This window comes from Rhizobium sp. R693 (assembly GCF_002211315.1).
GTDB lineage: Bacteria > Pseudomonadota > Alphaproteobacteria > Rhizobiales > Rhizobiaceae > Rhizobium.
On sequence record NZ_LOKY01000006.1, the window covers coordinates 57,056 to 114,453 of the forward strand.

The 57,398-nt window shown below is 59.7% G+C and carries 51 protein-coding genes and 1 other RNA gene (1 of these 52 cut by a window edge); 16 read left to right on the plus strand and 36 right to left on the minus strand.

The genetic code is table 11. The features are described 5' to 3' along the window. Positions 1-138: 138 nt before the first annotated feature. On the plus strand, positions 139-549 hold the full coding sequence (locus ATY79_RS07695) for a GFA family protein (RefSeq protein ID WP_088691970.1): 411 nt from the start codon (positions 139-141) through the stop codon (positions 547-549). A 13-nt stretch (positions 550-562) separates the two neighbouring features. Here the strand turns inward: ATY79_RS07695 and ATY79_RS07700 are convergent, their stop codons facing one another. Both ATY79_RS07700 and ATY79_RS07705 read right to left on the minus strand, forming a co-directional pair. Continuing rightward, complete coding sequence (locus ATY79_RS07700) at positions 563-1,057, minus strand: CreA family protein (protein ID WP_088691969.1); 495 nt, start codon at positions 1,055-1,057, stop codon at positions 563-565. A 63-nt stretch (positions 1,058-1,120) separates the two neighbouring features. Continuing rightward, positions 1,121-1,711, minus strand: a complete 591-nt coding sequence (locus tag ATY79_RS07705; protein WP_088692060.1) for a 3'-5' exonuclease — start codon at positions 1,709-1,711, stop codon at positions 1,121-1,123. Positions 1,712-1,971: 260 nt separating this feature from the next. Between ATY79_RS07705 and ATY79_RS07710 the strand changes: the two genes are divergently transcribed. Further along, positions 1,972-2,493 carry a GNAT family N-acetyltransferase gene (locus ATY79_RS07710; RefSeq protein WP_088703406.1) on the plus strand — a complete coding sequence of 174 codons (522 nt, stop codon included), beginning with the start codon at positions 1,972-1,974 and terminating at the stop codon, positions 2,491-2,493. 33 nt (positions 2,494-2,526) lie between these two features. Here the strand turns inward: ATY79_RS07710 and ligA are convergent, their stop codons facing one another. The 9 genes from ligA to aqpZ form a co-directional block, all read right to left on the minus strand. Continuing rightward, the gene (gene ligA, locus ATY79_RS07715; protein ID WP_088691967.1) at positions 2,527-4,692 is read right to left on the minus strand and encodes an NAD-dependent DNA ligase LigA; all 2,166 of its coding nucleotides are present in this window, start codon (positions 4,690-4,692) and stop codon (positions 2,527-2,529) included. A 108-nt stretch (positions 4,693-4,800) separates the two neighbouring features. Next, on the minus strand, positions 4,801-6,474 hold the full coding sequence (recN, locus tag ATY79_RS07720; protein WP_088703407.1) for a DNA repair protein RecN: 1,674 nt from the start codon (positions 6,472-6,474) through the stop codon (positions 4,801-4,803). Between the two features lie 5 nt (positions 6,475-6,479). Continuing rightward, positions 6,480-7,349, minus strand: a complete 870-nt coding sequence (locus ATY79_RS07725; RefSeq protein ID WP_189637107.1) for an outer membrane protein assembly factor BamD — start codon at positions 7,347-7,349, stop codon at positions 6,480-6,482. A 275-nt stretch (positions 7,350-7,624) separates the two neighbouring features. Beyond that, the gene (gene lpxC / locus ATY79_RS07730) at positions 7,625-8,581 is read right to left on the minus strand and encodes a UDP-3-O-acyl-N-acetylglucosamine deacetylase (protein WP_088691964.1); all 957 of its coding nucleotides are present in this window, start codon (positions 8,579-8,581) and stop codon (positions 7,625-7,627) included. Between the two features lie 288 nt (positions 8,582-8,869). Further along, a complete protein-coding gene (gene ftsZ, locus ATY79_RS07735) occupies positions 8,870-10,594 on the minus strand; it encodes a cell division protein FtsZ (protein ID WP_088691963.1) in 1,725 nt (574 codons plus the stop codon). A gap of 56 nt (positions 10,595-10,650) precedes the next feature. Further along, positions 10,651-11,982 (minus strand): cell division protein FtsA, encoded by a 1,332-nt coding sequence (gene ftsA, locus ATY79_RS07740; protein WP_018858330.1) that lies wholly within the window; start codon positions 11,980-11,982, stop codon positions 10,651-10,653. Continuing rightward, positions 11,979-12,911, minus strand: coding sequence for a cell division protein FtsQ/DivIB (locus ATY79_RS07745; RefSeq protein WP_088691962.1), 933 nt, complete (start codon positions 12,909-12,911; stop codon positions 11,979-11,981). Before ATY79_RS07745 ends, ftsA begins: the two co-directional genes overlap by 4 nt. Further along, the gene (locus ATY79_RS07750; protein WP_088703408.1) at positions 12,899-13,825 is read right to left on the minus strand and encodes a D-alanine--D-alanine ligase; all 927 of its coding nucleotides are present in this window, start codon (positions 13,823-13,825) and stop codon (positions 12,899-12,901) included. The genes ATY79_RS07745 and ATY79_RS07750 overlap by 13 nt, the downstream gene beginning before the upstream one ends. Before the next feature lie 228 nt (positions 13,826-14,053). Beyond that, complete coding sequence (gene aqpZ / locus ATY79_RS07755) at positions 14,054-14,746, minus strand: aquaporin Z (RefSeq protein ID WP_088691960.1); 693 nt, start codon at positions 14,744-14,746, stop codon at positions 14,054-14,056. Between the two features lie 215 nt (positions 14,747-14,961). Here aqpZ and ATY79_RS07760 point away from each other — a divergent pair, with 215 nt between their 5' ends. Beyond that, positions 14,962-16,266: an MFS transporter gene (locus ATY79_RS07760; RefSeq protein ID WP_088691959.1), complete on the plus strand. Its 1,305-nt coding sequence runs from the start codon at positions 14,962-14,964 to the stop codon at positions 16,264-16,266. A 122-nt stretch (positions 16,267-16,388) separates the two neighbouring features. Here the strand turns inward: ATY79_RS07760 and murB are convergent, their stop codons facing one another. The 12 genes from murB to mraZ form a co-directional block, all read right to left on the minus strand. Next, positions 16,389-17,363: a UDP-N-acetylmuramate dehydrogenase gene (gene murB / locus ATY79_RS07765; RefSeq protein ID WP_088691958.1), complete on the minus strand. Its 975-nt coding sequence runs from the start codon at positions 17,361-17,363 to the stop codon at positions 16,389-16,391. Beyond that, the gene (murC, locus tag ATY79_RS07770) at positions 17,360-18,775 is read right to left on the minus strand and encodes a UDP-N-acetylmuramate--L-alanine ligase (protein WP_088691957.1); all 1,416 of its coding nucleotides are present in this window, start codon (positions 18,773-18,775) and stop codon (positions 17,360-17,362) included. Before murC ends, murB begins: the two co-directional genes overlap by 4 nt. Beyond that, complete coding sequence (murG, locus tag ATY79_RS07775) at positions 18,772-19,896, minus strand: undecaprenyldiphospho-muramoylpentapeptide beta-N-acetylglucosaminyltransferase (protein ID WP_088691956.1); 1,125 nt, start codon at positions 19,894-19,896, stop codon at positions 18,772-18,774. The genes murC and murG overlap by 4 nt, the downstream gene beginning before the upstream one ends. Before the next feature lie 6 nt (positions 19,897-19,902). Continuing rightward, positions 19,903-21,057 carry a putative lipid II flippase FtsW gene (gene ftsW / locus ATY79_RS07780; protein ID WP_088691955.1) on the minus strand — a complete coding sequence of 385 codons (1,155 nt, stop codon included), beginning with the start codon at positions 21,055-21,057 and terminating at the stop codon, positions 19,903-19,905. 1 nt (position 21,058) lies between these two features. Continuing rightward, entirely contained in the window at positions 21,059-22,471 is a 1,413-nt protein-coding gene (gene murD, locus ATY79_RS07785; RefSeq protein ID WP_088691954.1) for a UDP-N-acetylmuramoyl-L-alanine--D-glutamate ligase, read from the minus strand. A 6-nt stretch (positions 22,472-22,477) separates the two neighbouring features. Continuing rightward, positions 22,478-23,578, minus strand: a complete 1,101-nt coding sequence (gene mraY, locus ATY79_RS07790; RefSeq protein ID WP_088691953.1) for a phospho-N-acetylmuramoyl-pentapeptide-transferase — start codon at positions 23,576-23,578, stop codon at positions 22,478-22,480. 21 nt (positions 23,579-23,599) lie between these two features. Then, on the minus strand, positions 23,600-25,033 hold the full coding sequence (locus tag ATY79_RS07795; protein ID WP_088691952.1) for a UDP-N-acetylmuramoylalanyl-D-glutamyl-2,6-diaminopimelate--D-alanyl-D-alanine ligase: 1,434 nt from the start codon (positions 25,031-25,033) through the stop codon (positions 23,600-23,602). After that, entirely contained in the window at positions 25,030-26,490 is a 1,461-nt protein-coding gene (locus tag ATY79_RS07800; protein ID WP_088691951.1) for a UDP-N-acetylmuramoyl-L-alanyl-D-glutamate--2,6-diaminopimelate ligase, read from the minus strand. The genes ATY79_RS07795 and ATY79_RS07800 overlap by 4 nt, the downstream gene beginning before the upstream one ends. Positions 26,491-26,557: 67 nt before the next feature. Next, complete coding sequence (locus ATY79_RS07805; protein WP_088691950.1) at positions 26,558-28,300, minus strand: penicillin-binding protein 2; 1,743 nt, start codon at positions 28,298-28,300, stop codon at positions 26,558-26,560. Between the two features lie 2 nt (positions 28,301-28,302). Next, positions 28,303-28,707 carry a hypothetical protein gene (locus ATY79_RS07810; RefSeq protein WP_088691949.1) on the minus strand — a complete coding sequence of 135 codons (405 nt, stop codon included), beginning with the start codon at positions 28,705-28,707 and terminating at the stop codon, positions 28,303-28,305. 1 nt (position 28,708) lies between these two features. Then, positions 28,709-29,734, minus strand: a complete 1,026-nt coding sequence (gene rsmH, locus ATY79_RS07815; RefSeq protein WP_088703409.1) for a 16S rRNA (cytosine(1402)-N(4))-methyltransferase RsmH — start codon at positions 29,732-29,734, stop codon at positions 28,709-28,711. A gap of 17 nt (positions 29,735-29,751) precedes the next feature. Next, positions 29,752-30,189, minus strand: coding sequence for a division/cell wall cluster transcriptional repressor MraZ (gene mraZ / locus ATY79_RS07820; RefSeq protein WP_088692059.1), 438 nt, complete (start codon positions 30,187-30,189; stop codon positions 29,752-29,754). Positions 30,190-30,768: 579 nt separating this feature from the next. Here mraZ and ATY79_RS07825 point away from each other — a divergent pair. After that, the gene (locus tag ATY79_RS07825) at positions 30,769-30,963 is read left to right on the plus strand and encodes a hypothetical protein (RefSeq protein ID WP_088703410.1); all 195 of its coding nucleotides are present in this window, start codon (positions 30,769-30,771) and stop codon (positions 30,961-30,963) included. Between the two features lie 25 nt (positions 30,964-30,988). Here the strand turns inward: ATY79_RS07825 and rnpB are convergent. The 5 genes from rnpB to ATY79_RS07850 form a co-directional block, all read right to left on the minus strand. Continuing rightward, positions 30,989-31,384: RNase P RNA component class A (rnpB, locus tag ATY79_RS07830), an RNA gene on the minus strand. Between the two features lie 105 nt (positions 31,385-31,489). Beyond that, positions 31,490-32,677: an FAD-dependent oxidoreductase gene (locus ATY79_RS07835; protein WP_088703411.1), complete on the minus strand. Its 1,188-nt coding sequence runs from the start codon at positions 32,675-32,677 to the stop codon at positions 31,490-31,492. Between the two features lie 100 nt (positions 32,678-32,777). Then, the gene (locus tag ATY79_RS07840; protein ID WP_088691945.1) at positions 32,778-33,302 is read right to left on the minus strand and encodes a lytic transglycosylase domain-containing protein; all 525 of its coding nucleotides are present in this window, start codon (positions 33,300-33,302) and stop codon (positions 32,778-32,780) included. Between the two features lie 262 nt (positions 33,303-33,564). Continuing rightward, positions 33,565-34,329 carry an N-acetylmuramoyl-L-alanine amidase gene (locus tag ATY79_RS07845; protein WP_088703412.1) on the minus strand — a complete coding sequence of 255 codons (765 nt, stop codon included), beginning with the start codon at positions 34,327-34,329 and terminating at the stop codon, positions 33,565-33,567. Further along, positions 34,326-35,033, minus strand: coding sequence for a DnaJ family molecular chaperone (locus ATY79_RS07850; protein WP_088691943.1), 708 nt, complete (start codon positions 35,031-35,033; stop codon positions 34,326-34,328). The genes ATY79_RS07845 and ATY79_RS07850 overlap by 4 nt, the downstream gene beginning before the upstream one ends. Positions 35,034-35,398: 365 nt before the next feature. Between ATY79_RS07850 and ATY79_RS07855 the strand changes: the two genes are divergently transcribed. From ATY79_RS07855 to ATY79_RS07865, 3 genes are all read left to right on the plus strand, one after another. Then, positions 35,399-36,610, plus strand: coding sequence for a pyrophosphate--fructose-6-phosphate 1-phosphotransferase (locus ATY79_RS07855; protein ID WP_088703413.1), 1,212 nt, complete (start codon positions 35,399-35,401; stop codon positions 36,608-36,610). 58 nt (positions 36,611-36,668) lie between these two features. Then, positions 36,669-37,304 (plus strand): LysE family translocator, encoded by a 636-nt coding sequence (locus tag ATY79_RS07860; protein WP_088691941.1) that lies wholly within the window; start codon positions 36,669-36,671, stop codon positions 37,302-37,304. 113 nt (positions 37,305-37,417) lie between these two features. Then, entirely contained in the window at positions 37,418-38,350 is a 933-nt protein-coding gene (locus tag ATY79_RS07865) for a lytic transglycosylase domain-containing protein (protein ID WP_088691940.1), read from the plus strand. On the opposite strand, the gene ATY79_RS07870 is transcribed toward ATY79_RS07865, so the two are convergent. Further along, positions 38,351-39,730, minus strand: coding sequence for a serine hydrolase (locus ATY79_RS07870; RefSeq protein WP_088703414.1), 1,380 nt, complete (start codon positions 39,728-39,730; stop codon positions 38,351-38,353). A 169-nt stretch (positions 39,731-39,899) separates the two neighbouring features. On the opposite strand from ATY79_RS07870, the gene ATY79_RS07875 reads away from it, so the two are divergent. The 4 genes from ATY79_RS07875 to ATY79_RS07890 all read left to right on the plus strand — a co-directional run bounded on the left by ATY79_RS07875 (position 39,900) and on the right by ATY79_RS07890 (position 44,057). Further along, a complete protein-coding gene (locus ATY79_RS07875; protein WP_088703415.1) occupies positions 39,900-41,144 on the plus strand; it encodes a DUF3419 family protein in 1,245 nt (414 codons plus the stop codon). 50 nt (positions 41,145-41,194) lie between these two features. Next, on the plus strand, positions 41,195-41,812 hold the full coding sequence (locus tag ATY79_RS07880; protein ID WP_088703436.1) for a class I SAM-dependent methyltransferase: 618 nt from the start codon (positions 41,195-41,197) through the stop codon (positions 41,810-41,812). A 131-nt stretch (positions 41,813-41,943) separates the two neighbouring features. After that, entirely contained in the window at positions 41,944-42,741 is a 798-nt protein-coding gene (locus tag ATY79_RS07885; RefSeq protein WP_088703416.1) for a GH25 family lysozyme, read from the plus strand. Positions 42,742-42,824: 83 nt separating this feature from the next. Then, on the plus strand, positions 42,825-44,057 hold the full coding sequence (locus tag ATY79_RS07890) for a lytic murein transglycosylase (RefSeq protein ID WP_088703417.1): 1,233 nt from the start codon (positions 42,825-42,827) through the stop codon (positions 44,055-44,057). 507 nt (positions 44,058-44,564) lie between these two features. On the opposite strand, the gene metF is transcribed toward ATY79_RS07890, so the two are convergent. The 4 genes from metF to ATY79_RS07910 form a co-directional block, all read right to left on the minus strand. Beyond that, positions 44,565-45,464: a methylenetetrahydrofolate reductase [NAD(P)H] gene (gene metF, locus ATY79_RS07895; RefSeq protein ID WP_088691935.1), complete on the minus strand. Its 900-nt coding sequence runs from the start codon at positions 45,462-45,464 to the stop codon at positions 44,565-44,567. A gap of 4 nt (positions 45,465-45,468) precedes the next feature. Next, complete coding sequence (locus ATY79_RS07900; protein ID WP_088692057.1) at positions 45,469-46,491, minus strand: metalloregulator ArsR/SmtB family transcription factor; 1,023 nt, start codon at positions 46,489-46,491, stop codon at positions 45,469-45,471. A gap of 165 nt (positions 46,492-46,656) precedes the next feature. Continuing rightward, positions 46,657-48,306 (minus strand): energy-dependent translational throttle protein EttA, encoded by a 1,650-nt coding sequence (gene ettA, locus ATY79_RS07905; RefSeq protein WP_088691934.1) that lies wholly within the window; start codon positions 48,304-48,306, stop codon positions 46,657-46,659. Positions 48,307-48,483: 177 nt separating this feature from the next. Then, entirely contained in the window at positions 48,484-49,218 is a 735-nt protein-coding gene (locus ATY79_RS07910; RefSeq protein WP_088703437.1) for a ribonuclease, read from the minus strand. Positions 49,219-49,375: 157 nt separating this feature from the next. On the opposite strand from ATY79_RS07910, the gene ATY79_RS07915 reads away from it, so the two are divergent. From ATY79_RS07915 to ATY79_RS07930, 4 genes are read left to right on the plus strand one after another with little or no spacing between them, the layout of a single operon-like run. Continuing rightward, the gene (locus tag ATY79_RS07915; protein ID WP_088691933.1) at positions 49,376-50,305 is read left to right on the plus strand and encodes an alpha/beta hydrolase; all 930 of its coding nucleotides are present in this window, start codon (positions 49,376-49,378) and stop codon (positions 50,303-50,305) included. A 16-nt stretch (positions 50,306-50,321) separates the two neighbouring features. Continuing rightward, positions 50,322-51,278 (plus strand): DMT family transporter, encoded by a 957-nt coding sequence (locus ATY79_RS07920; RefSeq protein ID WP_088691932.1) that lies wholly within the window; start codon positions 50,322-50,324, stop codon positions 51,276-51,278. 18 nt (positions 51,279-51,296) lie between these two features. Further along, complete coding sequence (locus ATY79_RS07925; RefSeq protein ID WP_088703418.1) at positions 51,297-52,499, plus strand: CaiB/BaiF CoA-transferase family protein; 1,203 nt, start codon at positions 51,297-51,299, stop codon at positions 52,497-52,499. Further along, complete coding sequence (locus tag ATY79_RS07930) at positions 52,496-54,154, plus strand: thiamine pyrophosphate-binding protein (RefSeq protein ID WP_088691930.1); 1,659 nt, start codon at positions 52,496-52,498, stop codon at positions 54,152-54,154. Before ATY79_RS07925 ends, ATY79_RS07930 begins: the two co-directional genes overlap by 4 nt. A gap of 40 nt (positions 54,155-54,194) precedes the next feature. Here the strand turns inward: ATY79_RS07930 and ATY79_RS07935 are convergent, their stop codons facing one another. The 3 genes from ATY79_RS07935 to ATY79_RS07945 all read right to left on the minus strand — a co-directional run bounded on the left by ATY79_RS07935 (position 54,195) and on the right by ATY79_RS07945 (position 55,858). Continuing rightward, positions 54,195-54,539, minus strand: a complete 345-nt coding sequence (locus ATY79_RS07935; RefSeq protein WP_007802370.1) for a RidA family protein — start codon at positions 54,537-54,539, stop codon at positions 54,195-54,197. Between the two features lie 72 nt (positions 54,540-54,611). Then, positions 54,612-54,950, minus strand: coding sequence for a TIGR01244 family sulfur transferase (locus ATY79_RS07940; RefSeq protein WP_088691929.1), 339 nt, complete (start codon positions 54,948-54,950; stop codon positions 54,612-54,614). Positions 54,951-55,018: 68 nt separating this feature from the next. Further along, positions 55,019-55,858 carry a DUF4432 family protein gene (locus ATY79_RS07945; protein WP_088691928.1) on the minus strand — a complete coding sequence of 280 codons (840 nt, stop codon included), beginning with the start codon at positions 55,856-55,858 and terminating at the stop codon, positions 55,019-55,021. A 248-nt stretch (positions 55,859-56,106) separates the two neighbouring features. On the opposite strand from ATY79_RS07945, the gene ATY79_RS07950 reads away from it, so the two are divergent. Then, a protein-coding gene (locus ATY79_RS07950; protein WP_088691927.1) for a L,D-transpeptidase crosses the window boundary here: on the plus strand, positions 56,107-57,398 show its 5' portion. It continues 43 nt past the right edge of the window; only the first 1,292 of its 1,335 coding nucleotides appear in the window; the start codon lies at positions 56,107-56,109; its stop codon lies beyond the right edge, outside the window.

A 57,398-nucleotide genomic window follows, 5' to 3' on the forward strand; every position in this document is an offset into this window, starting at 1 on the left:
CGGAACCGGCGCGAGCGGTTTTTTTTCTGCATGCCATTCTTAGGGCCGCATTGCAGGCTATTTGCTCACCGCGCGTTCCGCACAGCTTTGACTGAACAAAGCACAGGGCGGTGTTTGAAGAGCAACGGGGTACGGAACATGAGCGAGGCGAAGACCCGTCACACCGGGGGATGCGGCTGCGGCGCGGTCCGCTACAGAATTGACGAAGCGCCGTTGGCGAGTGGCATCTGTCACTGCCAGACCTGCCGAAAGGTTGCTTCGGCTCCCACCTTGCCGTTTGTCACCTTCCCTGTACGAACACTGGTCTATGAACAAGGAGCTCCGCGGGCCTTCGCCTCTTCGAAGGGCGTCGTGCGCACGTTCTGCGGCTTGTGCGGCTCCCCGCTCAGTTATCAAAACGATGCGGACCCCGACTTGATCGACATGATGACCGTCAGTCTCGACGAGCCGAATGCATATCACCCGACCTTTCACGTCTGGACGTCCGAAAAGGTGTCGTGGGATGTCATCTGCGACGAGCTTCCGGCACACCCCAAAAGTTGCGACTAGCGCGGACGTGCTGCTATTGCGGCTTGCCGTTCTTCCACGTGACGTTCTGCCCATATAGCGGGATGGTCGAAATCGCCATCTTGGCCGAGCCGTCGGTCAGTTCGCGGGAATGCGAGAGATAGATCAACGTGTCATTCTCTTTGTCGTAGATCCGGTTGACGACCAGCTTCTTCCAGATCAGCGACATGCCTGTCTTGAAGACTTCGTCACCGCCCTTCGACAGATCTATATCGCCGATCTCGATCGGCCCTGTCTGGCGGCACGAGATGGAGTTGTTCGAGGGATCCTCGAACCAGTTGCCGTTCTTCACGCGGTCGATGACGCTGCGGTCGAAATAGGTGACGTGGCAGGTCACACCCTTCACTTGCGGGTCAGCCACCGCATCGATGATGATGTCGTTGCCGATCCAGTCGACCCCGACCTTGCCGACTTGATCAGCAGATGCCGTGCCGGCGCAGAGGCCGATGAGCGAGGCGGCAGCGAGCGCGGTGTAGCTTTTTCCGGACATGGCGATTCCCTGATTAGATCCGCATCTAAGGTAAGTGCGAGTGATGCCTTTACAAGGAAGGCTTCACGCCTTCCTGCAGGTGCAGGCCTCGTATCCGGTTGAAGTCAGTCGCCCTGGCTTCATGCCGATCAGGGCCGGAATGGCGTTGACCGCTGCGGCCCCGACTGTCTTTGCCATCGCAATCGCCGCATGCGCGCAGACGGCAGCGTCTTCGCCGGCATTGTGATGGGCGAAACGCAGGCCGAGATGCTCGGCGATCATGTTCAGCCGATGCGAGAGGAAGTGCGGCCAGATCCTCTGCGCCATCTTCAGGCTGCAGAGATAGGTCAATTCCGGATAGGATTGCCGATAGAGATCGAGGCTCGCGCGCCACACGCTGAAATCGAAAGAAGCGTTGTGCGCGATCATGGTCGCGCCTCGGAAATCATCGTGGAACTCGTCCATCACCTCCGGAAACTCCGGCGCGTCCTCAACATGCTCCGGCCGGATGCCATGGATGGCGATGTTCATGCCGGAGAAGCGCATCTCCTTCGGCCGGATCAGCCGCTCCTCGACGCGGGTGACCTTGCCGTCCTCGATCCATGCCAGCCCGACCGAGCAGGCACTGCCACGCTGTTCGTTGGCTGTCTCGAAATCAATGGCAATGGTTTTCAACGAGATTTCCGATTCGATTGCATTGATCTGGCATAGCTTCCCCGCCCTCTCCGCGCAAATCCGGCTGTTGACATCCGCAAGCGGATTGCGAAACATGGCGCCCATGAACGGATCGATGACCACTACGGTTGTGCTGACGACCACCCTTGCGGGGTTGGCGGGAGCGATGGTGCGTTAGAAGCAGTCCGTCATCCCCTAAACCCTGCCGAGGCGAGCAGGGTTTGGAAACCGGCTCTCCTCAAACTGAGAAGGAGAGTTGCATGCAGAAAAATCCAAGTCGCAGAAAAATACCGGTCGGACTACTGATCCGAGCCGTCCGTCCATCCGATACCGAAGCCCTGGCAACGCTGGTCAATCTACCGGGCTTTCGCGCTGGGACCTTGCGTCCACCCTACCAGAGTATTGAAGAAACCCGCCGCCATCTCGAAAACAGCAATCCGGACGCGATGCGCCTCGTCGCGACGATTGACGAGCAGATCGTGGGCGACATCGGCATGACCCGCTATCGTGGTCGTCGCAACCACGTCGCCAGCATTGGCATGGGCGTGCATGACGATTTTACCGGCCGCGACATCGGTAGTGCGCTGCTCGCGGCGATCATCGACGCCGCGGACAACTGGCTGAACATCATGCGCCTGGAGCTGACCGTTTACACCGACAACGAAGCCGCCCTCGCCCTCTACAGAAAGTGCGGCTTCGAAGAGGAAGGCATACTTCGTGCCTACGCCTTCCGGGCCGGCAGCTACGTCGATGCCTATGCGATGGCGCGCATCAAGCGATAAAGGAACGCTTTGAGGTCGACGAAAACCGATTTCTCACCGGCTGATCAGCGCCAGCCACTCGTCCTCGTCCATCGTCTGGACGCCAAGCTCGCGCGCCTTGTCGAGCTTGGAGCCCGCTCCCGGCCCCGCAACGACGATATCGGTCTTCTTTGACACCGATCCCGCGACCTTGGCGCCAAGGCTTTCAGCCCGCGCCTTGGCCTCGTCGCGCGTGAACTTCCCTAACGAACCGGTGAAGACGACAGTCTTGCCGGCGATAGGGCTGTCTGAAGCTGAGATTTTCTCTGCCGGCAGGGGCGTCCCGTCGTTTAACTCAGCAAGCAGGCGCGAGATTACCTCGACATTGCGAGGTTCCTTGTAGAATTCGACGATCGCGCGCGCGACGATCTCACCGATGCCTTCAATAGCGTTGAGGTCGTTCCAGGCATCGCCGGAAAGCGACGAGGCGGCTTTCATCGCTGCCTCGAAATCGGTGTAGGTGCCGTAGGAGCGCGCCAAAAGCTTGGCCGTCGTCTCGCCGACGTGGCGGATGCCGAGCGCATAGATGAACCGGTGCAGCGCAATGTTCCGCCGCTCATTGATCGCCGTATAAAGCTTGCCGACGCTGACCTTGCCGAAGCCTTCAATGTTTTCGAGCTTGGTGAGCGAGCCAGCCTGCCGCTTCTCCAGCGTGAAAATATCTGGTGCTGTTCGGATCTGCAGTGACGGATCCTCGCTCTCGAAGAAGAAATCGACCTGCTTCGACCCCAGACCCTCGATATCGAAGGCATTGCGCGAGACGAAGTGCTTCAGATGCTCGGTCGCCTGCGCACGGCAGATGAAACCACCGGTGCAGCGCGTGACTGAATCGAGCTTGCCGGTCTTCTCGTTCTTCTCCCGCACAGCATGGCTGCCGCAGACCGGGCATTTTTGCGGGAAAGGGTATCGGACCGCCTCGGCGGGCCGCCTCTCCATCACGACGTCAAGCACCTGCGGGATAACGTCTCCCGCTCGCTGCACGATGACCGTATCACCGATCCGGATGTCGTGCCCAACTTCGCGAATACGTTCGCCCGAATTGCCGATGCCTTCGATGTAATCGGCGTTGTGCAATGTTGCATTGGTCACGACGACGCCGCCGACCGTAATTGGCGTTAGCCGTGCAACCGGAGTGAGTGCACCGGTGCGGCCTACCTGGATATCGATGTTCTCGACAGTCGTGAAAGCTTGCTCTGCCGGGAACTTATGCGCCGTGGCCCAGCGCGGGCTGCGGGAACGAAATCCGAGCCTCTGCTGCAGTTCCAGGCTATCGACCTTGTAGACGACACCGTCGATATCATAGTCGAGGTCAGGTCGCTTCAGGCCGATCTCATCGTAATGGGCCAAAATATCGGCGACGGAATTCAACCGCTTCATCAGCGGATTGACGGGAAAACCCCAGCTCTTGAACACCTCAACCATGCCGAACTGCGTCTCGGCAGGCATGTCCGACATCTCCCCCCAGGCATAGGCGAAGAATTTGAGCTTGCGGCTTGCCGTCACCTTGGCATCAAGTTGCCGCAGCGATCCGGCAGCGGTATTACGGGGATTGACGTAGGTCTGCTTGCCCTCGGCTTCCATCTGCTTGTTGAGTGCCAGGAAGTCGCTCTTGGCCATGTAGACCTCGCCGCGCACCTCGACGATGGCGGGCGCCCCCGCAGGCAGTGTCTGGGGAATCTCCTTGATCGTGCGGATGTTGGCCGTGACGTTCTCGCCTGTTGTGCCGTCGCCGCGCGTTGCCGCGCTCACCATCCTGCCGTTCTCATAGCGGATCGACATGGAAAGACCGTCGATCTTCGGCTCCGCAGTAAAGGCAATCGACTGGTCCGGCAGCCGGCCGAGGAAGCGATAGACACTCGCGACAAAATCCTGCACGTCCTCCTGCGAGAACGTGTTGTCGAGCGACAGCATCGGCCGCGCATGGACAACTGGCGCGAAGGTTACCGAAGGGGCGACACCGACGCGCCGCGACGGACTGTCCTCGCGAACGAGTTCCGGAAAGCGCGCCTCGATCGCGTCGTTGCGCCGTTTCAGCGCATCATACTCGGCATCGGAAATCGCCGGGCGATCCTCGCCGTGATAAAGCTCGTCGTTGCGGGCGATCTCCTTGGCAAGCCGCTCAAGCTCGGCGGCGGCATCTTCGATCGTCAGGGCATCAACGGCTATGGCTTCGGTCGACATACGGCTCTCGCTCCACGGAATCTGGAGTCGGTTTTAGAGCAAAATGAGTGGATTGAAAGAGAGCGAGAGGTCCTCGTTCGCCCTCTCCCCAATTCGGCGATTAAGAATTCAACCGTTCCCGGCCAGCAGCCGGGCAGCCGCTGCCCTCGCCTCTTCCGTTACCGAGGCGCCCGCAAGCATGCGTGCGATTTCCTCGGTACGGTCGCCGGGCGCCATCGTCGCGACGCGGGTCGCGATCTTCTCGGAGCCTTCGGCAGCCGGGCCTTTCGAAATCAGCAGATGCGTTGCCGCCCGCGCGGCGACCTGCGGCGCATGCGTGACCGAAAGCACCTGTACACGGTCGGAAAGCCGCTTAAGCCGCTGACCGATCGCATCGGCAACCGCCCCGCCGACCCCGGTATCGATTTCGTCGAAAACGAGCGTCGGTGCGGAACCGCGATCGGCAAGCGCCACCTTCAGCGCCAGCAGGAAGCGCGAAAGCTCACCGCCTGACGCCACCTTCATGATCGAACCAGGACGCGTGCCCGGATTGGTCTGAACGTGGAATTCCACCACGTCGATACCTTCAGAGGTCGCGTCCTCCGGATTGGTGGTGATCTCCACCATGAAGCGCGCACGTTCCAGCTTTAGTGCCGGCAGCTCCGCCATGACGGCAGCAGCCAGGGCGTCGCCGGCATGATGACGCCTGTCGGAAAGCGTCCGCGCCGCCGCGTCATAGTTCGCCCTGGCGACACCGACCTCGGCTTCGAGCTTGGCCAGCTTTTCCTCGCCGGCGTCGACATCGGCAAGATCGCTGATCATGCGGACCGCCAGCGCCGGCAGTTCGGTTACCGGAACGGAATATTTGCGGGAGGCGGCGCGCAAGGCAAACAAGCGCTCTTCGACGCGCTCGAGCTCCTTCGGATCGTATTCCGTCTTCCTCAGCGCAGCCTCGACTTCCATCTGGGCATTGGAGAGCTGGTCAAGAGCGGCGTCCAGAAGCGCCACGGTATCTTCCAGCAGGCCCGGGGCCTCGTGGCTCTTGCGCTCCAGCCTGCGCATCAGCGAGGCGATGTGCGGCACAGGAGAAGCATTGCCGTTGAGGAATTCCGAGGCCTCGGCAATATCGCCGGCGATTCGTTCGGCCTTCATCATTTTTTGGCGACGGTCGGCGAGTTCGTCCTCCTCGCCATCCAGCGGCGAAAGCTTTTCCAGCTCCTCGACGGATGACCGCAGATAGTCCGCCTCGCGGGCGGCATTCTCCACCTTCTCACGCTGCTTCTTCAGCGTCCGTTCGGTATCGCGCCAAATCCGGTAGAGGTTGGAAACGGCCGCAGCGTCTTCGTTCGCGCCGGCGAAGGCGTCGAGCAGGATACGATGGGCGTGGGTGTCGACGAGCGCACGATCATCATGCTGACCGTGAATCTCGACGAGCATCTGTCCGGCCTGGCGCATCAGTTGAACGCTGAGCGGCTGGTCGTTGACATAGGCCTTGGTGCGGCCGTCGGAGTTTTGGACACGGCGGAAAATAAGATCGCCATCGTCATCGATGCCGTTTTCGCGCAGCAGCTTGCGGGCGCCGTGATCCGGGCCGACGTCGAAGACAGCCGTTACCTGCCCTTTGTCCTCGCCATGGCGAACAAGACCACCGTCTCCGCGCCCGCCAAGGGCGAGCGAAAGGCTATCAAGCAGGATGGATTTGCCAGCGCCGGTCTCCCCGGTCAGCACCGAGAGGCCGGTCTCAAAGGCGAGATCCAGCCGCTCGATCAGGACGATATCGCGGATCGAAAGCTGGATCAGCATTGGCCTCAGGTACCGAGCAGGAGTTTCTTGCCTGCGGCAGCAATCCACGAACCTGGGTTTTCACGCGGCTCGGTGCCACCATTCTTCAGGAGCTTGAAGGAATCCGCGTACCACTGACTGTCAGGATAGTTGTGGCCGAGAACCGCAGCTGCCGTTTGCGCCTCTTCGACAATGCCCATTGCGTAATAAGCTTCGACAAGACGCGCGAGCGCTTCTTCGATCTGGTTGGTATTCGGATACTTCTCGACGACCGTGCGGAAACGCGAGATCGCCGCGAGATATTCCTTGCGTTCCATGTAGTAGCGGCCGACCTGCATTTCCTTGCCGGCCAGCTGGTCACGCGCGAAGCGGATTTTCGCCTGCGCGTCATCGACGTATTCGGAATCCGGATAGTTGTCGATAACCGCCTGCATGGCCTCAACAGTCTTCGCAGCCGCGCGCTGATCCTGAGTGACATCCACGATCTGCTTCGAGTAAGTCAGACCGATCAGATACTGTACATAGGGAGCATCCTTCGACTTCGGATACTGCGCCATATAGCGGTTACCGGAGGCAAGAGCGTCGTCCAGACGGCCCTGACGGTATTTCACGAAGGTGCTCATCACGAGCGCCTTGCGTGCCCATTCCGAGAACGGGTTCTCGCGGTCGATCGCGTCGAACTTGCGCGCGGCTTCGGCCATATTGCCGGCCTTCATGTTGGCGAGGCCCTGCGTGTAGAGAACATCCGGCGGATCGCTCTCGACGCCGAGCTTGGTAATATCGATATCGGGGTCCGACTGGCATCCGGAAATTAAGGCACCTGCGCTCAGCACCAAGAGCGATGCGAACAAAGCGCGCGCTGTCTTCATCATACTTTCAGACCCTGCATAACCCATCGGAACAATCCCAACGCCGCCATCCCTCAACGGCAGCCACGCCTTGCTGGCGTTTCTAGCCACAAATGTGGAGCCAGAGCAACGCAATGATGACGCATTAACGCATTTTTGTGGCGATGCAGGCGATAAACACCGGTTTTACACTGCGAAAGCTGCGCCTGTTGCCGCTAAACATCTGCGGCAACACATGTATCGGGGAATCACCGTGAGTCTGTTCCCCATAAAGAAACCGCCTCCCGAAGGAGGCGGCCCTGGCCTAGTAAATGCGATGGAGGTCATGCCGACCAGGGAGCAAATTCCGGTGCGTTGACCCGGATGAAGTCCCGGGCAGCAACGCGCTGACGCGGCGCAGACGTCTCGACCACTTCGTAGGCGGTCGGATCGCTGAGCAACGCCTTGAGAGCATTGGCATTCATCTTGTGGCCGCCGCGATAGGAGCGATAGCAACCGATGAAAGGAACACCGGCTAGCGCGAGGTCACCAACGGCATCGAGTGCTTTGTGGCGCACGAACTCGTCCTTGGCGTAGCGCAGGCCTTCAACATTGATAACCGTATTATCGTCCGAGATGACGACGGAATTCTCAAGCGACGAACCAAGCGCGTGGCCGGAGGCCCAAAGACGCTCGACATCCCGCATGAAGCCGAAGGTACGAGCGCGCGACAGTTCGGACTTGAACGTCGCAGCCGTCATGTCGCCTTCCCACTTCTGCCGACCGATCAGCGGGCAGTCGAAATCGATCTCGACTTCGAAGCGCATGCCGTCATGAGGGCGGAACTCGCTCCACGAACCGCCATGCTCGATGCGAACCGGCTTGGTGACGCGGATGTAGCGGCGCTTCACGCCGAGCGATACCAGGCCAACCTGTTCGATCGCTTCGATAAAGGGCATCGAGCTGCCGTCCATGATCGGCATTTCCGCGCCATCAACCTCGATCACGACGTTGTCGAGACCAAGCGCGTAGACTGCAGCCATGACATGTTCGATCGTCGCGACCGAGCGCGCCGGCGAGAAACCAAGAACGGTGCAGAGATCTGTATTGCCGACCTGCGAGGACACGGCACGATATTCGGAAACCTCGCCATTCTCATGCATGCGATTGAAGACGACGCCAGTGTCAGCTTCTGCCGGGTTGAAGGTAATCGAAACGTCAGCACCGGAATGGACTCCGATGCCCGAAAGCGCGATCGGGCGCGATACTGTCGTTTGAAAACCCAACATGCCAATAACCATAAATTTTTGCCTTTATTATCCCTGGTGATCCGCTGCGGCTAACATGCCGAACCATCTGCCAGGGTTCATTTCACTCCGTCAAAGCCTCGCCATAAAGCGCAAGAGGACGGTTTCTTGAGCACATACATACGTGCGCCGGGGTTCCAATCCAAATCACTGTTTCTTTCGCATTGTTACGAAAGCATGTCTTTGAAATAACAAGGCAATTAGCTCCGGATTCAAGGTGCTGAAACGGCAATGCCCGGGAGCGTACTCCCGGGCATCCTTGTGGCGATTCTATCCGTTGCCTCAGTTCGACTGGCGGCGCAGGAATGCAGGAATTTCAAGCTGATCGTCTTCCTGCATCATGCGAGCCTGTGGAACGGTACGGCCCTGATCGTCGAGATTTCCGCGACGTGGTGCGTAGAGGCTTGCTTCCGGAGAAAGCGGCCGGCGCTGCTGCGACGCGGCTGCCGGAGCGGACGTCATTTCCGGAGCAACTTCCTCTTCGCGACGACCAAGCGAGTTGGTGATCCGCTTCAGGAGACCCATCGGACCACGCTCCTCGTGAGCGTGAGACGGAGCGGCCGGCTGCGAGCGATGGTCAATCTCTGCCTGCACGACCGGCGGGAAATCCTCCACCTTCGGCATACGGACGGCCTGCTGGGCGGCCGCCGGCTGCTGCATGACCGGCGCGGGTTGGCTGATAATCGGCTGCTGAACAGGCTGGCTCATGACTGGTGCATGAACCGGGGCCTGCTGAACCGGAGCCGGGCGAATGATTGGAGCGGCCTCCGGCGCAGCAAAGATCTTGCTCTGCGGACGGAAGGTCTCTTGCATCGCCGGCTGCTGAACGGGAGCTGCTGCCCGTGGGGCGTGGATCTCAAGCTCGCGCTCCATTTCGACCTCGGCCGCGCGGATTGCCTGCGCAACTGGGTCGACGGGCTTCGGGGCCTGCTGCATGACAGGTGCAGGCTGAACTGCGGCCGGCGCCGGAGCAACGGCCGCGGAAGGACGGATAACCGGCTTTGCGACTGGCTGGAACGTCTTGCCAGCAGCTTCGTTGATCGCGCGATCGATGCCGGTTGCAACAACCGACACGCGGATGATGCCTTCGAGCGATTCGTCAAAGGTCGCGCCGAGGATGATGTTGGCATCCGGATCGACTTCTTCGCGGATGCGGGTCGCAGCCTCATCGACTTCGAAGAGGGTCAGGTCACGACCGCCGGTGATCGAGATCAGCAGGCCCTGTGCACCCTTCATCGAGGTTTCGTCGAGCAGCGGGTTGGCGATTGCAGCTTCGGCAGCCTGCATCGCGCGGCCCTGGCCGGATGCTTCGCCGGTACCCATCATCGCACGGCCCATTTCGCGCATGACAGATCGGACGTCGGCGAAGTCGAGGTTGATGAGACCTTCCTTCACCATCAGATCGGTGATGCAGGCAACGCCGGAGTAGAGAACCTGGTCTGCCATCGCGAATGCATCGGCAAAGGTGGTCTTGTCGTTGGCGATGCGGAAAAGGTTCTGGTTCGGAATGACAATCAGGGTGTCGACAGACTTCTGCAGTTCCTGGATACCCTGCTCGGCAAGCCGCATGCGGCGGCCGCCTTCGAAGTGGAACGGCTTGGTAACGACGCCAACCGTCAGGATGCCCTTGTTACGGGCTGCCTGCGCAACGACCGGAGCAGCGCCCGTGCCTGTGCCGCCGCCCATGCCGGCGGTGACGAAGCACATGTGCGTTCCGTTCAGGTGATCGACGATCTCGTCGATGCACTCTTCAGCAGCTGCGCGGCCGACTTCCGGCTGCGAACCAGCACCGAGACCTTCGGTGACGTTGGCGCCGAGCTGGATAATGCGCTCCGCCTTGGTCATCGTCAGCGCCTGGGCGTCCGTGTTGGCAACGACAAAGTCGACGCCCTGGAGGCCAGCGGAGATCATGTTGTTGACAGCGTTGCCACCGCCACCGCCAACACCGAACACGGTGATACGCGGCTTAAGCTCAGTGATATCCGGCTTTTGCAGCTTGATAGTCATGTTACCGTTCCTTCTCTTTATGGCCGCATCGCCACGCCGGCCAATTCACGCAATTATCAGAAGCTTTCTTTCAACCACTGCCCCATGCGGGCAAAGCGGCTGGTATTTCCCCCAAGCGACATGAGCAGACCGCTCTGTGACGCATGTGTTTCCTGGTCCGCGACCTGCGGATAGATCATCAGACCGACGGCGGTCGAAAAGGCAGGGCCCTTCGCTGCAGTCGGCAGGCCCGAGACGCCCATCGGACGACCGATTCTGACGTTGCGGGCAAGAATGCGGCGCGCAACTTCGGCAAGGCCGGTGAGCTGGCTCGCACCACCCGTCAGCACGACACGCTTGCCGACGATCGGGCTGAAGCCCGAGCGCTGGATGCGGTCGCGGATCAATTCCATTGTTTCCTCGATACGGGCGCTGACGATGCGCGATACCAAAGCGCGCGGCACCTGCGTCGGCAGGTCGCGTTCGTCTTCGCCAATCGGCGGGATCGAAATCAATTCGCGCTCGTCCGAGGAATTCGGCATGGCGGACGCATGAACGACCTTCAGGCGTTCGGCATCTTCGATACGGGTCGAAAGACCGCGGGCCAAATCAGTGGTGACGTGATGGCCTCCGAGGCTGACGGCATCGGTGTGCACCAACTTGCCTTCCGCGAAGACGGAAATCGTCGTCGTGCCACCGCCCATGTCGATCGCAGCACAGCCAAGCTCGACTTCGTCGTCGACGAGAGCAGCCAGGCCGGAAGCGTAAGGCGTCGCAACGATTCCCTCAACCGAGAGATGCGCGCGATTGACGCTGAGCTCGAGGTTCTTCAGCGCAGTGCGCTCGGCGGTGACGACGTGCATGTCGACGCCGAGAACGTCACCATACATCGACAGCGGATCGCGAATACCGCGCTCGCCGTCGAGCGAGAAGCCGGTCGCCAGCGAATGCAGCACGGCACGATCCTGTCGCAGCGACTGCTGACAGGCAGCCGACAGAACCTTCTTGAGGTCGTTCAGTTCGACTTCCTGGCCGCCAAGATCGATGGTTGCGGTGTAGATATCGCTCGTCAAGCGACCCGCAGTAACGTTGACGATCAGGCTTTCGACGGTCAGGCCGGCCATGCGCTCGGCGGCGTCAACGGCAAGACGAATCACGCTTTCCAGCGCATCGAGGTCGGAAATCGCACCGGTCTTGATACCGCGAGAGCGCTGGTGGCCGATCCCGATGATTTCAATGTTGTGCGTGCGGCCGGGCAGCACCTGGCTTTCCTCGCGGGGGGTCAGGCGGCCGATCATGCAGACGACCTTCGTCGAGCCGATGTCCAGCACCGAAACGACATGGGACCGCTTCGACGAAAGCGGCTTCAGGCGCGGCAATCCGAAATGGGACGAACCGAACAAGCTCATATATTTTGCCCCGCCTTCTTCAAATCCTTGGTCCGCTGATCAAGCACAAGCTGCCGGCGCGCCATCGCTTCCGGCGTCAACTGAATTGCCGTGCGGTCGGTGAGCCTGAGATCAACCGCAGCGATATCGCGCTCCAGAAGGTCCTGCTCCTTCATGAACTTCGACAGCCGCGCCAACGCCAGATCGACATCGTCTTCCGGCAGCTTGACCGCAATGCCGTTGTCCATATGCAGATCCCAGCGACGACCCGAAACCCAGACGTAGGCCTTCACCCGCGCCTTGATCTCCGGCCAGTTTGCGAACTCGGCTTCGAGCGAGGTTGCAGCAACCTCAGCACCGCGACCGACCACCAGGGGCAACTGCGAAAACTTATTGTCGCGCAGCGGAGCGATGACCGAACCACCCTTCTCCACGAGAGAAAGCTCCTGGCCATGCTGCCAGATGGCGTAGGCCTGGCGCTCCTTGAGCTTCACCTCGATCGTCTTCGGATAGATCTTGCGAACCTCGACGTTCTCGACCCAGGGCAGCTTGGCAATCTTCTGGCGCGCTGCATCGACGTCGAGCGCCACGAGCGAGGTTGTACCGTCCAGCCCCAACAACTGCAGAATCTCAATTTCAGAGGTCTCGGAATTACCGGACACTTTCACGTCATCGATCGCAAAGCCGGCAGCGGTCGTCGTCGCCTGTGCAACGGCCTCGGTGTGACCACCGAGCGACATGCCGTAAAGACCGGTTGCTGCCAAGAAAGCCAAGGCGGAGACCGTCCCGACATGGGCCGGAATGTGGATGCGGCCACTTCCGAGACTGACAAGAAAGCGAACGACGCGCCGCAACGGGCGCGGCAGAATCAGCCGACCATCACCCTCGGGATACGAAGGCGCCACCTGATGACTCGGGCGCCCTATTCTTTTAACCGTCACCGAGAACAAGAAGCGTCCTCCACCATCCAACGGAGAAATTCCCCAAACGAGTAGCCGGCATGAGCGGCCATTTCGGGCACCAGGGAGGTTGGCGTCATGCCCGGCTGAGTGTTGATTTCCAGCCAGATGATTTCGCCATCTTCGGAGAAGCGATCGTCATAACGAAAGTCGGAGCGACTGACGCCACGGCAACCAATTGCTTGATGCGCCCTTAACGCCAATGATTGTATTTTTTGGTAAATATTCGGTGAAATTTCCGCCGGAATGACGTGTTTCGATCCACCCGCGACGTACTTGGCATCGTAGTCGTAGAAGCCATGCCCCATCGGCACGACCTCGGTCACGCCGAGCACCTGACCCCCCATAACGCCGCAAGTCAGCTCTCGACCGTAGATGTAGCGCTCGACAAGAACCTGTTCGCCGTAGCGCCATTCCGGGGAGCTGATGATCTGCGGAGGATGGGATTGATCCTCCTGAACGATTACCACACCGAAGCTGGAGCCTTCTCGCACGGGCTTCACAACATAGGGCGGCTTCATCGGATGCTCTGCCGGAAAGGCGAAGCGATTGATCACCTCGGACTGAGCAACAGGTATGCCGGCAGCGGCAGCAACCCCCTTGGCCTTCTCCTTGTCCATGGCAAGCGCCGACGCCAACACGCCGGAATGGGTATAAGGAATCTCAAGATATTCGAGAACGCCCTGGATCGTGCCGTCCTCGCCGTAGGGGCCATGCAGCGCATTGAAAACGACATCAGGTCGCAATGCAGCAAGCTTCGCTGACACGTCGCGATCGACGTCCATCCGCGTCACCTGGAAGCCCTCAGCCTCAAGAGCATCCGCGCACGCCGTCCCGGAAGAAAGGCTTACCGGCCTCTCCGAAGAAAATCCACCCATCAGGACAGCGACATGCTTACGACTCATCAACACCCCCAAAAATAACCTGCACACTGAGTTCCGACGCTTGCACCAAGCTTGTTTCTCGTCCGAATCTCGTTCGGTGATGCAGGTGTATTAGAGCCCGATTATGGTTAATGAAGTGTTTACTTTCGTTAATTTTTGCCGCGGAAGGCCGCCCGGGCATGGCCGCGCAAGATGCAAGACCCCGCGGCAACGGCGCGTGCCGTGCGGGGTTTCCACAAGGAAGTCGCATCAGTTCGGGGCTTTCTCGCCCGTTAACTTCCAAACAAGACCACCCAGAACACCGCCCACAAGCGGCGCGACCCAGAACAGCCAAAGCTGCCGCAAGGCCCAGCCGCCGACGAACAACGCCTGCCCTGTCGAGCGTGCAGGATTGACCGACGTCTTGGTGACCGGAATCGAAATCAGGTGAATCAATGTCAGTGCAAGACCGATGGCGATTGGCGCGAAACCTGCCGGCACCTTGGTGCTCGTCGAGCCTAAAATGATGAAGACGAAGAACGACGTCAGGACGATTTCGATCACCAGTGCAGAAGAAAGTGAATAGCCGCCCGGCGAATGCTCGCCATAACCATTCGCCGCAAAATCCCCGAGCTCGAAACCGGCCTTGCCGCTGGCGACGGCATAGAGCACACCCGCGGCAACGATCGCGCCAATAACCTGCACCACAATATAGGGAATTACGCGACCCGCCGGGAACTTGCCGGCCACGGCAAGACCAACGGAAACTGCCGGGTTGAAATGCCCACCGGAAATGCCGCCGACGGCAAAAGCCATTGTCAGGACCGTGAACCCAAAGGCAAATGCAACACCTACAAAGGCAATTCCAAGCTCGGGAAATGCTGCGGCGAGCACGGCACTGCCGCATCCACCAAACACGAGCCAGAACGTTCCAAGAAATTCTGCAATAAGACTTTTCTGCATCCCTCCCTCCCGCGCTCAACCAGAGCGTTCATGAGGAATCTGCTTCATATTGTTTCTGGTCAAGTGACTATGCGCGGCGTCGATGAGCGGAAAAAATGCAAAGCCTACTAATCTTTTATTCGTTTATTGCCCTGCGGGCATTTGCGCCGAATTAAAATTGCGTTAAGAGCCGCCTGCCTTTCACAGGCATTTCTATGATCCCAATTGGAATGAAAATGTCAGACGCGATATCCAGAGTATCGCCGACTCCCGCTTCATCGAACAGTGCGCAAGTCAACTCGCCGGCGCGCGTTCTGATCGCAAGCCTCGTCGGCACCACGATCGAATTCTTCGATTTCTACGTATATGCAACTGCTGCCGTGCTGGTCTTCCCGACGCTGTTCTTCCCGAACAGCGACCCGACGACCGCACTGCTTGCGTCCTTTGCGACCTTCTCGATCGCCTTCTTCGCCCGTCCGCTCGGCGCCGTGGTCTTCGGCCATTTCGGCGACAGGATCGGCCGCAAGACGACGCTCGTCGCCGCCCTGCTCACCATGGGCATTTCGACGGTTGTGATCGGCCTTCTGCCCTCCTACGAGTCGATCGGCGTCATCGCGCCGCTGCTGCTCGCACTTTGCCGCTTCGGCCAGGGCTTCGGCCTCGGCGGCGAATGGGGCGGCGCAGTGCTGCTCGCCACAGAAAATGCGCCAGAAGGCAAGCGCAGCTGGTACGGCATGTTCCCGCAGCTCGGCGCGCCGGTCGGCCTGTTCCTGTCTTCGGGTATCTTCTGGCTGCTGCTGCAGGTCATGTCTCAGGATGCGCTTCTCAGCTGGGGCTGGCGCGTTCCCTTCATCTCGTCCATCCTGCTGATCGTCATCGGTCTCTGGGTCCGCCTCTCGATCACCGAGACGCCGGCTTTCCAGAAGGCGATCGACAAGCAGGAGCGTGTAGCCGTCCCGGTTGCCGTGCTCTTCCGCAAGCACAAGCGCAGCCTGTTCCTCGGCACCTTCGTGGCGCTGGCAACCTTCGTACTGTTCTACATCGGCTCGGCTTACCTACTGTCCTACAACGTCAAGGTCCTGAAGATCCCGTTCCTCGACGCGCTTGAGATTCAGATCGTCGGTTCTGTCGCCTTCGGTATCTTTATCCCGATCGTCGGCAAGCTTGCGGAGCGCTTCGGCCGCCGCGAGGTCCTGATCATCACCACCGTGCTGATCGGTATCTTCTCGTTCTTCCTGCCCGGGCTGATGACCGGCGGCGAAGGCAGCATCGTGGTCTTCGCGATCGTTGCGATGGCGCTGATGGGCATGACCTACGGCCTAATCGGCACGGCTCTTGCCGCGCCCTTCCCGACTGCCGTCCGCTACACTGGCTCGTCGATCACCTTCAACCTTGCCGGCATTTTCGGCGCTTCGCTGGCGCCCTACATCGCCACCTGGCTGCAGGCAAACTACGGCATGCAGTATGTCGGCTACTATCTCGGTCTCTCTGCTGTCATCACTCTGATCTGTATCCTGGCATCGGGCCGTGACGAGGTCTGAAATTAACCTGCATTGATAACGAAAGGCCGCAAAATCAAGATTTTGCGGCCTTTTTGTTATCTGTAGCGCAAGCGGAAAGAGCTACTTCCGGTCGCTCATTGCAGGAACGTTCCCGACACCGGCTATTCGCTGGTTACGCCCTGGAAAGGGCGGACTTCGCGTCCTGGCATGAAGACACCGAAACGCTTGATTTCCCACTCGAGCTTGATACCGGAATTCTCGAAGACCTCACGGCGGACCTGTTCACCGAGATATTCGAGATCGTATCCCGTCGCTTGCCCCATGTTGATCATGAAGTTGCAGTGGAGCGACGACATTTGCGCGCCACCGATTACCAGCCCGCGGCACCCCGCTTCATCGATCAGCTTCCAGGCGGAATGGCCCTCGGGATTCTTGAAGGTCGAGCCACCGGTCTTTTCGCGGATCGGCTGGACCGTCTCGCGATGGTTGCGTACGGCATCCATCTCGGCCCGGATCTTGGCGCGATCCTCGCCGTACCCTTCGAAGAGCACCGACGTGAAAATCAGATCATTCGGTACGGACGAATGGCGGTAGGAGTAACCCATGTCCGCGTTCGACAAGACATGTTTATTGCCCTTGCGGTCAACCGCGTTCACCTCGACGAGCCGCTCACGCGTCTCCGCGCCGTTGGCGCCGGCGTTCATGCGTGCTGCGCCGCCGATGCTGCCGGGAATGCCATAGTAGAAGTGGAAGCCGCCGATGCCATTATCCATTGCCATGGCCGCGACGTGCTTGTCCGGGCAGATCGCGCCGGCACGGATGCGGTTCTCGCCAGCGAGCTCGACCGAGCCGAAGCCCTTAGCCGAAAGCCGCAAGACAACGCCAGGAATGCCACCATCACGCACGAGAATGTTGGAGCCCACGCCGACGACAGTGACCGGAACCTCTTCCGGCAAAAGCTTGAGGAAAGCAATAAGGTCGTCCTCGTCGTGCGGCTGGAACATCAGTTCCGCCAAACCACCAGCGTGGAACCAGGTCACACGGTCCATCGGTGCATCCGGCGTGATTCTTCCACGGATGTCCTTTACGCTGCCGCCGAGCGACGCAAGAAGCTTTTCCCCATTCACCTGTTTCATGCAGATATTCCCGAAAGGCTTTCCAATTGCTTGGGCAACGCTGCCGCCCAGTACGTGATACTCCCAGCCCCCAACAGAACCACAAAATCCCCCGGCTTTGCAATCTCTGCGACCATTTCAGGCAAAAGCTCTGGGGACGGCAGGAAGCGGGCCTCGCGGTGGCCACCGGATTTGATCCGCGACACCAGTGCCTCGGAGTTCACCCCTTCGATAGGATCCTCACCCGCGGCATAAACAGGCGCAAGGAAAATGCTGTCCGCGTCGTTGAAGCAGGACGCAAATTCCTCGAAGAGGCTCGATAGCCGCGAATAGCGATGCGGCTGATGGACCGCGATCACGCGACCCTTGCAGGCCTCACGCGCAGCCCGCAGCACCGCTTTGATCTCAACCGGATGGTGGCCGTAGTCATCGAAGATCTGTACGCCGTTCCACTCACCAGTCAGAGTGAAACGACGCTTGACGCCGCCGAAGGAGGCGAGTCCCTTGGCGATGTCCTCGCTCGACATGCCGAGACGGTTGGCGACCGCGATCGCGGCGGTGGCATTGGAGATGTTGTGGCGTCCGGGCATCGGCATCACGAGATTGTCGAGCTTGATGACCTGTCCGGTTCGCCGGCGGCGGATCTCGACGTCGAAGATAGAACGCGGACCCTCGACACGGACATTCATGAAACGAACGTCAGCCTGAGGATTTTCACCATAGGTAATGATCTTGCGGTCCTCGATGCGGCCAACCAGCGCCTGGACCTCCGGATGGTCAAGGCACAGAACGCCGAAGCCGTAGAACGGCACGTTCTCGACGAACTGTCGGAATGCGGCGCGAACGGCATCGAAATTGCCGTAGTGGTCGAGATGTTCGGGGTCGATGTTGGTGATAACAGCGACATCGGCAGGGAGCTTTAGGAAGGTGCCGTCGGACTCGTCGGCCTCCACCACCATCCACTCACCCTCGCCCATGCGCGCATTGGTGCCGTAGGCATTGATGATGCCGCCGTTGATGACCGTAGGGTCGAGCCCACCCGCTTCCAGCAACGTCGCCACGAGCGAGGTCGTCGTGGTCTTGCCATGCGTACCTCCGATCGCAATCGCATTGCGGAAACGCATCAGTTCGGCAAGCATCTCCGCCCGGCGTACGACCGGCAGCAGCTTTTCGCGCGCAGCCACGAGCTCAGGATTGTTTTTCTTGATCGCAGTCGAGACGACCACCACTTCAGCGTCACCGAGGTTCTCTGCCTTGTGACCGACGAAGACTTCGATGCCCTTGTCGCGCAGACGTTGCACGTTGGCGCTGTCGGCCTGATCCGATCCCTGCACGCGGTGACCGAGATTATGGAGCACCTCGGCAATGCCGCTCATGCCGATGCCGCCGATGCCGATGAAATGAACGAGGCCGATGGCCTTCGGCATTTTCATGCGCGTTTCCCCTTAAACTCTGCAATTGTACGTCGTGCCGCAATAGCCTCTACCATGTCGGCAAGCAAGTTCGCAGCATCGGGTTTACCCGCCTGCTTGGCGGCGGCGGCCATCCGGGCGAGCTTTTCCGGGTCATTCATCACATGAGCGAGGATCGAAGCGATCTTCTCCGGCGAAAGCTCGGCCTGTGGAATGACCTTGGCGCCGCCGGTCGCCGCAAGTGCCGCCGCATTCGCCGCCTGGTCGTGATCGAGCGCATGCGGATAAGGCACCAGAATTGCCGGTCGCCCGATCACGGAAATCTCCGAAACTGTCGATGCGCCGGAACGGCAGATGACGAGATGTGCCGCGGCAAGTCGTTCGGCCATGTCCGTGAAGAACGGCGCCGTATCCGCAGCCATCTTCAGTTGAGCGATGCAGGCGCTCAACATGCCCATATCTTCCGGCCGCACTTGCTGGGTGATGCGCAGGCGATCGCGAAGCCCGTCCTCAAGCAAGCTAATCGCCGTCGGCATCGTCTTGGAGAAATACTGCGCGCCCTGGCTGCCGCCAAAGACGACGAGATTGAAAGGCTCACCGGGATTGGATGGAGAATACGGCACTTTCGCCGCCTCGATGATGGCCGGGCGCACCGGATTGCCAGTTGTCACCGTCTTGTCGGGAAACTGCCCGCCGCCCTCAGGCAGGAACCCGCCCGCGATCGCCTGCACACGGCTCGCCAGCGCCTTGTTGGCGCGTCCCATCACCGCATTCTGCTCATGAATCATGGCAGGCACGCCAAGGCGCGTGGCGGCCAGCAGCGGCGGTACGGTCGGGTATCCGCCGAAGCCGACAACCACCGCGGGCTTGAGACGCGCGATCAGCTTCTTGGCGGCCCGCATACCGCTCCAGAGCGTCCACAGAGAGCGAGCGACGGCAACCGGGTTCTTCGAACCGATCGTCGCCGACGGCACGACGTGGATTTCGTCGGCGGGGAATTTGCCGGCATAACGCTCGGCACGGCGATCGGTGACCAGATGCACGGAATAGCCGCGTTCCTTCAGCTTGTGGGCCAGGGCCTCCGCGGGAAACACATGGCCGCCGGTCCCCCCGGCGGCAAGCAGGACGATGCCTTTGCTCATAAGCAGTTACTCCGCCGGCATACCGTGCGCGACGCGGAAGAGGCTCCGATCCTGCGCACGTTTTTCCGGCCTATGACGCGTCAGTGCGAGAATAAACCCGGCGGTGACGCAGATAGCGACCATGGACGAACCGCCATAGGAAATCAGCGGCAAGGTCATACCCTTTGCCGGCAGCAGTTCGAGATTGACGCCCACGTTGATGATCGACTGTATGCCGATCTGCAGCACGAGGCCAGCGACTGCAAAGCGGTTGAAGTCGTTCCGTTCCTTGTAGGCATGCGAGAGACCACGCAGCACGAGAACGGAAAACAGCGCGACGAGCGCCATGCAGAAGACGATGCCGAATTCCTCGGCTGCGACCGAAAAGATGAAGTCGGTATGCGCATCCGGGATGATACGTTTGACGATGCCCTCGCCCGGGCCTTGGCCGAACCAGTCGCCGCGGATGATCGCTTCGCGCGCCGTATCGATCTGGAAGGTGTCGCCTTCTCCGGTCAGGAACTTGTCGATGCGCAGCGCCACGTGCGGGAAGATGTAGTAGGCGCTGACGAGCCCGCCGACACCGCCTGCACCGAGCACGATGATCCATATCCACGGCATGCCGGCCATGAAGAACATGCCGCCCCAGACGGCGGTCGTCAGGATCGTTTGTCCAAGGTCAGGCTGTGCGACCAGAAGTGCTGCGACAATGCCGAAGAGGATGATGGCAAAGAGATTGCCTGGTATCTCAGGCTGCCTTGCGTGCTCGGCAAAGAGCCAAGCGCAAACGACCACGAAGGCGGGCTTCATGAATTCGGAGGGTTGGATCGAGATGCCGGCCAACGTGACCCAGCGGCGGGAACCCTTGACCTCAACGCCGAAGAACAGTGCCAGGAGCATCATGGCGAGCGCAACGATCAACAGGATGATCGCCGTGCGTCGCACCTGGCGCGGCGTCAGGAAGGACAGCCCAACCATCACCGCGAGTGACGGGATCATGAAAGCCGCGTGGCGCTTGACGAAGTGGAACGGCTCCAGCCCGATACGCTCGGCAACCGCTGGTGACGCGGCGAACGACAGCATGAAGCCGATGCCCATCAGGAAGATGAACATCGCCAGAAAAAAGCGGTCGATGGTCCAAAACCAATCGGCCAGAGGCCCACGTTCCGCGCGGCTTACCATGTCACTTATCTCCTGTTGCCGAACCGATCAGCATGGTGATTCCGTCGAGCGCTGCCACATGGCTGACAAATGCATCGCCCCTGACTTCAAAGTTCTTATATTGGTCGAAGCTTGCGCAAGCCGGGGATAGCATCACGGCCAGCGGGCCGCTTTCATCCTTTTCGGCATCCGCAGCCGCGTGCGCGACGGCGCGCTCCAGCGTACCGGAAATCTCGTATTGCACCGCCTCTCCGAGCGTCGCGGCAAATTCGGCCGCCGCCTCGCCAATCAGATAGGCCTTAGCGATGCGCGGAAAAAACCCCGTCAGTGAGGTGATGCCTCCGGCTTTTGGCAATCCACCGGCAATCCAGTAGATACGGTCATAGCTCGACAGCGCTGGAGCTGCCGCGTCAGCATTCGTAGCCTTCGAGTCGTTGACGAAAACGATGCTGCCGCGCCGTCCGACCGGCTGCATGCGATGCTTGAGCCCGGGGAAGGACACCAACCCCGCACGTATTTCCTCTTCGGAGACACCGACTGCGAGGCAGGCAGCAACCGCTGCCGCGGCATTCTGCGCGTTGTGGCCACCGAGTAGTGTCTGGATGCCGTCAAGATCGGCGATCGGCTTCGTCGCGCCTCCCGAAGCCTGGATGAGCTTCGTTCCTTCCGCATAAATGCCATAGGGCAGCGCATGGCGACGGGAAATCCGCGTAACCTTGCCGCCGGCTCGCTCGATACGATCTGCGATCATCTCGCAGTGGCTGTCGTCCACGCCGACCACAGCGACACCGCTGCCGGCAACCAGACGCTCCTTGATATCAGCATAGTGCTGCATCGTTCCGTGACGATCGAGATGATCTGGCGTCAGGTTGAGCAGGATGCCCGCCGACGGATTGAGCGTCGGCGCAAGGTCGATCTGGTAAGACGAGCACTCGACAACATAGAAGCGTCCATCCTTCGGCGGATCGAGCGTCAGCACGGCCGTGCCGATATTGCCGCCGAGCTGAGTGTCGCGACCGCTCGACTTCAGAATATGCGCGATCAGCGCTGTCGTCGTCGATTTGCCGTTGGTGCCGGTGATTGCGATAAACGGGCAATCTGGCGCATGTGCGCGGCGTTCGCGCACGAAAAGCTCGACGTCACCGACGATATCGACGCCAGCGGCACGAGCAAGGTCGACAGTCCAGTGCGGCTTCGGGTGTGTCAGGGGAACGCCCGGCGAAAGCACGAAGAGCGATTGCGCGCTCCAGTCGAGGGAACGCAGATCTGCCGTGTGGATACCCTCAGCCGCAGCCTTGGTGACACTATCAGGATTGTCGTCCCATGCCGTCACCTCGGCTCCGCCCAGCTTCAGCGCGCGCGCCGTGGCGAAGCCAGAGCCACCGAGCCCGAAGAGCGCGACTTTCTTTCCTGAGAGGGTTGTAACGGGGATCATCGCCGCTTACCGCAGCTTCAGGGTCGAGAGACCAAGCAAGGCCAGACCGCCCGCAATGATCCAGAAGCGGATGACCACCTGGCTTTCAGTCCAGCCCTTCTTCTCGAAATGGTGATGGATCGGCGCCATCAGGAAGACGCGCCGGCCGGTCATCTTGAAGTACCCGACCTGGATGATGACCGAGAGCGTTTCCATCACGAACAGGCCACCGATGATCGCCATGACGATCTCGTGCTTGGTGGCCACAGCCACCGTGCCGATCGTACCACCAAGCGCCAGCGAGCCGGTGTCGCCCATGAAAATAGCGGCGGGCGGTGCGTTGAACCATAGGAAGCCGAGACCGGCGCCGATAACCGCGCCGAGAACCACTGAAAGCTCGCCCGTGCCGGGGACGAAGTTGATCTGCAGATAGTTTGCAAAGACTGCGTTACCTGCGAGGTACGCAATCACACCAAAGGACGCCGCAGCGATCATGACCGGAACGATGGCAAGGCCGTCAAGGCCATCGGTCAGGTTCACGGCATTGCCGGCGCCGACGATCACGAAGCCGCCGAAGACGACGAACATGATGCCGAGATTGATCATGAAGTCCTTGAAGAATGGGAACGCGATCGATGACCCGAACGTCGAGCCCGCGGTTCCGGACGCCAGTGCCGTGCGCATCATGAAGTAGACGGCAATACCGGCGATGACGAACTCGATCCCGAGACGCGCCTTGCCGGAGAAGCCCTTGTGGCTCTGCTTAGTGACCTTGAGGTAGTCATCATAGAACCCGATCGCCCCGAAGCCGAGGGTGACGAGCAGCGTGGCAACCACGTAGACATTCGAAAGATCAGCCCACAGCAGCGACGACCCGACGATGCCGGCAAGAATCATCAAGCCGCCCATGGTCGGCGTACCGGCCTTCTTGAAATGCGTCTGCGGACCGTCGGCACGGATCGGCTGCCCCTTGCCCTGGCGGATGCGCAGCGAATTGATGATCGTCGGACCAAAGAGGAAGACAATGAAGGCGGACGTAAACAGGGAGGCGCCCGTGCGGAAGGTAATGTACCTGAACAGATTCAAGAATTTCAGGTGTTCCGACAGTTCGACAAGCCAAATCAGCATTCAGGGCCCCTTGTTACCCGCTCAAAAATCGCGTTGCGTGTCGGCAAATGGCGGGAATTTGTCAAGGAGCGCGGCGACGATCTTGCCGAAACCGATGCCCAGTGACGATTTTACCATCAGCACGTCGCCAGCCGCGACAGCGTTCAATACATATTCTGCTAGTTCTTCGGTCTTCTCGTAGTGGACGACCTGCACGCTCTCGGGGAGCGAATCTTTCAGCGCAACCATTTCGGGCCCGGCGAGCCAAACATGCTCGATACCGGCTGCGAGCAACGGCCCCGCCAGATCCGAATGAACTTTCTCCGCGTAGTCACCCATCTCCAGCATATCGCCAAGCACGGCGATGCGCCGCCCGGCGCCCGCTGGCACCGAACTCGCAAGCACAGCGATTGCCGCCCGCATCGAGGCAGGATTGGCGTTATAGCTTTCGTCGATGACAGTAAAAGTGCCGTGGTCGATCGTCAGCCGATGACGGCGGCCCCTGCCCTTCTCCGGCTGGAGCGTCGCAAGGGCGGTGATTGCCTGGTGGATGTCCGCACCGACAAGCTTGACAACACCAAGGGCGGCCAGTGCATTTTCGGCTATATGTCGGCCCGGTGCGCCGATCGCCACTTCCTTCGTATCGCCGTCAATGGTGATCCACAACGTCGAACTTTGATCGGAGCCGTTAAACTCCGCCAGGCGGAAATCCGCCTTGGCATGCTGACCGAACGAATGGATGTGCTGGATACCTTGGGCCTGCGCGGTACGCTCCAGGAAGTTGAACTGATCGTTGTCGCGATTGAGCACGACCTGCCCGCCCGGCACGACGCCTTCGAAAATCTCCGCCTTGGCGGTCGCGATTTCCCGTATGCTCTTGAAATTGCCGAGATGAGCCGGCGCGATCGTCGTGACCACGGCGACATGCGGCCTGATCATCTTGACCAACGGACGGATCTCGTCCGGATGGTTCATCCCCACTTCGAAAACGCCGAAATAGGTATCAAGCGGCATCCGGGCGAGCGTCAAAGGCACGCCCCAGTGATTGTTGAACGAGGCCACCGAAGCATGCACCTTGCCCGATGGGGACAAGACGCGCCGCAACATCTCCTTGGTCGTGGTCTTTCCGACTGAACCGGTGACGGCAATGATCTGGGCGCGAGAACGCGCACGCGAGGCAATCGCGAGCTTGCCGAGAGCCGCCAATACATCTTCGACGACGATCACTGGAACGGTGAGCCGCCCCATGGCGGGAAGGCGAGCTTCGCTGACGACGAGAAGAGCGGCGCCGTTTGCCATTGCCATCGACGCAAAGTCGTGGCCGTCAACGCGGTCGCCCTTGATGGCGAAGAAGGCTTCGCCGGGCGCAATGGAGCGGCTGTCGATGGAAATCCCGGTAATGCCCTCAGGCAAAGTGCCGAACGGCCGCCCTGCCATGGCGGCAATCATGTCTTCCGTCGTCCAAAGCCAGTTCACGGTTTCAGCTCCTCCAAAGCCTTACGCAATTCGGCGTGATCCGAAAAAGGCAGGGTGACGCTCCCGATCGTCTGCCCTTCTTCGTGCCCCTTGCCAGCAACGATCAGCGTGTCGCCAGATGTCAGCATGGCAACCGCCGTGCGAATTGCCTCCGCGCGATCGCCGACCTCTGTTGCGCAGCCTGCGGCTGCCATGATCTCGGCACGAATGGAAGCCGGCTCTTCCGAGCGCGGATTGTCATCGGTGACGATCACCACGTCGGCCAGACGGCAGGCTATTTCACCCATGATCGGGCGCTTGCCGCGATCACGATCGCCGCCGCAGCCAAATACGACGATCACCCGGCCGGTCGTAAACGGCCGAACGGATTCCAGAACGTTGGAAAGCGCGTCGGGCTTGTGTGCGTAGTCGACATAAGCGAGTGCACCGTCCCTGGTGTGGCCCACCAATTCGAGACGGCCGGATGCGCCCTGCAGCTTTTCGAGCGCCGCCATGGCGACCTTCGCCGGCACGCCCGTCGACATCGCAAGGCCCGCCGCCACGAGGGCGTTCGCAACCTGGAAATCGCCGGCAAGCGGAATATCGACCTCGAAGATTTCGTCGCCGGCATGGATTTCGGCCACCTGCTTGTGGCGGAAATGCTCGACGCGCTTCAGCGTCAGGTAGTCGCCCTTGCGACCAACGGTGCGAACATCGTGGCCCGCGTCGCGCGCTGCTTTGACTGCTTGCTCCGACCACGCATCGTCGGCGAAAATCACAGCCGGTGCGCCCTTCGGCAGCAGCGTATCGAACAGCCGCATTTTCGCGGCCATGTAGCTTTCGACCGTCGGATGGTAGTCCATATGATCGCGGCCGAGATTGGTAAAGGCAGCGGCCGCGAGCTTGACGCCATCGAGGCGACACTGATCGAGACCATGGCTGGAGGCTTCCATCGAGGCATGCGTGACACCCTCGTCGGAAAGCTCGGCCAGCAATTTGTGAAGCGACACCGGATCGGGTGTCGTTAGCGAGCCGTATTCGTTGCGTGTCGGCGAGACGACGCCCGTCGTGCCGATCATTGCGGCCGGATGTCCGGCATAGGCCCAGATCTGTCGAGTGAAGGAGGCAACCGACGTCTTGCCGGCGGTGCCGGTCACAGCAACCATCGTTTCCGGCTGTTTGCCATAGAAATGAGAGGCCGCGATCGACAGGAAGCGGCGTGAATCGTTCACGACGAGAACGGGTATGGAAGTATCAATACTATGGGACGCAACGGCCACGACGGCGCCGCGTGTAGCCGCGTCCGCGATAAAGCCTGCTCCATCGGCCTTCGTCCCGGCGACAGCAACAAACACCATTCCGGGTTCGATCTTGCGGCTGTCGGACGAGACGCCTGAAACCGCCAGCGCCCCGACAGGCCCAGCCAATTGATCTTCAAGTTCCGGAAATGCATCTCCGGCGATGTCTCGCAAGTTCATCGAATGTACTTTTCTCTCTCAAGCCGCCGCGCCCCCGTGGCGAATCGGCTCCGACATTCATTCAGACTCAATAAGACACCAACATGGCCGATCCGTCGTCACCGAACTTCGGTTCCACACCGAGAATAGGCGCTGCACGAGCAATGATGTTCTTCACCATAGGCGCTGCCGTATACGCGGCGATGTTCTGCCCCTTCTCGCCATTGTGCGGTTCATCGCAGAACGTCAGCACCACATATTTCGGGTCATCGATCGGAAATGCCGCAAGGAACGCGTTGAAGTTGAGGTTCGACGCATAACGGCCGTTGACGACCTTGTCCGCCGTGCCGGTCTTGCCGCCGACGTTGAAGCCGGGAACGTCGGCATTACGGCCCGAGCCCTTGATGCCGTTCAGCTTGAAGAGATAACGAACGTCGTCGCTGGTCGTCTTCTTGACGACTACTTCTGCAACTTCGTCGGCCTGTTCGCGGTTACGCGGCAAGAAGGTCGGCTCAATCAGCTTGCCGCCATTGACGAGTGCCGCACCGGCAACCGCCGTCTGCAGCGGGGTCGTGGAAACGCCGTGACCGAAGGAGATCGTCACCGAGTTGATCTTCTTCCAGACCTTCGGCTGGCTCGGCATCTTCACCTCGGGTAGCTCCGTCCGCATCTTGGTGAGCAGACCGAGTTTCGTCAGATAGTCCTTCTGCGCATCGATGCCGACGATGTCGATGATACGGGCGGTACCGACGTTCGACGAGTACTGGAACACCTCGGGCAGCGTCAGCCAACGGCGCTGGCCGTGGAAGTCGTGGATGGTGAAGCCGCCGATACGGATCGGTTGCGTCGCATCAAAGCTGTCGTTGAGGCTGACCTTCCCGGTGTCGAGTGCCATTGCGAGGGAGAAGGTTTTGAAGGTTGACCCCATCTCGAACGTGCCGTTCGACATGCGGTTAAGCCAGCCTTCCTTGGCGCCTTCCAACGGGTTGTTGGGATCGAAATCCGGGGCCGATGCCATTGCAAGCACTTCACCGGTATGAATATCGAGGATAACGGCGCCGGCGCCTTTTGCCTCGTAGTTCTTGACGGCGTTGACGACGACATCGCGCACGATGTTCTGGACACGGACGTCAATCGACAGGCGAACCGGCTCGAGCGGCTGGTCGCTTGTCATACCGACTGAAGCGAGGTCGGCAAGACCTTGATCGTCAATGTATTTTTCCATGCCGGCAACGCCACGGTTATCGATGTTGACGTAACCGAGGATGTGCGCGGCAGTCGGGCCGCCCGGATAGAAGCGGCGCTTCTCCGGCCGGAAGCCGATGCCGGGAATGCCGAGCGCGAGAATCTGGCTTTGCTGCTTCGGCGTCAGCTGGCGACGCAGCCAAGCAAAGTGGGAGGTGCGGTTTGCGAGCTTCTTGTAGGTACCCTTCATGTCAAGGTCGGGCAGAACCGTGGCAAGTTTCTCGACCGCCTCGTCAGCGTCAACGACCTTGTTCGGCTCGGCAAAGAGCGAGACCGTGCGAATGTCGGTCGCCAGCACTTCGCCGTTTCGATCCAGGATATCCGGACGCGAGGCCATCAGACGATCCGGTGGCAGGATGCTGGACACGACCTCGGGATCACGGATCGCGTATTCGACAAGACGCCCGCCGATGACGCAATAGACCCCGAGGAAGCCGACGATCAGGAGCCCAACGCGGCTCTTGGCCTGTCCCGCCCTCTTCTTTCGCGATCCCTCGATCGGCATATTGCCGCCGAGGCGGTTGTGTGTGCCGGCGGAGAAATGCGCCTGGCTCTTCAAGACCATGATGCGTGAAAGAAACGACATCTCTACTCCACCGATCCGGTTGCCATCATGTCTTCTTCTTCGGCCTGCGGCGCTACTGCCTTCGGCTTTGCCTTTCCAGAACCGGCCTTCGCTTCGGTAACGTCAGGAACAGGGACCTGCGACTTCAACATCGGCAGTTCTTTGGAGTGAACCAGCGACGTTGAAGCCGTTGGCTGCAATTGAAGCTCACCGTTGTAGTTGTTGACGAGCCGCTCGAGCCTGTTCGGCTGGGACAGCAGCGCCCAATCTGCCTTCAGCAGATCGATGGTATCCTTCTCAAGCTTGATCTCCGCTTCGAGGCGATGAACTTCCTCGAGCTTGAGCTCGGCATGGTGCTTGATCGTGTAAGTGACAGCCGCAGCCGCTGTCATGACACCGACGAGGATGAGGTCCAAGGTTCTCAGCATATCAGGCTCCGAGCTTTCCGAGACTCGCCAGATTCGGCAATCCGAAGATGGAAATATCTGCCGCTTCAGCGGGCGCCGCAGTGCGCAACCCTGCCCGCAACTTGGCTGACCGAGCCCGCGGGTTTGCAGCGGCTTCAGCCTCGCTTGCCGAGACCATGGGCTTGCCGATGCGCTCAAAGGTCGCCGCCCGCTCATGCGCGACGGGCAGATGACGGGAGCCCGAAGCCTTGCCGGCGCGATCGGAGAAGAACGTCTTGACGATCCGGTCCTCGAGCGAATGGAAGGTAACGACAACAAGACGTCCGCCGGGCTTCAAGACGCGCTCGGCCGCAAACAACGCCTGCGCCAGTTCGCCCAGCTCATCGTTGACGAATATCCGGAGCGCCTGGAAGACACGCGTCGCCGGATGAATCTTGTCCTTCATCTTGCGCGGCGTGACGAGCTCAATCAACCCGGCAAGATCGCGCGTGGTCTCGAACGGCTTTTCAGCCCGCCGCTTTTCAATCGCATGCGCGATGCGCGGCGACTGACTTTCCTCTCCGAGAAAATGAAAGATGCGGATCAGATCTGCGACCTTGGCGCGATTGACCACATCGGCCGCGGAAACGCCTGCAGCCGACATACGCATATCCAGAGGTCCATCCTTCTGGAACGAGAAGCCGCGCTCAGCCTCATCGATCTGCATTGAGGACACGCCGATGTCGAGCACGACCCCATCCAACCCTTCGGATGGAGCAGCCTCGGCCAATTGAGAGAACTGCGAATGAACGAGCTTCAAACGACCCTGGCTCTCCGCGACAAGGGCCTGACCGGCTTCGATAGCAGTCGGATCGCGATCCAAGGCGATCACACAGGCACCAGCGCCCAGAATGGCAGAAGTGTAGCCGCCAGCGCCGAAGGTGCCATCCAGAATGATTTTGCCGGGCAACGGCTCGAGCGCAACCAGAACCTCGTTGAGAAGAACCGGAATGTGGCGAACCGGTCCGCCACCGGCATCAATTGAATCTCCGCCAGGATTCGCCGCCATTCCGTTCCCTCGTACCGTTAGGAACGCCCGCCCGCCAGCCGACGCCCTCCTCGTGCCTGCATCTGGGCAGCCTGAAATGCTTGCGGCTGCCACAGCTGAAAATGATCCGCCCGACCGACGAAGGTCACCTCGTCCGAGATACCGGTGAAGTCGCGGATGAAATCCGTGACCATCAGCCGACCTTCCGCATCGAGCTTCATGAAAATACCGCCCCCGTGGATGAGAAGCGACATCTCGTTCGCGTCCGGCGAAAACGGATCCTCCGCAGAAATCTGACGCTCGAATCTCTCCAGGAGATCCGGACCGCCGACGCTGATCGCCGGAAATACAAAGTCCTGGAAGCAATAGAGCTCCTGAACATTGCGCTGCGCCAGCACGGATCGAAAGGCCGCCGGCACGGAAACCCTGCCCTTGGAATCGATTCTGTTGGTCGCATTTGAAAGGAAGCGGCTCATGACACGAAACATCCGTTCCCGAAAGAGCCCGGACTGAACTCACAAGCCCGGAACCTCGAAATTCAGGCACAGCTTCGCGAGCCGAATGGGCAAGATCCCATCCGGCGCTTCCGGAACGGAAGACACCTTGGCTTTGCGATTGGCGGGCACATACTTGCCCTTGCGCAGTGCATAAATGGGATAACATGGGACCATATGGGCGTCAATGGGAAACGCCCGTCTCACGATGAGCGCAGTATCGAAAATTTATAAGCTGTTAAGTTTAACAAAGCGTTAGGATCGCGCTTGCCGATGCCAGGCAGGCGCGCTTCAAGCACGCTCCGAAAGGCGGACATGTTTCATATCGGTACATCCAAATATGCGATTTCCAACAAAGGCTTAGGGCTCGCTCCTCAATGGTGGCGGACGCCGGTCGGAGGCGCCCGCATGACGAGGCATGCGGCCGCTATCTCCTTTGAAGTAAGCGACCAAGCTATTCGGATATTGCCACGTGCAAAATAATAAGGAGCCGGAGAATTGAATTAGTTCAGCGCTACAGCATATTACTGAAAACTAAATAAGTAATCGTGGAGTAATGCTATGACAAACTTCACATTAAAGGGACTTCTTTACGGTCGCTTTGAGCCGGAAAAGCGTATTCCGTTGTCGCAGTCTGGCATGACAACCGATATCCAATGCGTTTCCTGCGGCAAGATATTCAAGCGCTGGTCCATTCTCGCCCGCAGCAGCACCACCTGCGATGAATGCCTGGCGAAGGCACCGACCGCCCACTAACAATCGACAACATCTGCAAAGAGAGTTCGCCAGCTGGCCTGTAAGCCGGGTTCTGTATGGCCCCGGCCGAAGCCGGAACGTGGCAGCCATTCCTCTGGGACAGCGTTTGCACGCTGCCTCACGCAACCCACCCGGACGACTGACCTGGAAACCGGCCGGAAGGCTCGCGCCTACCACGTCATCCCTATTCGGTCTTGCTCCCGGTGGGGTTTACCTTGCCATCGCCGTTGCCGGAGATGCGGTGGGCTCTTACCCCACCCTTTCACCCTTACCTGCCGAGGCAGGCGGTTTGCTTTCTGTGGCACTTTCCCTGAGGTCGCCCTCGCCGGACGTTATCCGGCACCGTGTTTCCGTGGAGCCCGGACTTTCCTCACCCTACCGCCTTTCGGCATTGGTAAAGCGCGGCTGCCCGGCCAACTGGCACGGCTCCCTTAGCGGAGACGCGAAGCGAATGCCACTGAAATATCGTGGGTCTCTACGCATACATGCAACAGGCGACAAGGCACCTCCCCGACCGGATGCGTGCCTAGCGGAAGACGGGCGTCAGCTCCCTACCAAAGTCCTCGGCGCCGAGCCAGCCTTGCGTCAGGACGATAGCGCCCAGTCGGCCGAGCTCATCGGATGACTTTGCGGCAACGAAATTGCCACCTGCCAAAACTGCAATTCGGGGAGAATCCGTATAGCCCACATAGGGATAGGCTGTTGTCGTGAAGCTTGCCACACACGGCGCGGAGGTGGTCGGGCAGCCAGCCAGAGCCGGCATTAGTTGCAGTGCCGTTGAGACCAGATTATCGCGCTCCAGCAGATCTCCGTCAGAGTGAAACCACGCCGCGATATCTTCGAGCGTTTCGAATGACCGCGCCTCAAGATCGCCGCCTAGTTTCAGATAGGTCCGACCGTCAGAGTACCGCACAGGCGGCAAGATATAGACGTGGTCCTCGTCGCGGTCGCCAAAGACGATCGTTGAAGGCATTTTCGAGAAAATCGCCGTCTCCCGCTCGCTAAGTTCAAAGAACGCAACGGTGCGGGCAGCAACTCTGATATCGATGGGCGCTGGCAGGAGATTGTTGAAATTGCTGAAGCCGCCGGCGGCGACCAGTACGCGCTCTGCAGTATAGCTCTTGCCGCCTGCGCGGACTTCGATGGATGCGCCTTGGTCGCGAACGGAGGTAACGGTCGCGTCGATGGCCGTCACACCCGCCTGCTCGGCAAGCTTGGTTTGCGCCCGAACCAAAGCGCGCGGATTGATGTGGCCTGCCCGCCGCCCTTCGAAATAGCCGTCGAACGAAGGATTGAGGGAAAACTGCGGAAAGCGCGCGCGCAACGCCGCCGGCGTCAACAATTCGACGTCGAGATTGAGCGTTTCGCTCACCTGCAACGCCCGCCCGAGATACCCTTCACCCCGTCGCGTGGGCGGTCCGGCGAACAGACAACCCGCTTCCGAGAAAAAGGAAATACCGCTTTTCGCTTCGATTTCCCCGTAGCGATCGAGCGAGCGAGCCGCGAGCGTCGCCCAGACCACATTGTCGTCGAAGGACCGCGTGATGCGGGCCTCGTCATAGTGGCTGGCAAAAACACCATTATGGCTCTTGCGCTCGACCGGTTCACTGGGGCCGATGAGCGCAATACCCTCAATCATCCCGGAAAGATGGCGGGCAGCAGCCGCGCCCATCATTCCGCGCCCGACGATGATCACCTTGAAATCAACTGCCACGTGTCACCTCATTTCCGAGGCCAGATAACACGGGCGTCATGTTGAATCATATTGTTAAGTGCCTCGTCGACGTGACTCTCGAACAAGCAGTTTCAGCTGATCAATCGAGCATCGCCAGGACTTTGCCGCAATAGGCCTTCGAGACCGGATTCATGCGGGTTGCGCCGTGGCCGGCATTGTACTTCAGAATCGTGTCGCAGGTCTCACCACCGCCAAGCTGATGCGCCGCGGCCAGGTATTTCATGCCGAACTTGATGTTTGTCTCCGGATCGAACAATCCCTTACTCGTCCCCGAATAGCCCATCATCCTAGCCGTCGCCGGCTTGATCTGCATGAGACCTATTTCGCCCGCGCTACCGCGTGCATTCGGATTGAAATTACTCTCTACACGCACGACCGCTTGAGCAAGCTCGACCGGCACATTGTACTGGTTTGCGTATTTGACGATGAGAGCTGAATACTGGTTGGTCGTGGTCGTGAAGTCCGGCATCGCATAGCCACTAGTCCGGTCAACAGTCTTCAAAGGAACCGTCTGAGATCTTGCACCCCATTCGCCCGCGAACGCGCAATTCATACCCATCAACAGTGCACCCGCGCACACTGCAGCAGAAATAAACCTATTCATTCAGTCTAATTACTCCGACCCAAAGAACTTCCGGATCGTGTTTGAAATAACAATCCGGACATATGCAGCAGATCTATATTAGATATTCTGCAACAATTCTTTTTGTTTCAATTGACGACCGCTAGAAAACCCCAAACAAAACAAGCGGCGCCGTTCGACGATTGGCGTTAGACCATCGCAATGAGGAGATAATAGGGAAATGATGTGGCGACGTAGCAGACTCTCGAAATCCCGGGAGTCAGCGCCACTTCAAAAGTACTACTTATGAGCAGTAACGCGGAAGCGACGCCAGCAGACGGTGCAGCGTGTCAATCGTCGAAAAATCCGCAATTCCGTCGATTCGGGCGGGCCGAAAATGCCGCTGGAAGGCCTCGACCTCGCCTGCCATCTTGTCGGAGAATTCGCCTGTAATTTCCGTCGCATAACCGTAGAGCGAGAGCATCGACTGTAGGGCTTCGACAGGTTGGCCGCGGTCGCCGCGTTGGAAAAATCTTCCACCGGAGATCGGCGCGGGCTCAACCCAGTGGCCGATACCGGCCCTGTGGAGCTCTGACCAAGGAAATTTTTCCCCCGGATCCACCTTCCGAATCGGCGCCACATCGGAGTGTCCGAGCACCCTCTCGGAGGCAATGGACCAACGTTGGCCGCAATCGCGACACAATTCGATGACCGCCCGAATTTGTTCTTGGGGATACTCAGGAAGTCCGCCAGGATGACCGGCGTTGGCAATCTCGATCCCGATCGACAAGGAGTTGATGTCGGTCTCGCCCTGCCAGTAACTTTTGCCGGCATGCCAGGCACGACGCTCCTCGGGCACCAGTTGGAGAACTGCGCCATCTTCACCTACGAAGTAGTGGCTCGACACCTGGCTGTCGTCGCGACAGAGCCACTCCAGCGCTCCCTCGGGCGTCGGCATGCCTGTGTAGTGAAGAAGGATCATGTTAGGCTTGCGCCCGTCCGCACGCTCGCCGTGATTGGGCGAAGGACGAACAGTTGCCTTCCGGTAATCGGCCTCGAATGAGGTCATGCGGCGCGGCGTTCCTTCTCGATCGCCTCGTAGGCTGCATTCAGCGCAGCCATACGCTCGTTGGCAATGGCATGGAACTCGGCCGGAACGCCGCGGGAAATCAGCCGATCCGGATGGTGTTCGCTCACAAGCCCATGATAACGGCGGCGAATCGTCGTGAAGTCGTCCGATGGCGAAACGCCGAGCACCTTATAGGGATCGCGACCCATGGAGACATGGCGCGCGGCGATCCGTTCGAAATGCTCTTCATTCATATGGAAGATCTCGGCGACGTGCCGCAGGAACGCCAATTCCTTTTCATGGATGAGCCCGTCGGCCTTGGCGATGTGGAAGAGACCGTCCAACACCTCTTCCAGCACCGGGCAATTGGCTGCGCATGTCACGCATAAGGACGAAAGACGTTCCGCATAGGCTTCATAACCGGCGACGTCCTGACGCGCCAGATTATAGAGGCGAGCGACATTCTTTGCCTGCTCGGGCGGGAATTCAAAGATCTCGCGGAAGGCACTCACCTCCTTCTCGCTCACGATTCCGTCCGCCTTTGCCATCTTTGCCGACAGAGCGATGATGGCGACCGAGAAGGCGACCTTGCGGCGCGTCTCGGGATCACCCTCGAAAACTGTCCGGATAGCCTCGACCACCGCAGAAAGAACGTTGCCCGCGGTGTTGCCTATGGCATTCAGCAGTTTTTCCCAGAAGGACATAAAAGTCTCTCGCAGTGCAAATAGGAGAAATACCTTGACCAAATAATGCCTGCCTTTGCAAGGCGGCGATTGGTCGTAGGGTTGAATAGACTTTTCACAATTCGTTTACGGTCGCAGTGCGAAGCCTCGCAAGATCGCGTACGCGGCAGGTTCTAATTGCGGCCGGCGAGCGACGATCGCGCTTTCCACAGCCCTTCTGAAGTGCGATCTCGAGCTTGAAACGATTATATCATCGCTTCTGTCTATCTTCGCCGTTCCGGGCCCTATTTTCACAATAACTACACTTTACATGCCTCTTTCCCTGTCGCATCCATGCGTCAGGTAAGCAGCACGCAACAGCGCTGATATGAGACATTGGAGGGATCATGGCCAAACAGAAAGTCGCAATGCTCACGGCTGGAGGCCTGGCACCCTGTCTGTCGTCCGCGGTTGGCGGACTGATAGAACGCTACAGCGACGTGGCGCCTGACATCGAGCTTGTCGCCTATCGCTCCGGCTACCAGGGCGTGCTCCTCGGCGACAGCATCAAGATCACTGCCGACATGCGGGAGAAGGCGCCGCTTCTGCATCGCTATGGTGGCTCGCCAATCGGCAATAGCCGCGTCAAGCTCACAAATGCTGCCGACTGCGTGAAGCGCGGACTCGTCAAGGAAGGCGAAAATCCGCTGCGCGTGGCTGCCGAACGGCTCGCCAGCGATGGCGTCACCATCCTTCACACGATCGGCGGCGACGACACCAACACCACGGCCGCCGATCTCGCGGCATATCTCGCCGCCAATGGCTACAATCTGACGGTCGTCGGTTTGCCAAAGACGGTCGACAACGATGTCGTGCCCATCCGCCAGTCACTCGGCGCGTGGACGGCCGCCGAAGTCGGCGCGCACTTCTTCGACAACGTCAGCAACGAGCAGACGGCAGCACCGCGCACCCTCATCATCCATGAAGTCATGGGACGTCACTGCGGCTGGCTGACGGCGGCGACCGCCCGCGCCTATCTGCAGCGGACGAAGAACTATGAATATGTCGATGGAATGATGACGAACGCCAAGATGAAGAGCATCGACGCGGTCTATTTGCCCGAAATGGCGTTCGACCTCGATGCGGAAGCGGCTCGCTTGAAGGAAGTCATGGACCGAACGGGCCATGCAACCGTATTCGTCTCGGAAGGCGCCTGCCTTGACGCCATCGTGGCGGAACGCGAAGCGGCCGGCGAGACCATCAAGCGCGACGCTTTCGGCCACGTGAAGATCGACACGATCAATGTCGGCGGCTGGTTCCAGAAGCAGTTCGCGGGCCTCATCAATGCCGAGCGCTCGCTGGTGCAGAAGTCCGGCTACTTTGCACGTTCGGCCCCCGCCAACGGCGATGACCTTCGCCTCATTCAGAGCATGACCGACCTTGCCGTCGAAAGCGCGCTCAACAAGGTATCTGGCGTCACCGGTCACGACGAAGCGCAGAACGGCAAGCTGAGGACGATCGAGTTCCCGCGCATCAAGGGCGGCAAAGCCTTCGACGTCTCAGCCGACTGGTTCGGCGAAGTCATGGATACGATTGGTCAGAAATACCGGGGCGCATGATTGACTGACAGTTAATATGGTGTCTTTGCTTTTGCCCTAGGGAATAGGAGGAGATTCCATGTCGCTCGAAGCCTGGTTCGCTTTTGCCGCTGCGTCTGCAATCATGCTCGCCATCCCGGGCCCGACGATTCTCCTCGTCGTTTCCTATGCCCTCGGCCATGGACGCAAGACGGCGCTCGCGACGGTAACCGGCGTTGCGCTCGGCGACTTCACCGCGATGACCGCATCGCTATTCGGATTGGGGGCCGTGCTCGCGGCCTCCGCGACGCTGTTCACCGTGCTGAAGTGGATCGGCGGCGCCTACCTGATCTGGCTCGGAATCAAACTCTGGCGTGCGCCGGTGATTTCCGAACCGATGGCAGACAATGACAACCTGCCCGAAAAGAAATCGCTCAAGGTTTTCCTCCACGCCTACGTCGTGACGGCTCTCAACCCGAAGAGCATCGTATTCTTCGTCGCATTCGTTCCGCAATTCTTGAATCCGTCTCAGCCGTTCTTCGGCCAGATGCTCATCATGGAAGCCACCTTCCTGGTGCTCGCAACCATCAATGCCTCCATTTATGCGCTGGCTGCAAACGCGGCACGCGGCCTGATCCGCAAGGCAAGCGTTCAGCGCGCGGTCAACCGTACCGGCGGCACTTTGCTCATTGCCGCAGGCGCCGTAACGGCCGGCTATCGCCGCATCGCCGCGTAAAGATTTTCGGCGGGTTGCAGCGAAGCAACGAATACGTTAATTGCGGAATCCGGGCTTAAGGTTTTTGATAACTTCTAACGCTGCCGGGGCGGCGCATTCACGAAAGTGAGAGTATGGTAGCGATCGGTTTTTCCGGCCTGAAACGCAGTCTCATCGTTTCGACGATGCTCTGCGGCGTTGTTGCCGGATGCACGAGCGTCGAATACACGTCGCAGGCAGAACTGACCGCAGCCCAGACCGTTGTTCCCACTCCCAAGCCCGGCGAAGACGCTACGCTTGCGGCCGTGCCCGCCGGCGAAGGAGCGACGCAGACGGCGATGATCACCGCCGCCAGTCAAACGGCAACGGCTTTGGCAGCACCCGCCATGCCGGCAACCGATACTTCTCAGTCAAGCGGTCAAGCCCAGGCGACGACGGCTGCGGGTTATGCGCAGATTCCGCTTACGCCGGAGATGACCGCGATTCAGTCCGTCGTGCCGATCCCGCGCCCGGGCACCCCTTCCCCGTCGACGCAGCTCGCTTTTGCCGCGACGCCTCAAGCCGGTAGCGCCATCGCGGCGCTTTCCGCAATCGATACCACGCCGCATCCGATGATGGACTACGGCTTCGACACATCGGGCCCATCCGACCCGCCGACCGCGCCTCCCATGTTCAGCGACAGTGACGACGATGGCGCCCCGACGGTTGAGAAGAGTGCGATCACCAAGATCATCGACAAGTACTCGAAGCTTTACCAAGTGCCAGCTTCGCTGCTTCATCGCGTCGTCCATCGCGAAAGCCGATACAATGCGAAGGCCTATAACAAGCGCGGTTACTTCGGCCTGATGCAGATCAAATACAATACGGCCAAGTCCATGGGCTACGAAGGCGAACCCGCCGGCCTGTTTGACGCCGAGACCAACATTAAATACGCCGCCAAATATCTTCGTGGCGCGTGGCTCGTCTCCGACAACAGCGAAGATGATGCAGTCCGCCTTTATGCGCGCGGCTACTATTACGACGCCAAGCGCAAGGGCATGGACAACGTCGCGAACGGCAACTACTGACTACTGCCGAGGCAGCGTCGCTAGAATCTCCTTCACTAGGACCTGTGGCTTATAACGGAGCCAACTCGGCGTCAGCCCGAGCCTGACGACGACAAGCTTGGCCGATGGCACGATCGCAACGCTCTGCCCATCGTGCCCCTCCATCCAGAAGGTGTCATCTGGCAGACCGGCAACGGCGCTGCTGTCGCCGCCCGGCGCGGCAAGCCAGGCCTGCGCCTGCGTATATTTGCCACCTGAGGCCATCGTCGGCGTCCTCATCGCAGTCATGAACCGCTCCGGCAACAGCCTCTGTCCATTCCAGACGCCGTCCTGAAGAAGGAACTGTCCGAAGCGCGCCCAGTCCCGCGCGGTGGCATAAAGGTAGGAACTACCGGCAAAGGTGCCACGAGCATCAACTTCCAGTACAGCGCTCGACATGCCGATCGGATCGAACAGCGCTGTCTTTGGATAGGCAAGCGCTGCCTGCAGGCTGCCGATCCTGTCCATCCATATCTTTGAGATCAGGACCGACGTGCCGCTCGAATAGTTGAAGCGCTCGCCGGGGCTCGCCTCCAACGGGAGGCTCGCTGGTCGCGCCGTCATATCGGGATCGAGATAGAGCATGCGTGTGACATCGGCGACCGTGCCATAACTCTCGTTGAAGGCCAGGCCGCTCTCCATGCCCAACAGATCGCTGAGCTTGATTTTCGAATAATCGCCGTCCTGCCACTCCGGCAGGAGTGCAGCGTCATCGAATGCCATCTTGTTGTCGAGCATCAGCCGGCCAACGATCGCCGCATTTATGGTTTTCGTCATCGACCAGCCGATCAGCCGCATTGTCGGACCGAAACCATCCCCATAGCGCTCCGCAATGATGCGGCCATTGTGAACGACGACAACCGCACGCATTGCCGGACCGGTCAAATCGCCGTCTGAAAGCAGCGCCTGCAAGTGGGTGTCATTAGCCTTCGCGACGGCATTGCCGTCCGGCCAGATAGCGTCGTTTTGCGATTCTGGGGCGACCGGGTGATCGGCCACTGCGCCGGCCGCCGCTTCAAAGTCACCGTCCGGCACGCTGCTGCAGCCAAGCGTGCCGTGGTACATTGCATAGCCCGGTGCGAAGAGCCCGAGAATGCGCGCAGTAACCCGTTTTTCCTGCCTGTCGACAGCCACCCGTACCAGCCGTAACAACGGATTTCCCGGAGCTTGAACATCTTCATAGAGCACCTGCTCAGGATCGCGCCCTGCGAGAAATACGTTCGAGCAAACGATCTTGGCCGCATAGCCATCGCCCACCCGCAGCAACTCAGGTGGCCTGGCATAAAGCCAAGCAGCGCCCGCGGCGACGATGACGACAAACAGAAGAGCAAGTGATTTCAAGAGACGCAGCACAAATCGCATGAGCGATCCTCCTTGCTGCAAGAGAAGCAGGAAAGCTCGCCGCGGGAAAGGCCCAACGCCTCGCATGGTTTTCCATTTCTGCCAAACGAAGCCCGCCCACAGCCGGCGTCATCAAACTGTAGTGACGGCGCGCTAAACGCCCTGAACGCTAAAAGGGTGAAAGACTCATATGACGGAATTTGCACCGGATGCCAGCTTCCGCAACAACCGGAAACTCAAGGCAGCTCTTCTCCGCCACAGTGCCTTTTCCAAGGCCGGCTTTTCTGAACGGCTTTTCGGCCTGTTGTTTTCCGGTTTGGTCTATCCGCAGATCTGGGAAGATCCCGATCTCGATATGCTTGCGATGGAGCTTCAGCCCCATCATCGCGTCGTGACGATCGGCTCCGGCGGCTGCAATATGCTCGCTTATCTTTCCAAGAGCCCGGCTTCGATCGATGTCGTAGACCTCAATCCGCATCACATCGCGCTCAACCGCCTGAAGCTTGCCGCGTTCCGTCATCTTCCTGGCCATGCCGATCTCGTTCGCTTCCTCGCCACTCCGCGCGAGACATCGAACAGCCACGCATTTGACCACTTCCTCGCTGGCAATCTCGATGAAGCGACCCGGACCTACTGGAACGGCCGCAAGTTCGGTCGCCGGCGTGTAACGGTGTTCGACCGCAATATCTACGAAACCGGTCTGCTCGGACGGTTTATCGGCGCAGCTCATCTGCTTGCCCGCCTCCATGGTGTCGACCTGACCGAGATTACGAAAGCTCGTTCGCTGCGCGAGCAGCGCCAGTTCTTCGACGAGAAGATCGCGCCGCTCTTTGATAGACCGGTCGTACGCTGGATCACCGGTCGCAAGAGCTCGCTGTTCGGCCTAGGCATCCCGCCACAGCAGTATGATGAACTTGCAAGCCTCGCGGCGGATCAGTCGATCGCGCCGGTCCTGCGCCACCGTCTTGAGAAGCTCGCCTGCCACTTTCCGATGCAGGAAAATTATTTTGCCTGGCAGGCATTCGGTCGCCGCTACGCGCCGAAGGGCGAAGGTCCGCTTCCGACCTATCTCGAGCCTGCTCACTACGAAGCGATCCGTGCCAATGTGGATCGCGTCACCGTTCATCATGCAAACTTCACCGAGCTGCTCGCTGGCGAGCCCGCCGCCTCGCGCGATCGCTATATCCTTCTCGACGCGCAGGACTGGATGACGGATCAGCAGCTCAACGATCTCTGGGCCGAGATCAGCCGCACCGCCCGCGAAGGTGCACGGGTAATTTTCCGTACGGCAGCCGAAAAGAGCATCATCGAAGGGCGTCTGTCGCCTGCAATCCGCGATCAGTGGACCTACATGGCAGAGCGCTCGCTCGAACTGACGGCATTGGATCGCTCGGCAATCTACGGTGGCTTCCACATCTACAGGAAGACGGCGTGAGCGAGCTCGGCGTGACCCCGGTCGCAAAGGACGACGGCCACGCCGCCCTGATGGACGGCATGTACCGCTATCAGCGCCACATCTATGATCTGACGCGCAAGTATTACCTGCTCGGCCGCGATCAGACGATCCGCAATCTGAATGTGCCCGCCGGTGGAACCTTGCTGGAGGTCGGTTGCGGGACCGGTCGAAATCTGGCGCTGGCCCACAAATACTACCCGAAGGCGCGGCTCTATGGCCTGGACATATCGCAGGAGATGCTGATCTCCGCGCGCAAGACATTCGAGACCAAAGCCACGCTCCCGGATTTCCGCGTCGCCGACGCGACGGCCTTCACACCACGGGAGTTCGGGGTTGGCGGCTTCGACCGCGTCCTCATCTCCTATGCCCTCTCCATGATCCCAGACTGGGAATGCGCAATCGATTCGGCCATCGCCGCCCTCGTCCCTGGTGGCGAATTGCACATCGTCGATTTTGGTCAGCAGGAACGACTGCCAGGCTGGTTTGCTCGCCTCCTCAAGGCATGGCTGCGAAAATTTCATGTGTCGCCGCGCGCCGATCTCAGGCAGGTCCTCGAGTCTCAAGCCTCTGAAAATCAAGCACGACTAATATTCGAGAGCATCTACGGCGGATATGCCTGGCGGGCTGTCATTGTGACCAAACCTTGACATTTCGCTTGAAACTAACCGAATTTTTACGTTGTTATGGGAAATAGAGGGGACATTCCTCTGCTGGACGCGTCTATTACGAAGGTCGAGCTGTGGGGCAAAAATTCCATTCGTTTCGCGACGGAACATCTATGCGCCGGCTTCTGTTTTGCGTTTTGCCGTTGGCCGTCATGCTCGCCGGATGCACGTCATCGGGCTATGACTATCTCGAAACAGCGTCCGTAAAGCCAAAAACACGCTTTAAGGACACCGATCCTCAGGACTTCGGATCAAAGCATCCGGAGCTGCAACCGATCCACGGCATCGACGTCTCGAAGTGGCAAGGCGATATCGACTGGCAGACAGTTAAGAGTTCCGGCGTCGCCTTCGCGTTCATCAAGGCGACCGAGGGCAAGGATCGCGTCGATCCGCGCTTCAATGAGTACTGGCAACGCGCCCGCGCTGTGGGTATCCCGCACGCCCCCTATCATTTCTACTATTTCTGCTCGACGCCCGACGAACAGGCCGATTGGTTCATCAGCAACGTGCCGAGGGAATCAATGCGCTTGCCGCCGGTCCTCGACGTCGAATGGAACTCGGAATCGAAGACCTGCCGCTATCGACCCGATCCGGCGACCGTCCGAGCACAACTCCAGCGTTTCATGGATCGTCTCGAGGCCTATTACGGCAAGCGCCCGATCATCTATACATCGGTCGACTTCCATCGCGACAATCTCGTCGGCTATTTCCAGAACTATCACTTCTGGGTTCGCTCCGTCGCGAAGCATCCTGAAGTTACCTATGCCGACCGCCGTTGGGCCTTCTGGCAATACACGTCGACTGGCGTCATCCCCGGAATCAAGGGACCAACGGACATCAATGTTTTTGCGGGATCGACGCAGAACTGGCACAACTGGGTAGCCGCGGTATCCAAGGACACAAATTCTTAGTAACGTCCGGCGGTCTTTCTTGCTTCCGTCACAATCATTTGGGAAATCGACGGAAATTCCATTTGATGACGAGGATCGAAACTATGTACCGCTCGCCCGCAAGCCGCACGGCACTTGCACTCCTTCTTGCTGCCGGTCTCGCCACCGGCGCTGCCGCGCAGACGCCGGCACCGAGTGCACCGGCTTCGCAGACAGCTGCCCCGGCATGTGACGGTGATCTCTCAGAATTTCTGGCAGGCGTGAAGGCCGACGCGATCGCAGCAGGCGCATCCGCCGAGGCCGCAGACAAGGCGCTGGAAGGCGCACAGATCGACCAGAAAGTCTTGAGCCGCGACCGTGCCCAGGGCGTGTTCAAGCAGACCTTTCTGGAATTCTCGCAACGTACCGTCAGCCAGGCTCGCCTCGACATCGGCCGCCAGAAGATGAAGCAATACGCCGATGTCTTCGCCCGTGCCGAGCAGGAATTTGGTGTGCCCGCCGGCGTCATCACCGCCTTCTGGGCGATGGAAACCGACTTCGGCGCCGTGCAGGGCGATTTCAATACTCGCAACGCCCTGGTGACGCTTGCTCATGATTGCCGCCGGCCGGAGCTCTTCCGCCCGCAGTTGATCGCCCTTATCGAAATGGTCGAGCACGGCGACCTCGACCCGGCAACCAACACTGGCGCCTGGGCCGGCGAAATCGGTCAGGTTCAGATGCTGCCCCGCGATATCGTCGCCTACGGCATGGACGGAGACGGTGATGGCCACGTGCGCCTCAAGCAGAGCGGCCCCGACGCCATCCTGACCGCAGCCAAGTTCATCCAGCATCTCGGTTTCCAGAAGGGCCAGCCGTGGATCCAGGAGGTTACTCTCCCAGAGAACCTCCCCTGGGAAAAATCCGGTATCGGCGGTCCTCTGACGGCCGGTGAGTGGTTTGCCCTTGGGGTCAGGCCGCGCGACGGCAACACGAGCTTCGGTAACCTGCATGGCGACCTGATACTGCCGCAGGGCCGCCTTGGTCCGACCTTCATCGCTTACCCGAACTTCCAGATCTACCTCGAATGGAACAAGTCGTTCATCTACACGACTTCGGCCGCCTATTTCGCGACCCGCCTCGCCGGCGCCGAGACCTATCTCAAGGGCACGCCCGAACAGGGGCTTTCCAACGATCAGATGAAGGAGCTGCAGACGAAACTCGGAACGCTGGGCCATGACGTTGGCAAGGTCGACGGCATCCTGGGTTCGGGGACGCGGGTTGCAATCCAGAAGGAACAGCAGCGTCTCGGCATACCGGCAGACGGCTGGGCAACACCGACACTCCTCAATTCCCTCTGATCACGCCTCCTTAAGCACTCGCTTCGGGCCGGGTTTCGCACCCGGCCTTTCGTTTGCGCGGATTATTCCATGGTTTCAGAGGTTTCAAGCAAAGCCTTCATCTTGCCGCAAGTGTGAAGACAGGATCGCCGACTTTAACGGCAGGTTAAAATCTGTGAGTATTTTTCTGCAGGAATTTGTTCCATGATTCCAGTGAATTAGCGACAGCACCGCATTGGCGATGTGACATTTTCGCCGCAGCGCAGTATAAAATCCGCTTTCCAAGCGACACAATCACGACATATTATCGCATCGTTAACGCGAGGAGACAGACATGGGACTTACACAATCCTTGAATGTCCTTTTGGTCAGCGCGGCGTTTGCATTTGTATTGACAATGCTTTTCATCTGAACGTCGTGGCAATCGAACAGTACCGAGACTCCTGAGTAGCGAAACAGTTCAATGAATCGGAAAAGCGCATCCCACGAGGAGATGCGCTTTTCTTTTTGTCTTCTGATGGAAGCAGCCTATGCGGCGGCACCGGCCTTTTTAGCGCCTTCCCGTGTGAAGCCGAGATTGGTCAGCACGGCCGAAACGAGCGGCGCCCGGTTCATGGTGTACAGGTGGAAATCTGTGAGCCCGCGACGGGCTAGATCCTCGATCTGTTCCGCAGCGACCTCGGCGGCTACCTTGGCTCTCTCCTCCGGCTTGTCGTCGAAGCCCGCAAAACGCTCATCGAGAAACGCGGGTATGACAGTGCCGCAGGCGCCGGCGAAGCGCTTCAGCTGCGTCAGGTTCTGGATCGGCATAATGCCGGGCACGATCGGAATGTTGACGCCAGCGGCCCGCACCTTTTCCAGATAGCGCTCGAAATTATCGTTATCGAAAAAGAACTGCGTCAGCGCCCGGGTTGCGCCGTTATCCGCCTTCTGCTTCAGCATGTCGATGTCGGCAGCCGTATCGCGGCTCTCCGGATGCTTTTCGGGATAGGCGGAGACCGAAATCTCGAAATCACCGATCTCGCGCAGGCCGGCAACCAGCGCCGCCGCATTCGCATAACCGCCCGGATGCGGCTGGTAGGGCGCCCCGACGCCTCCGGGCGCGTCGCCGCGAAGCGCTACGAAATGCTTCACGCCAACCTTGCGGAAGGTCTCGATGACGCCGTGCGTTTCGTCCTTCGTCGCTCCAACGCAGGTAAGATGCGACGCCGTGGCAAGCGGGGTTTCGGCAATGAAACGCGAGACCGTTGCCAGCGTTGGCGCCTTGGTGGTGCCACCGGCACCGTAAGTCACCGATACGAAGTCCGGGTTCCAGTCCTGCAACTCGCTGACCGTATTCCACAGCTGACCTTCCATCTCTTCCGACTTCGGCGGAAAAAACTCGAAGGAAATGCCGATCTTGCGGCGCGCGTCGCTGTTCAAAGCCATATGATTATCTCCCGGCAAGTATGGGTTCGGCACCTTCACTCGCTGAGGAGGCCATAAGGCGCCGAGGGTCGCGCGCAAGCCAGACAGTGACAGTGAGCCCCTGCCCGCTTTGATGACCCGGATGAAGATCGACGACCTGCTCGACATCCAGCCCAGCCTTGCGCAGCCAGTCGGATATCGACTGATGCGAGAAGCCGAGGCGAACGTGCGCATGCTCGTCACGAAGGTATTCCAGCCCATGCGGCGCCAGATCGATGATAACCAGCCGTCCGCCTGGCCGCAGCATGCGCGCTGCCTCACCGATCGCGATCTCGGGCTGATCGAAGAAGTGCAGCACCTGGTGTATCGTCACCACGTCAAAATCCTGGGCCTCAAACGGCAGATTCAGAATATCGGCGTGACGAACAGATGCCTTGGTGATTCCTGATTTATCGAGATTGGCGCGCGCCACGCTCAACATATCGCGGCTGGCATCCACACCGATCGCCCGGCGATAAAGGCCGGACAGCAGTTCAAGGATCCGCCCGGTTCCGGTGCCAAGATCGAGAAGCGAGTCAATCGGCTGGCTCCCAAGCATCCGAATGACGGCGGCATCGACCTCTTCGTCAGCGGCATGCAGACGGCGAAGCTCGTCCCACTCGGCGGCGTTGCGACTAAAATAGGCCTGCGCGCGCTCAGCCCGTTGACGCTTCACTGCAGCCAGGCGCTCGCTGTCACGCAGGATCACAGGATCATTCTCGGATGCATGCGCGAGCAGGCCGCGCACGAACGTCGCTGCCTTGCCATCCTGCCGGAGCCGGAAATAGGCCCATGCGCCCTCCTGGTAGCGATCGATGAGATCCGCTTCGCCCAGCAGCTTCAGGTGACGAGAGATACGAGGTTGGGACTGGCCGAGGATTTCGGTAAGATCAGTAACCGTCAGGTCGCCGGCAGCCAACAGAGCCAACAGCCGCAGACGCGTCGGTTCGCCGGCCGCCCTGAGGACGTCCACCAACGCATCCAATCCAAGTCTGATAGGCTCACCCATACCCGATCCAATCAACATATAAAGATATCTTTATGTGATTTGAACAAGCGTGGCAAGCTGGAATTCCATCCGTTCACGAAATTAGCTGCTCGGATCGCGACATCGGTGCGCGCAAAAAAGCCCCGGCGAACCGGGGCTTTTAGATCTTGGAGCGATTTAAAGCGATCAGCGCGTCAGACGCTTGTAAGTTACCCGATGCGGGTTGATCGAGTCGACACCGAGACGGCGCATCTTGTCCTTTTCGTAGTCTTCGAAGTTGCCTTCGAACCATTCGACATGGCTGTCGCCTTCAAAGGCGAGGATGTGCGTCGCCAGACGGTCGAGGAACATGCGATCGTGGCTGATAATAACAGCGCAACCAGCGAAGTTCTCGAGCGCGTCCTCGAGTGCCGCCAGCGTTTCCGTGTCGAGATCGTTGGTCGGTTCGTCGAGCAGGATGACGTTGCCGCCGGCCTTTAGCATCTTGGCGAGGTGAACGCGGTTGCGCTGACCGCCGGAAAGCGTGCCGACCTTCTGCTGCTGGTCACCACCCTTGAAGTTGAAAGCACCGCAATAGGCACGGCTGTTCACTTCATGCTTACCGAGCTTGATGATGTCATTGCCGCCGGAGATTTCTTCCCAGACGGTCTTGTTGCCGTCGAGGGCGTCACGGCTCTGGTCTACATAGCCAAGATTGACAGTCTCACCGATACGGATTTCGCCGTTGTCGGGCTTTTCCTGGCCGGTGATCATGCGGAACAGCGTCGTCTTGCCGGCGCCGTTCGGACCGATGACGCCGACAATGCCACCGGGCGGCAGCTTGAAGGTCAGGTTCTCGATCAGCATTGTATCGCCGTAACCCTTGGTAAGGTTCTCAGCCTCGATGACCACCTGGCCAAGACGCTCGCCGACGGGAATGACGATCTGCGCGTCGCCGGGACGACGATCGGCGGCGGCTGCCACCAGCTCGTCGTAGGCACGAATACGGGCTTTCGACTTCGCCTGACGGGCCTTCGGGCTGGAGGCAATCCACTCCTGTTCGCGCGACAACGCCTTCTGGCGGGAGGCTTCTTCGCGGCCTTCCTGCTGCATGCGCTTGGCCTTCGCCTGCAGGTAGGCCGAGTAATTGCCCTCGTAGGGAATACCACGGCCGCGGTCGAGCTCAAGGATCCAGCCGGTGACGTTGTCAAGGAAGTAGCGGTCGTGGGTGATCATCAGCACGGCACCCGGATATTCGCGCAGGTGCTTTTCGAGCCAGGCGATCGTCTCGGCGTCGAGATGGTTGGTCGGCTCGTCGAGCAGCAGCAAGTCCGGCTGCGCCAGCAGCAGACGGCAGAGCGCCACACGGCGCTTCTCACCACCCGAGAGTTTTTCGACCGAGGAGTCGCCGGGCGGGCAGCGCAGGGCGTCCATCGCCATTTCGACCTGGCTTTCGAGGTCCCAGAGATTCTGGCTATCGATGATATCCTGGAGCTTGGCGCCCTCTTCCGCCGTCTCGTCGGAATAGTTCATCATCAGCTCGTTATAGCGGTCGAGGATCGCCTTTTTCGGAGCAACGCCTTCCATGACGTTTTCAAGAACGGTCTTGGAATTGTCGAGTTGCGGCTCCTGAGCGAGATAGCCGAGCGTAGCACCTTCGGCGAGCCAAGCCTCCCCCGTATATTCCTTGTCGAGACCGGCCATAATACGCAGCACGGTCGACTTACCGGCACCGTTCGGGCCGAGGATACCGATCTTGGCATCCGGATAGAAAGAAAGGTGGATATTCTCCAGCACCTTCTTGTTGCCGTACGCCTTGTTGAGGCCGGCCATATGGTAGATGAACTGACGTGCCATTGATTGCTCGCTCCGCGGGGGAATTTAAGTTTTGCCGCTATGTAGGCGAATTGAGACCAAGGAGCAACGCGCGGCGGCCAAAAACTAGACGCCTTTGTAACCGTCGTCGAGAACGGGACCTAGTCCACTGCTCTGCAGCAGACAGGCCCACGCTTTGGCTTTCCGTGAGCGGCAAGATCAAAACCCTGCCGCGTCCACGACACCCTCATTGCAGCCGAACGACGTCCGCCCTGCTCCTTGGATGAGGTCGCGCAGGCTTGTTTCGCCATTCGATGTCGCGTCTTCCGAAAGGCCAATCGTGAGTTCACTGATGACACGGTTTCCACCGGCACGCCGGCAACTCATTTTGACGCGATCTCCGGCGCCAGTCCCAAAACTTTTATCAAATGCGGCCTTGATCGCCTCCGCCGTCAGCGGCTTGCCGACATTGGTCGCGAACAAATCGCGGACCGCCGAGGTATTGAGTTCGTCGATCAGCCGGACTGACGTGGCGAAATAGTCGTCGGCACTCAGCGTGGTGCACGTGCCGTGTTTGATCCATTCATGCCGTTCCAAGCCGGATTGCGTTCCGGGCATGGCCTTCTCGAGCGCGGCCGTGGTCGCGGCGGAAAGCTCTACCTCCGGCAGTCTCTTCCAGTCGCCGTCCTTGTCCGCGGCGCGCACGTCGCCGGAGACGTCGCAATAGTCCTTGCGCATCGGCCAGAGCCCATGCAGCGAGAAATTGGTTGCATCGAACCTGTCCTTGGTCTGGTTGCTGCATTCCGGTTTGCGCTGGTTGGTTTCACAAAATGCGGGTTGCCAACTGGCCGCCAGAATGAAGCGCGTTCTTCCCGCGGCATCCTCGGCTCCTGCAGCGCCCGCGGTGATGATCGCAATCAGGAATACAGCCATGCGCAGAAATGGATTGCTCATCTTCATCCCCACAAAGAACAATTCATGAACAGGAAATCACGCCAAGTTCGTTTTCACAACCCTCAATCCGTAGGGTGCGAATATCCCGTCGCATAAATATTTGGACGTGTTGCATTTTCTGGGTGATCTGATCTTCTCCCGCCAACGGGAGGATCTGATGTTTGCAGATACGCAACGCCTTGAAACGGCGAACGCCTCGCTTGGTTTTCATCACGAACCGGCACAATTCGAGGCACGCGGAATTATCCTTGTCGCTCATGGACTGGCCGAGCATTCCAAACGCTACGCCCGTTTCGCGGCAGCGATGGCGGCTCGCGGCTACCATGTCTTTGCCTTCGATCACCGTGGACATGGAGAAACGACTGCGCCGGATGCGCCGATCGGGCGTTTTGCCCGCAGGGACGGTATCCGGCAGGTGATCGACGATGTCGGCTCTGTCCGTGAACATGCGGCAAAGCGGTATCCCGGCCTGCCAGTCATCCTATTCGGGCATTCGATGGGAGGTCTCATCGCGCTTAACGCTGCGGTCACCCACCCCGAGAAATATGACGCCGTCGCCGTCTGGAATTCGAATTTCAACCCGGGCATCTCCGGGCGAGCCGCGCAGGCGATCCTGTTGGCCGAACGAGCCCTGAAAGGCTCCGATGTTCCGAGCGGTATCTTGCCGAAGCTCACCTTCGGCACTTGGGGAAAGTCCATTGCCAATCGTAGAACGGAGTTTGACTGGTTAAGTCGCGACCCGGTCGAGGTTGACAAATATATCGCCGACCCGCTGTGCGGCTTCGATGCCTCGGTGTCCCTCTGGCTCGATATCTTCGAACTGACGTTTCGCGCACCACAAACGCCGCATCTGGACCGGCTGCCGAAGCAGATACCCATCCACCTTGTAGGAGGCGGGCAGGATCCGGCAACAGATGGCGGAAAAGCGGTGATCTGGCTTTCAAACCATTTGAAAGCGCATGGCTTCTCCCGTATCACGACACAGATATATCAGGACATGCGCCACGAAACGCTGAATGAAATTGGAGCGGACGCGGCCATCACCGCATTCGCCGACTGGTGCGACGAAGCGATCGCAAGATCCTGAACTGAAGGATTTCGCGATGAGCCATGGTATTTCTTCCCGTCCCGCCTCCACTTCGGAGGTTTCGACCGGCATTCTCCTGATGTTCCTGTCGGTGCTCGTATCGCCGATCATCGACATCTTCTCCAAGCTCGCGATCGCCACGATTCCTGCGGCAGAGATCACAGCCGCCCGCTTTGTCGTGCAAGCGCTGTGCATGTTGCCGATCGTCATCTGGCGCGGAAGCTGGAAAACCTTCTCCTGGCGGGCGAACATCTTTCACGCCATCCGCGGCGCCATCATAACCGTCTCCATGATCTCCTTTGTCACGACACTGAAGTACATGCCGGTCGCCGACGCCATCGCGATCTTCTTCGTCGAACCGATCATATTGACGATCTTGAGTAGTATCTTCCTCAAGGAGACGATCGGTTGGCGCCGCTACACGGCCTGCGGCGTCGGATTCTTCGGCGCGATGCTGATCATTCAGCCAAGCTTCCAGGAGGTGGGCTACGTCGCGCTCCTGCCTGTGGTCAGCGCGTTCTGCATCGCCATATTCGCCTTGATGACCCGCGTGCTGTCGCACCGGGAAGATCCGTGGGCGATGCAGCTTCAGATGGGCGTCTGGGGTTTGCTGTTCTGCGCCATCCTGCTCGCACTCGGTAGCGGCACGGGCTCTGACGTCTTTGATGCGGTGATGCCGGATGGCCGCGGCTACCTCTACCTGCTCGGCGTCGGTGTCACGGCGGCCATTGCCGGCATCTTCGGCGTCTATGCCTACCGTGCGGCACCCGCCTCGATATTGGCACCCCTGCAGTATTTCGAGATTGTGTCGGCGACCATCTTCGCCTGGCTTGTATTCGGCGACTTCCCGGATGCGCTCAAGTGGCTCGGCATCCTGATCATTATCGCATCGGGCTTGTACATCATTTGGCGCGAGCGACGCTTTGCATCGAAGCCGGTATCCGATACACCTCAATCGGCCCTGGCGCCCTGATCTGCTCGTGGGAGGAACATGACGGACAATCAGCCCCAAAAGCCGCCTCTGTCTGGCATACGCGTGATCGAGCTTGCGCGGGTGCTCGCGGGTCCATGGGCGGGCCAGATGCTGGCCGATCTCGGCGCCGACGTGATAAAGGTCGAAAACCCGGAGGGAGGCGATGACACCCGGCACTGGGGACCGCCCTTTGTCGAGGGTGCCGACGGCGAAAACCTCTCCGCCGCCTACTACCATGCCGCTAATCGCGGCAAGCGTTCAATTACTGCCGATCTGAAGCGCGAAGAGGATCAGGAACTGGTCCGCCGTCTTATCGCCACAGCCGATGTCGTCATCGAGAACTTCAAGCTCGGCGGGCTTGTCAAATACGGTCTCGATTACGAGAGCCTGAAGAAAATCAACCCCAAGCTTGTCTATTGCTCGATCACGGGCTTCGGCCAGAACGGTCCCTATGCCAGCCTCGCGGGCTACGATTATATCGTTCAGGGCATGTCCGGCTTCATGTCGATTACCGGCGAACCCGACGGGCAGCCGATGAAAGCAGGCGTTGCGATCGCCGATATCTTTACCGGCATTTATGCGGTCGCAGCCATCGAGGCCGCGCTTATCCACACACAGAGGACGGGTGAAGGGCAGTTGGTCGATATGGCACTGCTCGATGTACAATCGGCCGTACTCGCCAACCAGAACATGAACTATCTGGTCTCCGGTCGGGCGCCCACGCGGCTTGGGAATGCGCATCCGAATATTTCCCCCTATGAAGTGGTGCCGGCCACCGATGGTTATCTGATCCTCGCGGTTGGCAATGACGGCCAGTTCCGCCGCCTGTGTGTGATCCTCGGCCTCGAGGGCATTGCCGACGACCCCCGCTTTTTGACGAACAAGGCGCGCGTCGCGAACCGTGACGAGCTCCGCAGGCTCGTTTCCACCGAAACGCTGAAATGGCAGAAGACCGACCTGTTGCGGGCCTGCGAGGCGGACGCGGTTCCTGCCGGCGCGATCAACACCATCGAGGAAATGTTTGCGGATCCACAAATTCAGGCGCGTGGGTTGCGGGTAGATCTCGCCGACGCAAAGGGCACCGTCATTCCCGGCGTCAGGACGCCGGTCGTGCTATCGCGGACGCCCTTGCGCTACGAGCGTCCGAGCCCGAGGCTGGGGGAACATCAGGAGGAAGTTCTGGCGGAGCTCGCCGAACTTGAGAGGAAAAGACCATCATGAAAAAGACTGGCGGGGAACTGATTGTCGAGGCCTTGAAAGCGAATGGGGTGAAACGCCTCTCCTGCGTGCCCGGCGAGAGTTTCCTTGCCGTTCTCGATGCGCTTTTTGACAGCGACATCGAGGTGATGGTCTGCCGCCAGGAAGGTGGCGCGGCCATGATGGCAGATACCTGGGGCAGGCTCACCGGCGAGCCCGGTGTGTGCATGGTCACCCGCGGCCCCGGTGCCACGAATGCTACCGCAGGATTGCACATCGCCCGGCAGGATTCCATTCCGATGATCCTCTTCATCGGGCAGGTCCAGCGCGACGCAAGGGAACGAGAGGCCTTTCAGGAGGTCGAGTTCCGCCGTGCCCTGACGGAATTCAGCAAGTGGGTGGGTGAGATCGACGACGCTGCGCGCATTCCGGAGTTCGTTACCCGCGCCTTTGCAATTGCAACCTCCGGCCGTCCGGGCCCAGTCGTGCTGTCACTGCCCGAAGACATGCTGCGCGATGAGGTCGAGGCGCCTCGCGCCAAACGCTATTCGCGCGTCGAAGCCCATCCCGGCCGCCGCCAGATCGACGACTTTTACCTGCGCCTACTAAAAGCGGAGCGACCGATGGTCATCGTCGGCGGCACGCGCTGGGATGCGGACGCGGTCGTCGACCTCAAAGCCTTCTCTGAGCGCTTCGCACTGCCTGTCGGCTGCTCGTTCCGTCGGCAGATGCTGTTCGACCATCTCCACCCGAGCTACGCCGGCGATGTTGGTATCGGTATCAACCCTGCACTAGCGAAGGAAATCAAGGAAAGCGATCTACTGATATTGCTCGGCGGTCGGATGTCCGAGATGCCGTCCTCCGGCTATACGCTGATCGACGTCCCCTACCCGCAGCAATCGCTCGTGCACATTCATCCCGACCCCTCAGAGCTTGGCCGTGTCTACCGCCCCGATCTCGCAATCTGCGCGAGCCCGAGCGATTTCGTTGCCGATCTTGCTGATCTCGAGGCACCAAGCGAACTCAGATGGGCGGAGCGCACCGAGCGGATGCACCAGGCCTACATCGCCTGGTCGACACCGCCTCACACCGGTCCCGGCCCGGTCCACATGGGACCGATCATGGAGTGGATCGAGGCAAACACGCGACCTGACACAATCTTCACCAACGGCGCCGGAAACTATGCCACCTGGCTGCACCGCTTCCATCGATTCCGTCAGTTCAACACCCAGGCGGCGCCGGCGTCCGGCTCCATGGGTTACGGCCTGCCCGCCGCGGTGGCTGCCAAGCAGCTTTTCCCCGAACGCGAGGTCATATGTTTCGCCGGAGACGGCTGCTTCCTGATGCACGGCCAGGAATTTGCGACCGCCGTGCGCTATAACCTGCCGATCATCACCGTTGTCATCAACAACGGCATTTACGGCACCATCCGGATGCATCAGGAGCGCGAGTATCCGGGGCGCGTCAGCGGCACCGATCTGACCAACCCGGACTTTGCCGCTCTTGCCCGCGCCTACGGTGGCCATGGGGAAACGGTCGAGACGACGGAAAGCTTTGCAGCCGCCTTCGAGCGCGCAAGGGCAAGCGGCAAGCCCTCGATTATCGAGGTAAAGCTCGATCCGGAAGCCATTACGCCGACGCGTACCCTTTCCGAAATCGCCCAAACAAAAAGCCGGTGAGCGAACCCACCGGCTTTCGAGATTTCAATGCCCGTTCGGCTTAGTCGAGAGCGGCGGTAACCGTGAACTCGACCTTGTACTTCGGGGCAGCAAGCTTGGCTTCGCTGGTTGCGCGAGCCGGCGTGTTCGCCGGATCGACCCAGGCTTCCCAGGCAGCGTTCATTTCTGCGAAGTAGGACATGTCGGAGAGATAGATCAGCGTCTGCAGGATCTTCGACTTGTTCGAGCCGGCTGCAGCGAGCAGGCGATCGACTTCGGCCAGTGCCGACTTGCACTGTTCGGTGACGCTCTCACCTTCGCCGACCTGGCCAGCGAGGTAAACGGTGTTGCCGTGGACAACTGCGCCGCTCATGCGGGCGCCGGCGTCGATACGCTTGATGCTCATGATGTTCTCCTGTTTACGAACGAAAGACGCCGCTGGGATCGGGCGGCGCCGGATTTGGTTTGCCGATGAGCGCTACGAGCGAATGTGGTGCGTTTTCTGATAGATCGCGGTCGAGCGGGCGCCGGAGCGGCAGTAGCCGAGCATCGGGCGCGGAAACTCATCGAGCGCGTCGACCATGCCGGCGATCGCTTCCTCGGTGACGCCCATCGGGCCGACCGGCACGTGTGCCATATCGAGGCCGAGTTCCTTCGCCCGCGCTTCCACCAGAGCATAGGGTGTCTGATCCGGGCTCTCGCCGTCCGGGCGATGGCAGACGATCGATTTGAAACCCAAGGTCTTGATCTGATCGAGATCCTCGACCGAAATCTGCCCGGAAACCGAATATTCGTCGTCGATCTGGCGAATGTCCATCGCTAATCCTCCTGAATCGTGGGCTGAATGACTACGCCGCCCCATGCGCAGCGTCAACCGCAGATCACTCAAACGAAGGCGAAGCTGAGCGCATAATTTCGGCTCTCTCCGGGCTTCAGCATGACGAACTCACCCGATGCCTCCAACTCGGAGCGCGACACCCAACGATGTGATACCGGCTCAATACCGAGCACGTCGGCGGGCGCCTTCTGATTGCGCCAGATCTGCAGGTGCGGAAGCGTCTCGGCAAGGACGCGCACCTGAAGAACCTTGCCACCGGTCGCAGCAATGGGGCCAAGCCGGACCTCGGCAAAGCCGCCCTCCGTTGCCGGCGCCTCTACACAGAAGATTCCACCCGGCTCCTCGCCGAAATTCCATGGGAATCCACCGCCATCGAGCATCTTGCCTTCGAGACGTGTGCCGGCATCGAACCATTTCCCGCCGATATTCATATGGTACATCAGGAAGGTCGGCACGATCTCGTCGCTCGCGTTGACGACCTTGTCCTTGAGATTGACCTCGCCTGTCCGCCCGTCGATGAACCAGTGGCGCTCGATACGGGCGGGCAAGCCTTCGACCGTTACGATGTCGATATCCGCCCGGCACTCGGCATTCCCGTTCTCGAATTTCGTCCAGAGAATCCTGGCTGCGTGGCCAGGTCCCGAACCATGCAGGGGATAGCCCTTGCCATCAGTATGGCCTGGAACCGGTTCGCGGTGACGGATGTGGTCCGGTCCACAGGTAAAGAGGAAGCCTTGCACGGAATGCGAAATCCGTGCATCGCCGTCATCGGGAACCGCCGTCTTTGGAGCGATATCGACACCGTTGACGACACATCCGCCGATGTCCATCAGCGACGCTTCGTCCAGGATCAGTTTCGGCCCTGTTGCAGCAGCAAATTCAATCATTGTCCAACGTCCTCCCGGTAACGGCCTCTGCAGCGTTATGTCTCGGCAGGGATTTCGTCAATCACGACGGCTCGCCTTGCCATGTGGAACTGGCTGGCCTCTCCAAATGTTTATGACTAAAGGAGAAATCACGGGATTTTTATCTTTTGTTCAGCACGATTCCATAAATTCCACACTAGCGTCAAAATTCGCGGGTGTGTGTCGACCAAGTCACTGAAGGGTATGAAGACGTGAATCGCTTTGTAATAATGGGATTGTCTGCCGCAACTGCCCTGCTCGTCATCGCTATCGCAGCGCCGTCTGCCGATGCCCAGCAGTTTTATAACGGACGGCAGGGCGACGTTGTTTTCGTGGCGCCGAACGGTGACATTCTCGATTATGTCCCGTCGGGCGCGGCTTATGCGCGCGATCGACGCGGCAACCGCGTGCTGGTCGATCCCTACGGCAATGTAATTGCGACCGAGATGCGCGCCCGCGGCTATTACCCACGCCCGCCGGTGCGCGACGCGTACAATGGCGATGCCTACTACGGCGACGATCCCTACGGCGATGGTCGTTACGCTGAGCGGGGCGCTGTGACGGGCTCGATCCCGCACAACGCTCCTATCGACCGCCAGCCGCTCGATGACCAACCCTACCCGCAAGGAAACGACTACGCGTCCATCGAGCCGGACCAGCAATCACTAGATGTGACGCAGCCGAAGCCCTCTCAGGAGCCGGTGATCACCCTCAAGAACAAGTCGAAGTCAGAGATCGTCGCCCTGCAGGTGTTCCTTGACCGCGCCGGCGTATCCCCTGGCGCGATTGATGGCCACATGGGCGCAAACGTCACCAAGGCGATCTATGCCTATCAGCAGATGACCGGCGAGACGCTCGATCCTAATAACACCGACGCAATTCTCGAGCAGCTGCGCATGAACGGCGGACTGCCGCTCGTCAGTTATACGATCACGCCTGCGGATGCTGCCGGCCCGTACGTTGCCGCCATCCCCGAGGACTATGCGCACAAGGCTGCGATGTCATCGCTCGGCTACACCTCGACGACAGAAATGCTCGCCGAGCGCTTCCATATGGACGAAGGATTCTTGAAGGAGATGAACCCGGGCGTCGATTTCACGGTCCCCGGCACGATCGTCAAGGTCGTCAATCCCGGTGAAGTGAAGGTGGGATCAGTCGCGCGCATCATTGCCGACAAGGGCCGCAAGCAGGTCTTTGCATATGACAACGCTGGCAACCTGATTGCCGCCTACCCCGCCTCGATTGGCTCCACCGATACGCCTTCGCCATCAGGCACGGTGACCGTCGAGCGCGTCGCCTTCAATCCGGGCTACACCTACAATCCGAAGATCAATTTCCAGCAGGGCGCCAACGACAAGATCCTGAACATTCCGCCAGGTCCGAACGGGCCGGTCGGCACGGTCTGGATGGCACTCTCCAAGCCGACTTACGGCATTCATGGAACGCCAGAACCATCGAAGATTGGCCGTACCCAGAGCCACGGCTGTATCCGCCTGACGAACTGGGATGCCACCGAACTGGC

Excerpts from the sequence above, each read along its gene's own strand:
- ATY79_RS07695 (WP_088691970.1), top strand. The coding sequence starts at position 139 with ATGAGCGAGGCGAAGACCCGTCACACCGGGGGATGCGGCTGCGGCGCG.
- ATY79_RS07700 (WP_088691969.1), bottom strand. The coding sequence starts at position 1,057 with ATGTCCGGAAAAAGCTACACCGCGCTCGCTGCCGCCTCGCTCATCGGC.
- ATY79_RS07710 (WP_088703406.1), top strand. The coding sequence starts at position 1,972 with ATGCAGAAAAATCCAAGTCGCAGAAAAATACCGGTCGGACTACTGATC.
- ligA (WP_088691967.1), bottom strand. The coding sequence starts at position 4,692 with ATGTCGACCGAAGCCATAGCCGTTGATGCCCTGACGATCGAAGATGCC.
- recN (WP_088703407.1), bottom strand. The coding sequence starts at position 6,474 with ATGCTGATCCAGCTTTCGATCCGCGATATCGTCCTGATCGAGCGGCTG.
- ATY79_RS07725 (WP_189637107.1), bottom strand. The coding sequence starts at position 7,349 with ATGGGTTATGCAGGGTCTGAAAGTATGATGAAGACAGCGCGCGCTTTG.
- lpxC (WP_088691964.1), bottom strand. The coding sequence starts at position 8,581 with ATGGTTATTGGCATGTTGGGTTTTCAAACGACAGTATCGCGCCCGATC.
- ftsZ (WP_088691963.1), bottom strand. The coding sequence starts at position 10,594 with ATGACTATCAAGCTGCAAAAGCCGGATATCACTGAGCTTAAGCCGCGT.
- ftsA (WP_018858330.1), bottom strand. The coding sequence starts at position 11,982 with ATGAGCTTGTTCGGTTCGTCCCATTTCGGATTGCCGCGCCTGAAGCCG.
- ATY79_RS07750 (WP_088703408.1), bottom strand. The coding sequence starts at position 13,825 with ATGAGTCGTAAGCATGTCGCTGTCCTGATGGGTGGATTTTCTTCGGAG.
- aqpZ (WP_088691960.1), bottom strand. The coding sequence starts at position 14,746 with ATGCAGAAAAGTCTTATTGCAGAATTTCTTGGAACGTTCTGGCTCGTG.
- ATY79_RS07760 (WP_088691959.1), top strand. The coding sequence starts at position 14,962 with ATGTCAGACGCGATATCCAGAGTATCGCCGACTCCCGCTTCATCGAAC.
- murB (WP_088691958.1), bottom strand. The coding sequence starts at position 17,363 with ATGAAACAGGTGAATGGGGAAAAGCTTCTTGCGTCGCTCGGCGGCAGC.
- murC (WP_088691957.1), bottom strand. The coding sequence starts at position 18,775 with ATGAAAATGCCGAAGGCCATCGGCCTCGTTCATTTCATCGGCATCGGC.
- murG (WP_088691956.1), bottom strand. The coding sequence starts at position 19,896 with ATGAGCAAAGGCATCGTCCTGCTTGCCGCCGGGGGGACCGGCGGCCAT.
- ftsW (WP_088691955.1), bottom strand. The coding sequence starts at position 21,057 with ATGGTAAGCCGCGCGGAACGTGGGCCTCTGGCCGATTGGTTTTGGACC.
- murD (WP_088691954.1), bottom strand. The coding sequence starts at position 22,471 with ATGATCCCCGTTACAACCCTCTCAGGAAAGAAAGTCGCGCTCTTCGGG.
- mraY (WP_088691953.1), bottom strand. The coding sequence starts at position 23,578 with ATGCTGATTTGGCTTGTCGAACTGTCGGAACACCTGAAATTCTTGAAT.
- ATY79_RS07800 (WP_088691951.1), bottom strand. The coding sequence starts at position 26,490 with ATGAACTTGCGAGACATCGCCGGAGATGCATTTCCGGAACTTGAAGAT.
- ATY79_RS07805 (WP_088691950.1), bottom strand. The coding sequence starts at position 28,300 with ATGTCGTTTCTTTCACGCATCATGGTCTTGAAGAGCCAGGCGCATTTC.
- ATY79_RS07810 (WP_088691949.1), bottom strand. The coding sequence starts at position 28,707 with ATGCTGAGAACCTTGGACCTCATCCTCGTCGGTGTCATGACAGCGGCT.
- rsmH (WP_088703409.1), bottom strand. The coding sequence starts at position 29,734 with ATGGCGGCGAATCCTGGCGGAGATTCAATTGATGCCGGTGGCGGACCG.
- mraZ (WP_088692059.1), bottom strand. The coding sequence starts at position 30,189 with ATGAGCCGCTTCCTTTCAAATGCGACCAACAGAATCGATTCCAAGGGC.
- ATY79_RS07825 (WP_088703410.1), top strand. The coding sequence starts at position 30,769 with ATGACAAACTTCACATTAAAGGGACTTCTTTACGGTCGCTTTGAGCCG.
- ATY79_RS07840 (WP_088691945.1), bottom strand. The coding sequence starts at position 33,302 with ATGAATAGGTTTATTTCTGCTGCAGTGTGCGCGGGTGCACTGTTGATG.
- ATY79_RS07845 (WP_088703412.1), bottom strand. The coding sequence starts at position 34,329 with ATGACCTCATTCGAGGCCGATTACCGGAAGGCAACTGTTCGTCCTTCG.
- ATY79_RS07850 (WP_088691943.1), bottom strand. The coding sequence starts at position 35,033 with ATGTCCTTCTGGGAAAAACTGCTGAATGCCATAGGCAACACCGCGGGC.
- ATY79_RS07855 (WP_088703413.1), top strand. The coding sequence starts at position 35,399 with ATGGCCAAACAGAAAGTCGCAATGCTCACGGCTGGAGGCCTGGCACCC.
- ATY79_RS07860 (WP_088691941.1), top strand. The coding sequence starts at position 36,669 with ATGTCGCTCGAAGCCTGGTTCGCTTTTGCCGCTGCGTCTGCAATCATG.
- ATY79_RS07865 (WP_088691940.1), top strand. The coding sequence starts at position 37,418 with ATGGTAGCGATCGGTTTTTCCGGCCTGAAACGCAGTCTCATCGTTTCG.
- ATY79_RS07870 (WP_088703414.1), bottom strand. The coding sequence starts at position 39,730 with ATGCGATTTGTGCTGCGTCTCTTGAAATCACTTGCTCTTCTGTTTGTC.
- ATY79_RS07875 (WP_088703415.1), top strand. The coding sequence starts at position 39,900 with ATGACGGAATTTGCACCGGATGCCAGCTTCCGCAACAACCGGAAACTC.
- ATY79_RS07880 (WP_088703436.1), top strand. The coding sequence starts at position 41,195 with ATGGACGGCATGTACCGCTATCAGCGCCACATCTATGATCTGACGCGC.
- ATY79_RS07885 (WP_088703416.1), top strand. The coding sequence starts at position 41,944 with ATGCGCCGGCTTCTGTTTTGCGTTTTGCCGTTGGCCGTCATGCTCGCC.
- ATY79_RS07890 (WP_088703417.1), top strand. The coding sequence starts at position 42,825 with ATGTACCGCTCGCCCGCAAGCCGCACGGCACTTGCACTCCTTCTTGCT.
- metF (WP_088691935.1), bottom strand. The coding sequence starts at position 45,464 with ATGGCTTTGAACAGCGACGCGCGCCGCAAGATCGGCATTTCCTTCGAG.
- ATY79_RS07900 (WP_088692057.1), bottom strand. The coding sequence starts at position 46,491 with ATGGGTGAGCCTATCAGACTTGGATTGGATGCGTTGGTGGACGTCCTC.
- ettA (WP_088691934.1), bottom strand. The coding sequence starts at position 48,306 with ATGGCACGTCAGTTCATCTACCATATGGCCGGCCTCAACAAGGCGTAC.
- ATY79_RS07910 (WP_088703437.1), bottom strand. The coding sequence starts at position 49,218 with ATGAGCAATCCATTTCTGCGCATGGCTGTATTCCTGATTGCGATCATC.
- ATY79_RS07915 (WP_088691933.1), top strand. The coding sequence starts at position 49,376 with ATGTTTGCAGATACGCAACGCCTTGAAACGGCGAACGCCTCGCTTGGT.
- ATY79_RS07920 (WP_088691932.1), top strand. The coding sequence starts at position 50,322 with ATGAGCCATGGTATTTCTTCCCGTCCCGCCTCCACTTCGGAGGTTTCG.
- ATY79_RS07925 (WP_088703418.1), top strand. The coding sequence starts at position 51,297 with ATGACGGACAATCAGCCCCAAAAGCCGCCTCTGTCTGGCATACGCGTG.
- ATY79_RS07930 (WP_088691930.1), top strand. The coding sequence starts at position 52,496 with ATGAAAAAGACTGGCGGGGAACTGATTGTCGAGGCCTTGAAAGCGAAT.
- ATY79_RS07935 (WP_007802370.1), bottom strand. The coding sequence starts at position 54,539 with ATGAGCATCAAGCGTATCGACGCCGGCGCCCGCATGAGCGGCGCAGTT.
- ATY79_RS07940 (WP_088691929.1), bottom strand. The coding sequence starts at position 54,950 with ATGGACATTCGCCAGATCGACGACGAATATTCGGTTTCCGGGCAGATT.
- ATY79_RS07945 (WP_088691928.1), bottom strand. The coding sequence starts at position 55,858 with ATGATTGAATTTGCTGCTGCAACAGGGCCGAAACTGATCCTGGACGAA.